The sequence below is a fragment of the Pseudoalteromonas sp. NGC95 genome, from assembly GCF_015864705.1.
GTDB lineage: Bacteria > Pseudomonadota > Gammaproteobacteria > Enterobacterales > Alteromonadaceae > Pseudoalteromonas > Pseudoalteromonas arctica.
In genome coordinates, this window is record NZ_JADYWR010000024.1 from 1 (window position 1) to 57,671 (window position 57,671).

Here is a 57,671-nt window from a genome sequence, read left to right on the forward strand (position 1 = left end):
GTTATCCAGGTAATGAAATTGTTGAATTATATTGTCATCGTTGGGAGATAGAGCTTGGGTTTAGAGAAATCAAACAAACCATGCTTGATAGCGCATACCATTTAAGAAGCAAGCGTCCAGATATGGTGCGTCAGGAGCTATGGGGCGTGTTACTCGCCTATAATTTAATACGAAGAATAATGACGATGGCGGCGACAGTTACAGGGATATGGCCTAACCAGCTTAGTTTCTCTAGCAGTTCGATGGCTGTCATTCAGTATTTCTCGTCAGTATCTATAATGAGTCCAGGGAACATTCCAATACACTGGCAGCACTTACTCAATACACTGGTCTTATTTAAGCTTCCAGCTAGACGAGAGGATAGAAGATATCCCCGATGGGTTAAGCCAAAACCATCTAAGTATCCCCATAAAAAGAAAAATGCCAGTCAGCTTAACTGACTGGCATTAGGCCGTAAGGCCCTTTTTTTGGTTTTATATTGGGCTGTTTTATTTAGAAATCAAACTTATTGAATAATCATCGTATTGCTTAATATTATTCATTACACTCATTAAAGTATTATGAGTACTGTTTTCGTCTGCGGTTATAAGTACCGAACTTATTTCATATTTAGCCGCGAACATCGCTAAATTAGTCGCAACTTGCTCTAAATCAATTAACCTCCCTGAAAAATATACTGCGTTACTTTCATCAATTCTAAATAAAGCATTTTTAACAGGCTTATCTATTTGAGGGCTGTCGAGTGGTCGGTTTAATTCAATAGCCACAGGTTTTACAAAAGATGTAGTTACAATAAAGAAAATTAGTAATATGAACACTATGTCTAACATCGAGGTCATATCTACATCAGCATTATTTTGCAGTTTAGTTAGTTTACTTTTCATATTGGACCTTATTTTTAATTAAATGCTGCGGCGCCACAGCAAGGTTTTAGGTACCTACTAACAAAATTAGCACAGCAAAAATAAAGCGTGGTTAAATAAATATTCTAATAACATTAAATATTTGTATTCATTATGTATTTAAAATGTGGCGAAATAAGGTGGTGTTTATACCAATTTGCTTATATATGGGGTCTATATGGCATCGTTATAGTGTGATTTAATTCGTTAAATTGCTTAAAGATTTATGCAGATTGGTATTAGAGGCAATAAAAAACCCAGCGCTAGGCTGGGTTGTATTTATGCGTTATGTAAGCTTACTGCTTTTGCATACGGCTCATTTCTGCATGGCAGCTTTGCATTGTTAATAATGTTTTAGCCAGTGCAGCTTCGCAATCAGCCGGTTGTGGTTTATCCATAGCGGCTTTAATTTCTACAAGCGTTTTATCTTCTACTTCTTCAAGCTCTTTTACATACGTGCTGTCGTTATGTGAGGTGAATGTAGTAAGTAAGGCTGTGTATGTACGTCGTGCTTCAACTGCGAAAGATGAACCATCTTCGCGTTCGCCTTTTTCATTAATTGCATATGGCTGCAAGCGCTCAACACTCACTTTTCGGGCATCTATCATACGCTGAAAAAGTGCGCCAATAGCAGGGTCTTCAACTTTTTCCTGTGCTTTTTGATAAAAGTCGATGCCGCTGTTCATAACTTGAATGATGTCAGTAATATGATTTACTTCTGATCCTTGATGGGTGTTCATAATGACCTCTTTTATTAAATGAATGTATAGTTCAATTTAATAAAAGCAATGTATGTTCCACGTTTTTATTTTTATGTAGTTATTTGATTTTATTGATTTAATTTCATTGCAGAAAGGGGCTAAGTTAATGAGGGAAGTATTAACCTAGCAATTTTTACATTATATTGTGTAATAAAGTTATTTTAGCTCTTCAGCTACTTCGGCTACTTTTTGGCGTAACCAGATATGGCTCGCATCGCGATGCAACAGTGGGCTCCAAATCATATCAAGCTCAAAAGGAGGAATTGGAAACGGTGGCTCTAAAATTTTAAGCCCCGGATCATCTAAGTATATATTTGCAGCTTTTGAAGGAAGGGTCGCAATCAAATTTTTCTCTTTAGCTAAATGAATCGCTACATGGTAGTTACGCGTAAAAGTGGCAATGTTACGATGTTTACCAAAGTGGGCAAGTGCTTCGTCAACCCAACCAAGTTTTTGCACATCTTTAGGGTCCATGCCCACACCTACACCAAAACCTGTTTTACTCACCCATATATGGCGCGCTTTTAAGTAGCTGTCGAGGCTAAAGTTTTCAATAATAGGGTTGTCGGCCTTAACTAAGCAGCAAAAACTGTCTTTCCAAATACGTTTATGATGAAAAGACTGAGGTAAGTTTTCAAAACGGTTGATTGCCATATCTACTTTACCGTTTTCTACGTCATGAAAGGTTACATCACTTGGTGTGAGTATATCTAAAGTAGTATCGGGGGCTTCTTCGTGTAGTTTACTTAAGAGCTTTGGCGCTAACGTACTTGCAGCGTAATCACTGGCCATTATTCTAAATACACGTTTACTCTGGCTTGCCTCAAATTCTCTATTAGGTGCTAGGGTTTCTTCAAGCGTCATTAATATGCCACGAATAACGGGTTGTAACTCTAAAGCGCGCTCTGTCGGGACCATACCATCGCTGGTACGAACTAAAATAGGGTCGTTAAATAAGTTACGAAGACGTTTAAGGCCATTACTCATTGCGGGCTGCGTAATACTCAATTGATTAGCAGCGCGTGTTACGTTGCATTCTCGAAGCAATGTATCGAGATAAACGAGTAAATTTAAATCTATTTTACTTATATTCATTGTGTGTCCTTTGCGTCGACCAGTGATGGATAAATCGCTGTGCTGTCGGGTATGGGTAAATATGACTTACCTGCCCATTTTTTATATTTTGTTGCGCCTGCTTCCAAAAGCTAACATCTATAAGCTCTGGATGAGTGCTGAGGAAAAACTTTTTATACATAGGATTAGGCATTACAAATGTACATAACTGCTCTGGGAATACATCTTGTGGTGCAACAGAGTAACTTTGTTCATCCATTAAATAATCGTCGTAGCTCTTTGCTTTCGGTAATGCTCTAAAGTTCATATCTGTTAGGTATTGAACTTCATCGTAATCGTAAAAAATAATACGTTTGTGCTTACTTACACCAAAGTTTTTTAAGAGCATATCGCCAGGAAATATATTAACGGCAATCATTTCTTTTAGAGCTTGCCCGTATTCTTCAATCGCGTCTGCGGCACTTTCTTCATCAGCATTTTCTAAAAATAAATTGAGTGGTGTCATGCGCCGTTCAATATATAAATGCTTGATGATCAACCATTCGCCTTCAATTACCATTGATGAGCCAATTGTTTTATGTAATTGCGCAAGTAAATTACTATCAAAACGCGCCAAAGGAAATACGACGTTAGAATACTCTATGGTATCGGCCATTCTGCCAACGCGATCATGGTTTTTTACTAGTTGATAACGCTTTAATACGGTATCACGGCCGAAGGGCTTACTTTCACCAAATTTGTCTTTTATTACTTTAAAAACATAACCAAATGAGGGAAGGGTAAATACCATCATCACCATACCGGGAGTACCCGGTGCAATTGTAAACTCATCACTTGAGTGAGATAAGTGATTTAAAAACTCTCGATAAAACTCAGTTTTACCCTGCTTATGAAAACCCACTGCGTTATAGAGCTCAGCAAGTGTTTTGTTTGGCATAAGCTGATTCAAAAACCGGACAAGTGCTGAAGGTGCATGAGTCTCTACCATAAAGTAGGCGCGGGCAAAGCCAAAAATGACACGCATTTGAGATGATTTAGTTAAAAGTGCATCTAAATATAATCCGTTATCTTCATCGTGCAATACGGCGATTATAAAAGGCTGAACACCACTTTTTGAAACAACACGACCAACAATATAAGCTGCTTTATTACGATAAAAAGGTGTGTGCAAAATATCAAAGCGCATTTGCCAAGGTTGGTGATGTGTATCGGGTGCTTGTTTATAAAAAGCTTTAACAAGAAGGCGAATATCACGCTCTAAATTTACAAATGGGGCTTTAAAATCAAAATGATTAATAATGCGTTTTATTGTTGGCTTTAGGCCATCAACTACTGGAAAGTATGTCCTATATTCGGCCTCAACAGGTACTGAAGGAGCATCTTTCAAAGTTGCTTCTACAAATATAAAGTCATTATGAAAATAGCGCCTATGGTACAGCCGGCAAAATACAGAATTATAAAAGGTTTCGGCGAGTTCTGCTTGAGGGTGGAAACATAAAAAGTGCTGATATATCTTTTTAACTTCGAGCCATAGGCTTTCATCTAATTGCTCTGTTGGGGTTTCTTTTTTTAGCGCTTGTGTGGTTTCGTTAACACGATCATCATAATAGCTGATACGCAAACGGCTGATATCATTAATTGCTTGCCAATCTTTTTTTGCAAAGGCGAGAGGGGCTTTGGCCGTTGTTTTTTGAAATAGCTGATAGTGCCTTTTAAAACCCGTTAAAATTAATTCAGCAATATGGCGAGGCTGCATTTGCACTCCTTAATAGTCCCTAGAGCTTATACTCTATTGTGTTAAGGGTATGTTATTTTAAGTTTAAAACCAAGATAAATATTACTTGCTAATTAAGAGTGATTTATTGGTATTGAGCTATCTTTTTTTCGAGAATTTTAATTTGTTTAGTAATAACCAATACATCTTTTTTGTACTCTTTATTAATTATTTTTAATTTTTTAGTAATATCTTTGGTAATACGCTTTTTATCTTCAATGGCTAGAATATGATTTAACCGCTCTTGTTGTTTGTATTCAGCACGCTGCTTATTACGATCAAGTATTGTTAGCTTATGGTTATTACTGCGAAGCTCTGCCTGTAAGCCAGATAGAAGCCTTTCACGCTCAAGTTCGTTTAGTTGTTTAGTGTAGTCAACCTTAGGACCAGAATACTGATTACCCGTCGTGTTAACTTTATAAGTCGTTGCTTCGTCGTCACACGGCAGTTGAGAAAAGATTGTGCCTTTTTCTGTTACACATTTGTAGTAAGTGGTATCGCTAAAGCTAAAAAAACTGATAAGTAAAAAGCTAGAATGGAGAATATAACAAGAAGTTTTAAACATACATGTCATCCTTGGTTTTTATATCTAACAACAATATAAAACTATAACCTAGCTTGGTGGTATATCAAGCTAGGTTAGGATAACTGTTATTGGGTAAAGGTTTTGAGCTTTTTAATACTCTGTACTAAAAATGGTATATCTAAACCTTGTTCAATAGAAAAACCTTCAGCAGCGGAAATGTTTTTAAAGTTACCATCTGAATCTATTAAGGTAATCCTATCTTTTTTATAGGCTATAACGACACCCTGAGAGTAGTTCACGCCCATATCATCTTTTTTCTTGTATAAATTAACGCCCAGCATTGTTTGCTTAGCAATGGCTTTACAATTTAAATATTGGCCAACACTTGTTGCAATTAAATCGCTAGGTTGAATAAGTCCATCTACTTTAGAAATACGTTTGTCGGAGCTATATAAAGTTGATGTTGTTACTACTTCTTGCTTGTTATTGGCAAGACTAAAAGCAAAAACCTGTGTTTTATCATCTCGTACAACGGCGTTATCGCTACTTTTAATAACTCTAATTGCGCTAGAACTATGTGCTTGATCATTTATAAAACTAAGTTCTTCCACGCCGGTTACTTCAATGCTGCGGCGCTGACTTTGCCATGCGGGAAGAGTTTGATCTCTTAAAATTGCTGCTTTATAAAAAGCTGGCAAACCATACACTAAGCTAAATAGCATATCGTCGTGATTAGTTGGCTGTAAAAACTGCTCTGTTTTGTGTAAGTTTTTATTATCGGCAACAAATTTAGCGAGTTGTTGCTGGGTTTCAAATACAAAAATATCTACATTGGCTTGTGTGTAGTCTTCACACTTATCAAGCGGGCTTGGCATTTGATAACTAATGTTTTGGTTATTAATTTTTACGTTATGTGCTTGCTTATAGCTTTCTATATCAAGCAGGTCATTTTTAGCTAATAAACTTTTAGCGGTAGTAGGGTATGACAGTGGTAGTACATTATCTTGCTTCGTTACGTCAAAGTTTAAATTTGCGTCAGCCCAAATATGAATACTGTGACTAAGTGAAAAACACACTATTAAAAATGAAATTGCGTAACGTGCAAATTTATATTGTTTTAAGCGCTCAAGGTGTTGCCATGTGTAATTACTCACAAGTAGCTGAAAGCCTAAAATAAGTAATACAATCCCACTGGCTAAAATGGTTGTTAAAGCAGGTGAACTGGTTAAACGATGCCACAGTAGAGAAATAATCTCAGGTAAGGCAGATATACTTAGATGATAACCCAAATTAACGTAAACATAAGCATCAAGGGTAAGCAGTGAAGCGCCTAGTGTGGCTATAACAGCCGCCATGCCTCGTATATGTCGTGGGTAGGGGAATATTAAACTAAGCGGAAATACCGTCAGCACAAACGCTAAAAAGGCGATAAAACTAGTGTGGCTTAACCACGTTACTAGCATATAAGTAATGCCCATAAAGCTTGTTGGTGGCGAGTCGGCAAATAAGTAGCTTAAGCTAATAAATAGCGCCAAACCAATATTGGCAAAAGTAAACCAATGGCCCCAGCTTAATAGCTGACTCGCTTTTGATGAAAACTGATTGTGCTGCGATAAATTCATAGAGTTTATTTAACCGACTGTGATAGAGCTTTTGCAAAGTTCTCAGTTACGGCTTGTCTTTTCCCTGTTGGTACATGCTCTTTTAAGATATGCGTGATAGAATTTCCTAAACACATAAGGCTTAAATCTACCGGCGCATTGTGTTTAGTTAGCACATCAATAAGCTGATCGACGATTTGTTCTACTTCTTCATTAGAGTATTTTGATAAGATTGGCATCAGTTGGTTCAATAAAATAGTTATATTCTCGTATTTTAACACTAGAGGCGTGAAAAACAAAGATGACAACAGACGTTAAAAAATTAGTCGTTCATTATGTAGACAAAAAAGACGACGATACGCAAATTCACCTTCGAAATGATGAGATGGTAATTAACGATAAAGTAGCCGTTTTTATCGAACAATTACATCATGCATATAATGGTAAGCCAGGTAAAGGTTACTGTGCTTTCAGTGGTGATAAAAACAGCGTTGTAGCATCTGCAATGCAAAGCTACCGTAACGATGAGCTAGGCTTTTGGCATATGACCGAGCAAGCCTCAACGGTTTTAAAAGAAGAGCTTGATAAGTATGCATTTAGTGAAACAGGCTATTTAGTATTTTGTCATTATCAGTATGTTGCTACCGATTACATGTTAATTGCGATGATTAACATTAAAGAGCATTACTCTATGACCTCTGAGCTTGATTTAGCGGCTTCTCGCCATTTAGATATATCTCGCATGCAACTTGCTGCTCGTATCGATTTAACAGCATGGGATACGCAAGCAGAAGATAATCGTTATATTTCGTTTATCAAAGGTCGTGCGGGTCGTAAAGTTGCTGACTTTTTCTTAGACTTTTTAGGCTGTGAAGAGGGTATTGATTCAAAACAGCAAAGCCAAGTAATGCTTAGCGCAGTAGAGGATTATTTATCAGAGCAACAGTTTGATAAATCAGAAAAAGACGATTTACGTAAACAAGTATTTGATTACTGTAATGATTGCGTAACCACAGGCGAAGATGCAAGTGTGAGCGATCTATCTGCAACGCTTACAAAAGGCGATGACAGTCCGTTTGATAGTTTTTGCAAAGAGCAAAGCTATGACTTGGAAGAAACTTTCCCCGTTGATAAAAAAACAGTAACCAGTATGGTTAAGTTTTCAGGCCTTGGTGGTGGTGTAAGTGTAAGTTTTGAACGTAAACACTTAGGCGAGCGCGTAACGTACAACGAAGCAACCGATACACTAGTGATTAAAGGCATTCCGCCAAACTTAAAAGATCAGTTACAACGTTTTATGGAAAATGAAAAAGAGTAGTGTTTAAGTACCTAAATTAAAAGAAAAAGCCGTGTTATAACGCGGCTTTATTAATTAGATAACGATAATAACTATTTGTTCGTCTTACAAGTGATTTTCAAACCAATAATTGAACTTTTCGGGTTAAAGTCAGATCGAGCATGACAGGCGAAATTACGATGAGTCCATCTCCAATTACCTCTTCCATAGCGAAGAGTGTTCTCAGTCTGGTCTTCTAATCCCATCTCCATCATTCGTTTATTGATATCAGAAAAAGTAGCATTGAAAAAGCCATTGCTATCAGTTCTAGAAGAAAAATCTTTTGTGTATATTTTCCCTTGGTAAATAATTTCACCCAAACCATTAATAAATCTTGCTGTCACACTATGGATAGGAACAGTTGAGTATTGATAACGACTAGGTGCTAAAAAGGAATGTTCAAAGTTGAAGCTTTTTTTAGGAGTTATATATTGCTGTTCAATTAAGTCTAAATTTAATAACACTATTTGGTTCCAACCCACATAGTTTAGGGCTTCTTTAATAGAATTAACCTCTTTTGGAGTCTTGTTAATTATTGGACTTTGCGAAGTGCTGTTGTTCTGTTGAGGATTGCCTGATTCATCACCTTGCTCACAAGGGATATCGGTAAACGATACTTTGCCCAGTTCGTCTTCACACTTGTATACTTTTGCTTGTAAAACGAAACTTGAAAATAAAAGTATCGTGAACATAATTTTGATCATATCAATCCTTGGTTATTATAGTGAATTTATTTTTTTTTGAATGAGTTCCATATAGCGTAAATGGACTTGGATCTCACATTTATTTTCAGCTATCTGGTCCAGCGAGTTATCAATGGCATATTTAATTGATTCATTTTTTTTATAGTACTCTTGTTGTTTTTCAAGGTGAGTTTGTAACCTCTGGTTTTCTTTTTTTAATTTTTCTTTAGTATTTTCGTGCATTCTTAACCCTACTAGGGCTTTTCTTTTTGGAGTGTCAGAATCATGGAATTTTGAACGAGTAATGCCTTGAAATATATTCCCTTTATATGCAATAAGCTTATTACACCTGAGCCTAGCTCCTGTTCCTTTAATTATTACTTCAGAGCCCGGAATATGTTCTTCAGGCTCATCTTCAAAGCCATGAATACGGTTATTAGTTTTAACTACAACTTTTTGCACAGTAGGTGTAGATTCAATTCCTTCAACTACTTCTGCTCTTTGATCTGTTGGAACATCTGAGAAATGACGTACACCATTTTTATCGACCCAACTGTAAACTTGTTGTGAACTGGCTGTCGCTGAAAATAATATAAGACCAAAAAATAACTTCCGTTTCATTTGGTTATTGGGCATGTTGCCTTCTTATGGATTGACTCAAATATGTATTTAATTATAGTGTTATATTAGGCTAAAAACCCATTACTATGTCAAGGAGGAATTATCAATATGAGAGGAGTTATTTATTGTTTATTGGCTACTTTTTTACTATTTGTTTGCTACAGCAAATTAACAGAGAAGAAAATAGTGAGTGACTATTACAAAATGAGCGAACAAATTCAAATTGACGCAAAGCTCAAGAGCTTAACGGCAGATCAAGAGTTCCACCAGCAAATGTTAGATGCTGGCAAGAAAAGTGAAAAGCATTTTTTACTCTATAGTATTGATCCAACCATGCCTAAAGTTGAGGAGTTAGAGCAACGCTGCACAGATCTAACTTTAAAGTCATATAGATCAGAATCTATTTATGATAAAAATATTGCAGAACTTGAATGTGATAAATATGAAGCGTACAAATTGGCGAATGAAAGCTAACTATTAATAGTTTAAGTAGGTATTAAACAAAAAAGCCCCGCTATTTATTAAATAGCGGGGCTTTTTAATAAGTGTTAGTTATTAATCAACACTCAATGTTTTAGTCATTGCAGAACTTGCACGACCAGCAGGTTTGATAGAACCCGCACGTAAACCACTGTCTGGTACTAGGTCACGTTTATCGTGAGCCATTGCTACAGATATATGTTTTACTTCGCTATCAGCTACAGGAGTAGGCTGTGCCATTGGCGCACTTGCAGACCCTTGAGTAACCGCTGTTTTAACATGCGGTGCTGATTTTTCAGTTTTCACTTTTGCTTTAACTTTAGCTGACTCTTCAGTTACTACTGGAGTTTCAACTTTAGCTGGTTCTTCAGTTACTACTGGCGCTTCAACTTTAGCTGGCTCTTCAGTCACTACTGGCGTTTCAACTTTAGCTGGCTCTTCAGTTACTACTGGCGCTTCAACTTTAGCTTGCTCTTCAGTTGCTACTGGAGTTTCAACTTTAGCTGCCTCTTCAGTTACTACAGGAGTTTCAACTTTGGCTGGCTCTTCAGTTACTACTGGAGTTTCAACTTTAGCTGGCTCTTCTACAGCTTCAACTTTTGCTAAGTCTTCAACTGCAACGGCTTGTTCAATTTGCTGCGCTGCATCCACAGGTGTTTCTTCAGATTTAGCTTTAAGCTCTGCTTCATATTCTGCAGCAGCTTGATCAGCAACTGGAACAAATGCAGGGGCTTCGTCAGATTTAACTTCTGCTTCACCTTCAGGACGTCGACGACGTTGACCTGATGCACGAAGATGACGAGGAGAACGGCGTGAACGCGTACGTGTTTGCTCTTGATCGTCTTCAGTAGTTGCTGCTTCATCGTTAGAATCAACAACGTCAACTTTCTCTTCTTTAATGTGAGCTGTTTTTTCTGCCGGAGCTTGTGTTTGCTTTTCTACAACAGGTGCTTGCTCTTGAACTTGTGGAGTGTCAGTAACTACAGCTTGTTCAGGTGTTTGCTCTGTTGAGTTAGCTTGCTCAGCGTTTTCATCTTGCAGACGTACTTTTTTACGTATGTTACGACGTTGACGGCGAACTTTAGGCTTTTGCTCTTTAGGCTCTACAGCTTGAGCTGGCTTAGAATCAGTTTCTACTTCTACTTTTACAGGGGCTTCAGTTTTAACTTGATCTTTTTCTTCGCTTTTATGCTCTGGGCGCTTACGAGAGTTAGGGTTACGACGACGCTTATTGCGGTTCTCGTTTCTCTCTTGAGTCTCGGTACTTGTTGCTGCTGGTGAGTCTGTTTTAACTTCCTCTTCAGCTGCAGGGCGCTCATTGCGTGGTTTATTAGTGCGCGGGTTATTATTACGACGACGTTGGTTGTTATTACGACGACGATTATCGTTACCACGGCGAGCGTTATTACGCGCTTCTTGCTGCTCTTTTTCTACAGCTTCTTTTTTCTCTTCTACTGTTTCGCTTGCAAATAACGATTTAAACCATTTAGTGATTGCTTCAAACAAGCCACCTTCAGTTTTAGTCTCTGTTACTACAGGCTGAGCTACTGGTGTAGGCGCTGCTTGTGGAGCCGGTGTAGAAGGCATTACAACACCTTTTAGCATTGGCTCTTCACGTACTGGTGCACTTGGTGATTTTGACATCTCAAATGCTTCAGGTTCTGGCGCAACAACTTGTCCGTAACTTACCGTTTCAAGTGTTTCGTCTTTACGTAGACGCATAACTTCGTAATGTGGTGTTTCCATATGTTGATTAGGAATAATCACTACGTCACATTTATGATGTTTTTCAATGCGATGAACACTACGACGTTGCTCATTTAATAAATAAGCAGCAACGGCAACAGGCACTTGTGCATTTACTTGTGCTGTGTTGTCTTTAATTGCCTCTTCTTCAATTAAACGAAGAATAGAAAGTGCGATAGATTCGTTTGAACGAATAGTACCTTGTCCACTACAACGTGGGCATGGGCCTTGGCTTGCTTCACCTAATGAAGGACGCAAACGCTGACGCGACATTTCAAGTAAACCAAAGCGCGAGATTTTACCAATTTGAACACGAGCACGATCTGGGCGAGCAGCATCTTTTAAACGATTCTCTACTTCACGCTGATGGCGTGGAGGCGTCATATCGATAAAGTCGATAACAATTAAACCACCTAAGTCACGAAGACGTAATTGACGTGCAATTTCATCGGCTGCTTCTAAGTTAGTATTAAGTGCTGTTTCTTCAATATCGCCGCCTTTAGTTGCTTTAGACGAGTTGATATCGATAGACGTTAGTGCTTCAGTTGGGTCAATTACAATTGAACCACCAGAAGGCAAACGTACTTCACGCTGGAACGCAGACTCAATTTGGCTTTCAATTTGGTAATGCGTAAATAAAGGAGTGTCACCTTGATAAAGCTTAACACGGCTCATAAAGTCAGGACGAAAACGCTCAATGTGCGCTTTAGCTTCTTCAAAAACACGTGGTTTATCAATTAAAATTTCGCCAATATCACGACGTAAATAATCGCGTATCGCACGGAATATTACATTGCTTTCTTGGTGTATTAAAAATGGCGCTTTAGCACTATCGGCTGCTTGTCTAATTGCTTCCCAATGTACTAATAATGCTTTTAAATCGTAGTTTAATTCTTCAAACGATTTACCAACACCCGCTGTACGAACAATTAAGCCCATACCTTTAGGAAGTTCTAAACGACCCAATGCTTCTTTAAGTTCAGTACGTTCATCACCTTCAATGCGACGAGAAATACCGCCAGCACGAGGGTTGTTAGGCATAAGCACTAAGTAGCTACCAGCAACACTGATAAAAGTAGTTAACGCTGCGCCTTTTTGGCCACGCTCTTCTTTATCAACTTGTACTATTACTTCTTGACCTTCTTTTATTACGTCGCGAATATTAGGGCGACCATGAAAAGTGTAACCTGCAGGGAAGTAAGTACGGGCAATTTCTTTTAAAGGAAGGAAACCATGACGGTCAGCACCGTAATCAACAAATGCTGCTTCAAGAGATGGTTCAATGCGAGTGATTTTGCCTTTATAAATATTGGCTTTTTTCTGTTCGTGACCTGGGCTTTCGATATCTAAATCATAAAGGCGCTGGCCATCAACCAGTGCTACGCGCATTTCTTCTTGCTGCGTTGCATTGATTAGCATACGTTTCATATTGTTACTCTACTTATTTATGTCGCTGACATGACGATGTTTTTCTCGCCTGTTCAGTTGTCCCTATTTTTAGAATGTGCAGCCTCACGACTGGGTCTTTAACGGAACGGCTCTGTTTCTCGTATGCAGTATTTTAAATGCTGGCAAACAATAGCAATTATTATCGCTATTAAATTCTTAATGGTGCTAAAACTGTCGGCTTTTCAGCTACGTTTACAAGTTTTACCCAGAAGTTGGCCTGTCATATTAATCTTACTAAATATCATTCATATTAGGCGCGTAGGGCTCATTAAGTTGGTGAGCAATACATACTGATGTATCGCTAATATCCGTTTTAAGAGCAAAAATCGCTGCCGATGTTAATGAACGCTTATTTATTAGATTTTTTTAGTTCTAAATAAGCTGCTATACGGTACTACAATAATTGAGCTAGTGCTGAACGACGTTTTTTACGTCGTCACTATCAGACAAATTATCTGTTCATTGCTTTCTCTAGCACGTTAAAAATCGCTTCATGTTCAAACTTAACCAGCAATATATTACGCGCATTGCCGTTAATTGATCGCACGTGTTAACTGAGGAGGCATAAAAGCTTTGGAAAACTTAACTCGGATCTGTATGATCGGCTACCCAGAATGTGCATCACGAATGTTTTAATGTGTTAAAAAGCACCGTTGTTATTTGCAAATACTAAATATTTGCGCTGCTGATTATCCCACTATTATTACAGTGTTAGCAACTAAATTATTTTACTTAAATTAGTGATTAGGCAATGTCAGAAAAAAACGACTTACAAGTAACTTATGTCACGATCAACGAAGACCATTTAGGTCAGCGTATTGATAACTTTCTTATTACCCATTTAAAAGGGGTGCCTAAAAGCGCTATTTATAAACTTTTGCGCAAAGGTGAGGTACGCGTTAATAAAAAGCGTATTAAGCCTGTATATAAACTACAGCTTGAAGATGTACTTCGTATTGCACCTATCAGGGTTGCTGAGCGTGAAGAATTTGTTCCATCAAAATTAGACAAAGTAACGCGCCTTGAAAACGATATTTTATTTGAAGATAAATACCTTATCGTAATAAATAAACCATCAGGTATGGCTGTTCATGGCGGCAGTGGTTTAAGTTATGGCTTAATTGAAGCTTTGCGAGCACTTCGCCCAGAGGAACGTAGCCTTGAGCTAGTTCATAGGCTTGACCGTGATACATCAGGTTGTTTACTTATAGCGAAGCGTCGTTCGGTGTTAACAGCATTGCATGAACAACTTCGCGAAAAAACAATGGAAAAAAATTACTGGGCACTTGTAGAAGGGCAGTGGGATTCTAAAACTAAAAACGTAACCGAAGGGCTGCGTAAAAATACACTTAAATCGGGCGAGCGCGTAGTACGCGTAGATAACACTGAGGGAAAACCTTCACATACTCGTTTTAAAGTACTTGAACGTTTTAACGATTGCTCACTTGTACAGGCATCGCCTGTTACAGGGCGTACGCATCAAATTCGTGTGCATACGCAATGTAAAGGTCACCCAATAGCGTGCGACGATAAATATGGCGATCAGGGTTTTGACGATTCTATGCGTAAAGTTGGGTTAAACCGATTGTTTTTACACGCACATGATTTAAGTTTTTATCACCCTAAAAACGAAACAACTATGCGTATTGAAGCACCGCTAGATAAAACGCTTAAAAATACATTACTAAAATTACGAGATGCAAAACTGTGATAAAAGTGACTCCAATTAAAAAATATAAGCTCGTCATTTTTGATTGGGACGGCACCATTATGGATTCAGTCACTAAAATAGTTAACTGTATTCGTAGTAGTGCTGAGTCACTTAATTTAGTGCCGCCTAGTGACGAAGCCATTAAAAATATTATTGGTATGTCGCTTGAAAAAGCAATTGACGTTTTATTTCCAGATAATGTAGCGCAGCACCAAGCGTTAATTTCAGGTTATAAATATCAATACAGTGTGGATACTACTCCCACGCCTGTATTTGCTAATGTTGTCAGCGTTTTAAATGCCTTAAAAGAGCAGGGCATTGTTTTAGCGGTTGCAACAGGTAAAGGTAGGGGTGGGTTAGATCGTTTGCTTGAACAAAGTCAATTGCGCCATTTTTTTAGTGCAACACGTACAAGCGATAACGCGCAATCAAAGCCCTCTCCAGATATGTTGTATCAATTACTTGAAAAACTTGGCATAAGCGCTCAAGACGCTGTAATGATTGGCGACACTCAAATAGACATGACTATGGCAAAAGCTGCTGGCATGGATAGAATTGGCGTAACAATGGGTGTACACAACGCACAGCAGTTAAATAAGTTTAGCCCTGTTGCAACAGTAGGTAATTATCTGCAATTGCAACAGGTTCTGCTTGGTTAATTTATTTAACTAGAACTTGTTTTGAGCAGTAAGTACATCAATACCAAACTCAGCCAGTAGTTGGCTGAGTTTAATTAATGGTAATCCAATTAAGCTATTAGGATCGTCTCCGCTTAGTTTTTCAAATAAACAGATACCCAACCCTTCACTCTTAAAGCTGCCAGCACAGTTATAAGGCTGCTCAGCATCGCAATAAGCACTAATTTGTGCATCACTGAGTGTTTTAAACGTCACATTGAAAGGTTCTACGCAGGTTTTTTTAGTGCCAGTTACAATATCGTAAACACAAAGCCCTGTTAAAAATGTTACAGTATTACCGCTAAATAAATTTAGTTGTTTTACGGCATTTTGTTTATTATGTGGTTTACCTAAAATTTGATTATTAAACACAGCGACTTGGTCTGATCCAATAGCTAACCCTCTGTTAAAGTGTTTATTAGCTGCTGAGGCTTTTAATTCACTTAAACGCTTAACCAGTTCGGTAGGTGTTTCGCATTCAAGTGCTGATTCGTCAACGTCAGGTGAAAACGTATCAAATGGTAAATTAAATTTTTGTAATAAAGACTGCCTAAAAGGCGAGCTTGACGCTAAAATGAGTGGATGCTTCACGGACTGTTTTCCTACGATAATTCAGATTGAGTTAGGATAAATCAGATCCGAGAGTAAAACACGTTAAAAACCAAGTAAAAATGGTTTTTTACTTTGACTAACAAACTAACTATCTATATGATGCAGCCCCTATGCAAAAGGTGAAAATTCCCATCACTCTTCATCCAGGCAAAGCAGCGCAGCACCGTTTAAAGTATGACGGAATTGTACCGCTTGAAAAACTTACTCGTTTAGAGAAAGTTGTGCAGGAAGAAGTAGGTGAAATAGCGGTAAAAATACATTGCAAAAACGATGATCAAGGTTTCGCTGTGATTAGAGGCAATTTGTCCACACACGTTACTGTCATTTGTCAACGTTGTAATGGTGATTTAGGGTTGGATTTGGTTCAAGACTTTGCATATTCACCAGTAGGTGAAGATACAGAGTTAGATATTTTTCCAGAAGACTACGATGAAGTAGCGCTTGATGAAAATGGTGAAGTTAACGTTTTTAATTTAATTGAAGACGAACTAATTTTAGCAATTCCATTAGTGGCTACCCACAACGAAGCTTCATGCAGTTATTCAGCAAAGCCTGCCAGCTTTGGTGTATTAAAGGCGGAAGATGATAAACCTAATCCATTTGATATTTTGAAACAACTTAAGAAAGATTCTTAGGAGAAGACTATGGCTGTACAAAAAAGCAAAAAGTCTCGTGCAAGACGCGGCATGCGCCGTTCACACGATGCGATCAGTGGTCCAACTTTAACTGTAGATCAAACATCTGGTGAGACTCATCGTCGTCACCATGTGACTGCAGATGGTTACTACAAAGGCGTTCAAGTAATTTCTAAATAAGAGATTACTTATATGCTGAAAGATCTAACCATAGCGTTAGATATGATGGGGGGCGATTACGGCCCCCGTTCATCTATTCCTGCTGCCGTTTGTGCAGTAAATGCTCATGCCAATTTAACTCTCATTTTATGTGGCAATGAACACGTTATATCTAAAGAACTCGAATCCCTCGATTCTCTACCTCATCCTAGACTCATAATTCGTCACTGTAGTGAAATAGTCACTAATGCCTGTGAACCTGCAATTGCTGTGCGTTCAAAAAAAGATTCATCTATGCGTGTTGCCCTAGATTTAGTTAAATCGGGCGAGGCTCAAGCATGTGTTAGCTCAGGTAATACCGGCGCTCTATTTTTTATGGCTCACTATGTATTAAAAATGCTGCCAGGTGTTAAACGTGCCGCACTCATTTCATCTGTTCCTACAGAGCTTAAAAACCCAGTATATTTACTCGACTTAGGTGCTAATGTGCATTGTGATGCGCAAATGCTCTATCAGTTTGGCATTATGGGCTCTATTGTTGCAGGACAAGCACTTGGTTTAGATAATCCTCGCGTTAGTTTATTAAATATTGGCGCTGAGGACATTAAAGGCCACGACGACATTAAACAAGCTGCACAATTAATGCAGCAAAGCCCACACATAAATTATATTGGTTACAGCGAAGGAAGTGATATTTTTTCGGGTAAGGCTGATGTCATTGTATGCGAAGGGTTTGTTGGTAACGTAGCACTTAAAACATGTGAAGGCATTGCCAAGCTTATTATGAATAAGTTTACAACCGCGCTCGAAAAGCACCTTTTATATAAATGTATGGCGTTTATATTGCGCCCAATAATAAAAAAACTCTATAAAAGGGTGAACCCCGACCAGTATAACGGTGCTTCTCTGGTAGGATTGCGCGGTATTGTCGTTAAAAGTCATGGAAATGCGTCAGCTAAAGCATTTCAAGCAGCAATTGATGAAGCGGTAAAAGAGGTTGAACGTCAACTTCCTGATAAAATAGCCGCTATTTTCGAAAAAACACATTCTAAAGACACGGCGGTTAATCAATAATTGATGTGCCGTGTATTTCATTATTTATTTGTTTAATTAAAAAGAGCAAAGTATGGCACAAAAAATTGCACTTCTATTCCCAGGTCAAGGCTCGCAAAGCGTTGGTATGTTACAAGAACTACTAGAGAGTTCTGACATTGTTAAAGCAACATTTGCAGAAGCGTCAAATGCACTGGGTTACGACTTAGCAGAGCTAGTTCTTAATGGCCCAGAAGAAAAATTAAATCAAACCCACCGCACACAACCTGCATTACTAACTGCAAGTGTTGCTATTTACCGTGATTGGTTAGCAGCTAACCCTGATGCAGACGTTGTTATGGCGGGTCACAGCTTAGGTGAATACTCAGCGTTAGTATGTAGCGATGTATTAAGCTTGAGTGAAGCCGTAAAGCTTGTTGAAAACCGTGGTTTATACATGCAAGAAGCCGTGCCAGCAGGCGTAGGTTCAATGGCTGCTATTATTGGCTTAGGCGATGAAGAAATTAAAGCGGCGTGTGCTGCCTCAGCGCAAGGTGAGGTTGTGTCTCCAGTTAACTACAACTCTCCTGGTCAAGTTGTTATCGCAGGCCATAAAGCGGCAGTAGATAGAGCATCGCAAGCATGTAAAGATGCCGGTGCTAAACGTGCATTACCACTTTCTGTTAGCGTACCTTCACATTGTGAGTTAATGAAGCCAGCAGCTGACAAGCTAGCAGCAGACTTAGCCGCTTTAACATTTAATACACCTAAGTGTGATGTAATTAATAATGTTGATGTAAAAGCTGAAACGTCAGCTGATGCAATTAAAGATGCATTAGTACGCCAGCTTTACAGCCCAGTTCGCTGGACAGAAACAGTACAAGCCTTGGTTGCGCAAGATGTAACACAAAGCTACGAATTTGGTCCTGGTAAAGTATTAACAGGACTTGCTAAACGAATTGATAAAGCAATGATCTGTGGCTCAGTAAACGACGCCGCTTCAATTGATGCAGCTAAATAAGAGTATATAAAATGTCTAATTTATTTTCATTAGAGGGCAAAGTTGTCCTAATTACTGGTGCCAGCCGTGGTATTGGTAAAGCAATTGCAACAACATTAGTTGCACAAGGTGCAAAAGTTGCAGGTACTGCGACAAGTGAGTCAGGCGCTGCTAAAATCAGTGAATACCTAGGTGACAATGGTAAAGGTTATGCATTAAACGTAACCGATCCTGCATCTATTGAAGCAACACTTGCTGCAATAAAAGCTGATTTAGGCGATATTGATGTACTTGTAAATAACGCAGGTATTACACGTGATAACTTATTAATGCGTATGAAAGAGACTGAGTGGGACGATATAATCGACACTAACTTAAGCTCAGTTTTCCGTTTATCTAAAGCAGTACTTCGTCCAATGATGAAGAAAAAGAAAGGCCGTATTATTAACATTGGCTCAGTAGTGGGTACTATGGGTAATGCAGGTCAAGCTAATTATGCAGCGGCTAAAGCGGGTGTAATTGGTTTTTCTAAATCACTTGCGCGCGAAGTTGCATCACGTGGTATTACAGTTAACGTAATCGCACCTGGTTTTATTCAAACAGACATGACTGATAATTTAACTGATGAGCAAAAAGCAGCAACACTTGCAAATGTCCCAGCAGGGCGTTTAGGCCAACCAGACGAAATTGCTGCTGCAGTATGTTATTTAGCATCTGACGCGGCTGCGTATGTATCAGGCGAAACTTTGCATGTAAATGGCGCGATGTACATGGTTTAATCGCCATTGTACCTAGATTACTACTTAATAAAGTTAAGTAAGTTACCTCAAAAACATTGAATTATTTGTGAACTTGCTTTAAACATACTTGAAATCGCTGCGAAAATAAGCGATAAAAGACAAAACACACACTCAGAGGTTTGACCAGACAATTATTTATGGTCAAATCATTGAATCAGAGAATTATGCGGCGTAAACTACGCCGCAATCTGAAAATAACGCATTGGCGTTTTTAATAAAGGAAAGAAGAATGAGCGATATCCAAGAACGCGTAAAGAAAATTATCATTGAACAACTAGGTGTTAAAGAAGAAGAAGTTAAAAATGAATCTTCTTTCGTAGATGACCTAGGTGCAGATTCTCTTGATACTGTTGAACTAGTAATGGCTCTTGAAGAAGAGTTTGATACTGAGATCCCAGATGAAGAAGCTGAGAAGATCACTACAGTACAAACTGCTATCGATTACGTTACAGCACACGCTGAGTAATTAATCGCACGTTAAAGGCAGCATCCGCTGCCTTTAATTTTTTATATCCAAACCACCTCAAAGTTCGTGATTCAAAACTTAAATCTCTATGCTCAATTTTAGCTAAAAATTAATTTTGATAGTGTTATGCGTTTTTAATCTATTTTGGGACTAGCACTTTGAGGTAGCTTGGGTATGATCATCCCCTTGTAAAATATCCCTTATTGGAGGCAAACCGTGGCTAAACGTCGAGTCGTCGTAACTGGCTTAGGAATGTTGACGCCGCTAGGTAATGATGTTCAATCAACCTGGCAAGGCTTATTAGATGGTAAAAGTGGCATTCAAACAATAACGCACTTTGATACATCAAAATTTGGTACTAAATTCGCTGGTTTAATAAATGATTTTGATGCAACTGCATACATGTCAGCGAAAGATACTAAAAAAATGGACTTGTTTATTCAGTACGGCATTGCAGCGGGTGTTCAAGCCTTTAAAGATTCAGGCCTTGAAATTACTGAGCAAAACGCAACACGTATAGGTGTAGCTGTGGGCTCTGGTATTGGTGGCTTAACGCTTATCGAAGAAAACCACATTAAGCTATTAAATAGTGGTCCGCGCAAGTTATCGCCATTTTATGTGCCGTCTACCATTATTAATATGATCTCAGGTCACTTATCAATGATGCATGGACTTCGTGGTCCAAATATTTCAATTGTAACAGCCTGTACTACTGGTTTGCATAATATTGGCCATGCCGCGCGCATGATTGCCTACGGTGATGCAGATGCAATGGTTGCTGGCGGTGCAGAAAAAGCCTGTACGCCTATTGGTATGGGTGGCTTTAATGCTGCACGTGCACTTTCAACCCGCAATGACGATCCACAAGCGGCTTCTCGCCCTTGGGATAAAGACCGCGATGGCTTTGTGCTTTCTGACGGTGCAGGTGTTGTTGTAGTTGAAGAGTACGAACATGCTAAAGCGCGTGGCGCTAAAATTTATGCTGAGCTTGTAGGCTTTGGTATGAGCGGCGATGCGTACCACATGACATCACCACCAGAAGATGGTGCGGGTGCTGCACTTGCAATGCAAAACGCACTAAACGATGCGCAAGTAAACGCTGAGCAAATTGGTTACATTAACGCACACGGTACATCTACAAATGCAGGCGATAAAGCAGAAACTGCCGCTGTTAAGTCTATTTTTGGTAATGCAGCTAAAGATGTAATGGTAGGCTCGTCTAAATCGATGATGGGTCACTTGTTAGGTGCTGCAGGCTCGGTTGAATCGATTATTTCGATTTTATCACTGACAGATCAAAAAGTGTCGCCAACTATCAACCTTGATAACCCAGACGAAGGGTGTGACTTAGATTATATTGCTCACACTGCACGTGATGCAAAGTTAGACTTTGCACTGTGTAACTCGTTCGGTTTTGGTGGTACTAATGGCTCGTTGCTATTTAAAAAGGTATAATCTTTTTTAACAACGAATCAAATTATAAGAGCTCAGTTGTTTAACTGGGCTTTTTTTATATGCCAAATAAAATGCAAACAATAATAGCAGTAGATAAAAACAGCACTTTAAGCACGCGTGACAGAGGCTTAAATTACGGTGACGGCTTTTTTACAACGGCTAAAGTTGTTGATGGGCAAGTACAGCATTGGGCTCATCATAAAGCGCGTTTGATTGAATGCGCACAGCGTTTGGGTTTTCCTGAGCTAGATTTTAATCGCCTTGAAAATCAAATTACTTTGCATATAAAAGCAGCATCACTCAACGTGCTTAAAATACTTGTAACGCGAGGCGAAGGCGGACGTGGTTATGGGCTGCCAACTGAGTGTAATATTACTATTTTATTGAGCATATTAGATTACCCTAGTAATTACGAAGCGCTTGTTAAAAAGGGTGTAAATCTAGAAATAAGCCCAATTAAATTAGCAGCACAGCCTTATTTAGCGGGTCTTAAAACACTAAACCGGCTTGAGCAAGTACTAGTTAAAAAAGCAATGCAAACGCAAAACTGCGACGATGTGTTAGTGCTTGATTACAATAACAATGTAATTGAAGCTTCTGCAGCTAATATTTTTGCGATTAAAAATAAGTGTGTGTTTACGCCATTGCTTGATGAGTGCGGAATTAAGGGCGTTTATCTGCAATCGTTATGTGATAAATTGCCTGTTGAATTTAAACGCGTGAAAGTAGAAGACTTAACCCAAGCAGACGCCGTATTTGTGTGTAATAGCTTAATGGGAGCAGTACCTGTAAAACGTATTGAGCAACAGGTATTTAATACAGACGAAAGCCACGCATTACTAACTAAATTATTAGCCAAGGAGGCTGAGTGTTAAAAGTTATTTTATCGGTACTTTTTTTAGCTGTTATAACCACTGCTGTTGGTTACCAGCAATTACAAGCAACAATAAATAGCCCGTTAAAGGTAGCACAAAGCACACAATTTGAAGTTAAGCATGGCACTGGCTTTAATAAGTTATGCCAACAATGGCAAGCTAATAACTGGGTAGAAAGTTGTTGGCGTTATCAGGTAATTGCCAAATTAGATCCCACGCTTACCGACTTAAAAGCGGGACTTTACGAGCTAACAGATGATAGCGTTATCAACAACGTAAAAAAAATTAATAAAGGTCAGCAAATCAACTTTAGTTTTACCATAATTGAAGGGCAAAACTTACGTGAAGTACTAAGTGCTATTAAAAAAGCCGATAATTTACAAAACGATTTAAAAAGTGATGAGCTAAGTACACAAATACTGGGCAATAATACACACTTAGAGGGCTGGTTATTTCCAGACACTTACCACTATCATAATAACGATACTGCAAGCAGTGTATTAAAACGTGCAGCACAAAAAATGCAGCAAACGTTAGACGGTGCTTGGCAGCAGCGCGCAGCTGAGCTCCCTTACAAAACAGCATATGAAGCACTTATAATGGCTTCAATTATTGAAAAAGAAACAGGCCTTGCCAGCGAGCGTCCGTTAATTGCATCAGCGTTTGTTAATCGATTAAACACCAATATGCGCCTACAGACCGATCCAACCATAATATACGGATTAGGCGCTGATTTTGATGGAGATATTAAACGCAAAGATTTACGCGATTATACGCCTTACAATACGTATCGTATTAATGGCTTACCGCCAACACCGATTGCAATGCCATCAAAAGCCGCTATTTTAGCTGCAGTTAATCCGCCACAAAGTGAATACGTTTACTTTGTATCAAAAGGCGATGGTAGCCACCAATTTTCAACCACGTTAAAGCAGCATAACGCGGCAGTTAAAACGTATATATTAAATAAAAAGAATTAAGTTTTTATGAAATCAAAATTTATAGTAATAGAAGGGCTAGAAGGCGCGGGTAAATCAACCGCTATCTCGTTATGCCAAGACTTTTTAAACAAACAAAAAATAGACTTCATTAACGTCCGTGAACCTGGCGGCACGCCGCTTGCTGAATCGCTTCGTACGCTTGTAAAAGCAGAGCACGAAGAAGAAATTGCCTTTGAAACCGAGTTGCTTATTATGTACGCAGCACGTTCGCAATTAATGCACAATGTTATTACCCCAGCGCTTGATAAAGGCCAATGGGTACTTGCCGATCGTCATGATTTATCGTCTCAGGCGTATCAAGGTGGTGGGCGTGGTATTAGCTCAAATACATTAGCTTCACTTTCGTCAATGGTATTAAAGGGCTTAAAGCCTGATTTAACTATTTACCTTGATATTGACCCAGTGATAGGCCTTGAACGCGCGAAAGGGCGTGGCGAGCTTGACCGTATTGAACAAGAAGCCATTGAGTTTTTTCAGCGTACACGTATGCGTTATGTTGAACTTGCTAATGACGACAATACAATTAAAACAGTTGATGCAAACCAAAGTATTGATAAAGTACATCGCGATATAACCAATGTACTGCATTCATTTTTTGAAGGCCTAAAATAATATGCCATTGCCTTGGCTACATGATACTCAAGCACGTTTAGCGCAAAGTTATCGCGCAGAGCGTTTTCATCATGCGCAATTATTTTGTGGGCCTGTTGGCGTAGGTAAGTTTGAGTTAAGTGATGAGCTTGGGAATGCTTTGTTATGTCAAAATATAGCTAAGCAGGTAGCTGCGCAAAACAGTATGCTAAAACCTTGCGGACAGTGTAAAAGCTGTTTACTTACCCTGGCTGGCACTCACCCCGACAAACGTTTAACGCAAGTTGATGGGCAAAGTATTGGTGTAGACGATATACGTGGTATTAGTGATTTTATGAATCACTCAGCAGCGCAAAATGGCAATAAAGTCGCGATAATCGAAAATTGCGAAAAAATGACCACAGCAGCAGCTAACGCATTATTAAAAACACTTGAAGAGCCAACTAATAGCCGCTTTTTAATATTAACCACAAGCCAACCAGCACAGCTCCCTGCAACTATTTTAAGTAGATGTGCTAAAAGTGACGTAAAAATAACAAATACAGCACTTGCTCAGCAATGGCTAGAAACATTAGATATACCTAACTATAGTTGGTTAGCACTTTTTTATAACCAACCGCTGCAAGTAAAGCATTGGCAACAGCAAGACCAGCTAAAAAATATTGATACACTGTATAAGTTTGCAACTGAGTTTAAACAAAGCCATAATTTCAAAGCGTTAGTCGATATAATAAATAAACAGCCTGAGCTTGTTCGCATATTTACTTTATTTTTAAGCGTGCAACTAAAGCAACAATTACTGCAAGGTATGAGTTTTGACGCTTATCAAAGTGCGCAAAATGCATTAGGCGAGTTTTTACAAAATAACACACAAGTACTTGGCCTTAATTTACCGCTTGCTGTATCACGATTAGCATACACATTGCGAAATTCTTAAAAGGATTAATCATGCAAGAACTACTAGTAGACATAGACGATTTAGACGAGTTATACCGTTGTTATATGCCTTACTTAAAAAAAGGTGGCTTATTTGTACGTACTAATATGCGTTACGAAGCAGGGCATTCATTAGCGCTTAGAGTTACCTTGCCCGATGCCTTAGAAGATGATGTAGTAACAGGTAAAGTGTCGTGGATCACGCCACAAGGTGCACAAAGCTCTAACCCTCCAGGTATTGGTATTAGCTTTTTAGACGATAAAACAAACCTAAACGCTAAAATCGAAAAGCTACTTGGGACTATGTTAAACTCAGGCGATCAAACATATACCATGTAGTTATAGGGTCGGTTTTTCATTGAGATTAACGCCGCCCTATATTGGGTTCTTTTAATTGCTAACATAATAAATTAAACGAACAAATTTAAACCCTGAACATAATACAGGCCTTATAGTGATTGTAGATTCTCATTGCCATTTAGATCGTCTTGATTTTGATAAATTAGACTTAAACCTTGACCAAGTTCTTGATAAAGCGCGTGCAAAGCAAATAGAGCACTTTTTATGTGTAAGCGTAACGCTTGATCAGTTTCCAAGCATGCTTGATAAAATTAAGCACTACGACGATGTTTCAGCCTCATGTGGTGTACATCCACTTGATCAAAAAGACGCCCTTAATAAACAGCAACTAATCGACTTAGCCTCACACGAAAAAGTCGTCGCTATTGGCGAAACGGGCCTTGATTACTACTATTCAAAAGATACTCACGCAGTGCAGCAAGCAAGTTTTGTTGGGCATATTGAAGTAGCTAACGAATTACAAAAACCGTTAATTATTCATACTCGTGATGCCCGTGCCGACACCATTAATTTAATGCGTGAGCACAAAGCCGAAAACTGCGGTGGTGTACTACATTGCTTTACTGAAGACTGGGATATGGCAAAAAAAGCCATAGACATGGGCTTTTATATTTCTATTTCGGGCATTGTTACCTTTAAAAATGCTATTGAGCTAAAAGAAGTAGTAAAACAAATACCGCTAGATAGATTATTAATAGAAACCGACTCGCCTTATTTAGCACCGGTACCGTATCGTGGGCAAACAAATCAGCCAGTGTACGTAGAAGATGTTGCTTACTACATTAGCGAACTTAAAGGCATTAGCTTTAATGAACTGGCTAAAGCGACTACCGAAAACTTTTATTCTTTATTTAAATTAGCAGCTAAAGGCTAAATACATGATTACTCACACGGCAAACCTTCCTATTTTACTAATGGGGCCAATGGTGCGCCGTGCAGAGCAAACTGGAGTCTGCATTCAGTTTGCTACCTCCAAACCTGCAAACTGCCAAATTACACTTATAAATCATGAATGTTATAGCGATCAACACACTGTTTCTTTAGGGGAGCATTTATACCTGCATTTCGTCATTATAAAGCCAATAAATAACAAACTTCCTGTAGATAGCTTATTAAGCTATAAGCTTGTAATTGATGATACAGCAATCGATTTATCGCCTTGGTGCTATAGCAATCAAACAACGCCTGCATTTGTAATCCCTAATAAACTCAGCGATATTTTGCATGGCTCGTGCCGTAATGCACATCATCCAGCAAAAGACAGCTTAGTGTCCGCAAGTCACTGGCAAAACACTCAGCGCGGTAATAATAACCAAGGCGCACAATTGTTATTACTGAGCGGTGATCAGGTTTATGCCGATGATGTAGCAGGCCCCATGTTATTAGCTATTCATCAGTTAATTAAAGCCTTAGGTATCTATAAAGAGCAACCACTTACCATTGAGCTACCCGCCGACATAAATGAGCAACTTTATAATCGCTATTTGTTCTTACCAAAAACGCCGTGGCAAAAACGCTCAAAGTTAGGTGTAGGTTATTGGCTAAAAAAAGACGAACCTCACTTTTCAAGTGTAAAAGCGTATAACCACCTCATCCATTTTGAAGAATATATAGCACTTTATTTATTAAATTTTAGTGCTGCTGCTTGGCAATGCGTTGATATACAAAACACAACGTATTTAGGTCAAAGCGAGCAAAACAAAACTATTTTTAACGCTGAAAAAACAGCATTGATTGATTATGCAAAAGGCTTAAGTGAAGTAGAGCGGTTGTTTGCCAATGTATCTACATTAATGATGTTTGACGATCATGATGTAACCGATGATTGGAACCTCACCGCTGGGTGGGAGCAAGCTATAAATGAAAATCCAAGTAGTAAACGAATCATTAATAACGGTTTAATTAGTTATTGGCTTTTCCAAGGAATGGGGAACGATGCACTAGATAAAACAGGCGAGCTACTTACACCTTTTAAGCAAAGCCGTACTGCTAATAATTTATGGCAGTTTAAAGCATTTGATAAACCACTAAACGATTTTAGCTTTTGGCATTACGAGTTAACGACAATACCTAAAGTAGTGGTGCTTGATACGCGCACGCACCGCTGGAGAAATGAGCAAAACTTTAATGAGCCGTCAGGTCTACTTGATTGGGAACGTCTCACAGAGCTTGAGGAAAGCCTATTAAGCCACGACCAAGTTATTATTGTATCGCCAGCTCCCGTGTTTGGTGTTAAATCAATAGAAGCCATTCAAGCCATGTTTAACATATGTGGCCAACCGCTCATGGTTGACGTAGAAAACTGGATGGCGCACGAAGGCTCAGCCAAAAAGCTACTCGATACATTTAGACGAACCGACACCCCAAACGAAACCCTTATTTTATCTGGCGATGTACATTACTCATTTTGCTTTTCAGTGCAAAAGCGTTTTGGCGATCACCCTAATCGAATTTGGCAACTTACCGCCAGCGGTATTAAAAACGAGTTCCCGCGTAAATTAATAAACATACTCGATAAACTAGATTCAATTCTATACGGCCCAAAAAGTCCTTTAAACTTTTTTACTAAACGCTGGCATATGGAAGTAGATAAACACCAAACTAAAGGTGAAGGGCAAAAATACTTAGTAAGCGACTCAGCTATTAGTTTAATAACACTAGAGCAAGGAAATTTAGCCCGCTATCAACTCATACATGGTGAAGGGCATTTAACTGAGTTTGATTTAGAAGAACAGTAAGTTGCTCATCTACAAGTCAATTGTAGATGAGCACTCTTGGTAAGGCGTTTGAAAAAGTAAGAAATAGTACTGTCTATAGAAGAAGCTGCAAATAAAAACGCCCAAAGGCTTATAAAAACCTCTGGGCTATAAAGTGACTCTAAATTGAGTCTAGCGTTAACTAAAAACTTTCTGGTTCGTTAGGGAGAAGAAGAAAGTACTTAAAACTATAGTAAAGGTACTCAATAAAGCATAACTAATTTTGCCATCTGGTTACATTTGATAACAAAGGATTAGATTAATTATGCGTAATTTGTACTTTAGTTTAACCCCAGCTTATTAACTGCGTATTTTGCACTAGATCTCGGGGTAGTGAATTTTTGATCTTATTTTTTTGCCATTTCCCGAGCCCAATAGGGCAACCACACAGTGTTAATACTACTTCACCTATTGTTTGAGTTGCCTCAGCTAAGCGTATATCTTTACCTTGAAAATAATCATTTGCTTGCTCGTTATTTAACGCGTAAATATTAGTTTTACACTCATTGCCAAATACGGTTGCAAATTCGTGCGTTAGTCTCACGCCATTTTTATGAATAATGCCAATTTGAATACCTAAACGTGCGTACTTAATTTTATTTTGCACGGCTTCAAACCCTTGTGGAAATAACCACAGCTCTTTATCGCGCTGCATTAAGTTGCCAGGTAGGTTAGTTAACCCAAAGTGCTCATTAAGCGACAGCATAAACGCGGCACTTTGCTTCTTATCAAACTCGTTAAACGGGAATGCACCTTTTTTAACTGTTTGATTTGGGTTGTTGCAACTTGTGTGCTTTTTAAATTTAGCAATAAAAAAGCCTTCGCTATCGAATGTCTGCGGCCATACATGCAAATAGCCTTCACTTGTGGTGGTTTTGCTTGCACCTTCAAATAAATCACTTAGTGACTCAGGTGCTATGTAGTCGCCAAACTCACTGAGTAAATAATCGCACACTTGTTGGTTTTCGAGCGGGGTAAGTGTGCAGGTTGAATACACTAATGTGCCACCTGGTTTTAATGCATAAAAAGCGCTTTTAATTAAGTCTTTTTGTACTTGGGCTATTTGAATGTTTGATTCTATTGACCAATTTTTTAGTGCGTCGGCGTCTTTACGCACAGTACCTTCGCCAGAGCAGGGCGCGTCTAGCAATATGCTATCAAAGCATTCAAACATGTAGTTGCCAAATATAACGCCATCAAAATGTGAGAGCGCACAGTTACCTACTCCCATACGTTTGAGTGTTGCGCTGAGTACCTTTAAACGAGATGACGAAAGCTCGTTTGCAACAAGCACGCCTTGGTTATCCATAAGTGCTGCAAGTTGTGATGTTTTAGAACCTGGCGCTGATGCCATATCAAGCACGGTGTTATTTTGCCAGTTAGCGAGTTTAATACTTTGCTTTAATGCGATAGGGGGTAGCATTGAACTTGCCTCTTGTACGTACATAGCTCCGCTTAGGTGTAAGTCGGTATTACCAAGGGCTAGGTTTTGCTCTTCATCGCTTGGGCGCTCTAGCCAAAAACCTTCACTGCACCAAGGTATGGGGGTTAGCAGCCAATTTTTTTCAGTTGCACGTTCTACAAATTCTTCAATGCTAATTTTTAATGTATTAACGCGGATAGATTTTCTGAGGGGCCTACGACACGCATTTAAAAAGTCATCTAAGTTTAGATGCGCTGGTAAATAGGTTTTTACGTCATCAATAAAGTGCTCAGGAATAAAAGTGTTGGCGTTCACGCGTTAGCTCATACTATAAAAATAAAGCGCGATAATAGCATTTATGCGAAGTGTTTTCAGCGCTAAAAAGCGTAACATCTGATTTATTGTGCTGTCGACACTTCACTGTTTTAGTCCATTGTAAAACCATTTTTATGCGACTTTAGGTTAATAGTGTCGACAATGAGTGTGTTTTTTAGCCATTTCGATAGGTTTAAGGGTTGACATGATTTTTTAATAAGCCCATAGTAACCACATTAATTGTCGACAATCTAAAAAATAACTTATGACACACACATTTTTAAACGAAGCGCCTATAACTACCGCATCAGATCAAGTATTTGTAGATATGCGCCGTGAGATTGTTGAAGGCAGCATAGTTCAAGGCAGTAAAATATCAGAGCCTGAGCTTGCCAAACGTTATGGTGTAAGCCGTGCAACACTTAGAGAGGCGTTAAATCGCCTAGAAAGTTGCTACCTTGTTGAGCGTAAAGCTAACGTAGGTTGCCGAGTAGTTGCCCTTACCGCTGAACGCTTGATTGAAGTTTATCAAGTTCGTAGTTCGCTTGAAGGCTTGGCATGTAGACTTGCTGCCGACAATATGGAACCCGAAGAAGTAAAAGGCTTAAAGCAATTACTTAATCAGCACCTACAAACACAGCGTGTTAAAGAGGGCGAGTCTTATTATCAAGAAGCCGGCGATTTAGATTTTCATTACCGTATTATTCAAGGCAGTAAAAACGCGCATTTAATTCATTTACTGTGTAATGAGCTCTATCAATTAATACGGATGTACCGTGTACAAATGGGCATGGTGGGGCCGCGTGTATCAAAAGCGTTTGATGAGCATTTAGCTATTATTAACGCGATTGAAAACCACGATGGCGAACTGGCCGAAATGCTTATGAAGCGCCACATAAGTGCATCGCAAGCAAATATTCAAACCAAATTTGATTTATTAGCTAAGCAGAAAGCATAAGCTGTTAAAAGTTAAAAGTTAAAAGCTAAAAGCTAGCAAAAGCAGTCAAACAGTCATAATTACAGATTAAAACTATAAGTTACTCCACGTAGCAACCGTTCAAAGTGAGGAGAAAGTAATGTCAGCAGGATTAAAATTTAAACACGCTATTGCCAATAACCGCCCGTTACAAGTAGTAGGTACTATTAACGCATACACCGCGATGATGGCTGAAAAAATGGGTCACCAGGCTATTTACCTCTCAGGTGCCGGTGTTGCAAACGCCTCGTTTGGTATGCCTGATTTGGGTATGACGAGCCTTGATAACGTGCTTGAAGATATTCGTCGTATTACTGGTGCTAGCGATTTACCACTACTTGTTGATGCCGATACCGGTTGGGGTGGGGCGTTTAACATTGCACGCACGGTAAAAGAAATGACTAAAGCCGGTGCGGCGGGTTTTCATATAGAAGACCAAGTAGCGCAAAAGCGCTGTGGTCATCGCCCTAATAAAGAAATTGTAAGCCAAGGTGAAATGGTTGACCGCATTAAAGCGGCGGTTGATGCAAAAACCGACAGCGATTTTTATATTATGGCCCGTACCGATGCATTTCAAAAAGAAGGTTTAAATGCCGCTATTGACCGTGCAGCTGCCTGTGTTGAAGCCGGTGCTGACGCTATTTTTGCAGAAGCCGTACACGACCTTGCTGATTACCAAGCATTTGCAAAAGCGATTAACGTTCCAATTTTGGCAAACATTACTGAGTTTGGCCAAACACCAATTTACACTAAAGAGCAGTTAAGCGATGTAGGCGTTGAAATGGTGCTTTACCCACTAAGTGCATTTAGAGCCATGAACAAAGCAGCATTAAACGTGTATTCAGCAATTTTGAATGAAGGCTCGCAACAAAGCCAAATTGAAAATATGCAAACGCGTTCTGAGCTTTACGACTTTTTAGATTACCACACGTACGAGAACACACTCGACACCCTTTTTTCATCAAAATCTGACAAATAATAATTATTAAAAAATAAAATCACACACAAATTTAAGATAGGAGAAGATCATGGTAGATAAAGCATTAGGCGGCGCGGGTTTACGCGGACAAGTGGCTGGTCAAACAGCATTGTGTACTGTTGGGCAAAGTGGTTCTGGTTTAACGTATTGTGGTTACGATATTAGCGAACTTGCCGAAAAAGCGCAGTTTGAAGAAGTGTCTTTTTTACTTTCACGCGGTGAGTTACCAACAACTAGCGAATTGGCTGAATATAAAGCTAAACTTAAAAGCTTACGCGGCTTACCAGATGCACTTAAAATTGTGCTTGAAAATATTCCTAAAGATGCGCATCCAATGGATGTAATGCGCACAGGTTGCTCAATGTTGGGTAACCTTGAAATGGAGCTTGATTTTAGCCAAGCCAATGATGCAATCGACCGTATGGTTGCTGTATTCCCAAGTATTATTTGTTACTGGTACCGCTTTACACATGATGGCGTACGCATTGAAACACAAACTGATGACGACTCAGTTGGCGCACATTTTTTAACACTGTTACATGACAAAGCACCTAGTGATTTATTTGCACAAGTGATGAACGTATCACTAATTTTATACGCAGAGCATGAGTTTAATGCTTCTACATTTGCGGGTCGTGTGTGTGCATCAACGCTTTCTGATATTCACTCTTGTGTAACAGGTGCGATTGGTACGCTACGTGGCCCACTTCATGGTGGTGCTAACGAAGCAGCTATGGATATGATTCAAGGCTTTACAAGTGCTGAGCATGCTGAGCAAGAAGTAATGGGCATGCTTGAGCGTAAAGACAAAATAATGGGTTTTGGCCATGCGATTTATCGCGAGTCTGATCCACGCAATGTAATTATTAAAAAATGGTCTGAAAAACTAGCGGCAGAGGTGGGCGATACCGTGCTTTACCCTGTGTCTGTTCGTTGTGAGGAGATTATGTGGCGCGAGAAAAAACTGTTTTGTAACGCCGATTTTTTCCATGCATCTGCTTATCACTTTATGGATATTCCGACTAAATTATTTACGCCAATATTTGTAATGAGCCGCGTTACTGGTTGGACTGCGCATGTAAAAGAGCAACGCGCTAACAACCGTATTATTCGCCCAAGTGCCGATTACACAGGCCCTGATGCACGTAGTTACACACCAATAGAGTCACGTTAAAAAATGAGTGAGCACGCATGTGCTCACTTTTTTATTGCACATAGCCACTAGCGAGCAGTTTTTCTCAAACTTTTCATTAAACACGCTAGCTGTGAGCAAACACCGTCACCAAATTAGCGAACCCTTATTATGACCATAATTAATAATACCCAATACCGTAAACCTCTGCCGGGCTCAAATGCCGACTATTACGATACGCAAGAAGCCGTAGATGCAATTAAGCCAGGTGCATACGCCACACTACCTTATTCATCACGTGTATTTGCCGAAAACCTAGTACGCCGATGCGACCCTGCCATGTTAACCGATGCACTTAATCAGCTAATTGAGCGAAAGCAAGACTTGGATTTTCCGTGGTATCCGGCGCGCGTAGTATGCCACGATATTTTAGGCCAAACGGCACTTGTTGATTTAGCAGGTTTGCGTGATGCAATTGCAGCCAAAGGCGGCGATCCCGCAAAAGTGAATCCTGTGGTACCCACGCAGTTAATAGTTGATCATTCGTTAGCGGTAGAGCATGCCGGTTTTGATCCTGACGCATTTGACAAAAACCGCGCGATTGAAGACAGACGAAATGATGACCGTTTTCACTTTATCAACTGGACAAAAACTGCCTTTAAAAATATTGACGTTATTCCACCGGGTAATGGCATTATGCATCAAATTAACCTTGAAAAAATGTCGCCGGTTATTCAAAACCGAGATGGCATTGCATTCCCAGATACACTAGTTGGCACCGACAGTCACACACCACATGTTGATGCGCTGGGCGTTATTGCTGTGGGCGTAGGTGGGCTTGAAGCTGAAAGCGTAATGCTTGGCCGTGCTTCTTATATTCGCTTGCCTGATATTGTAGGTGTTGAGCTAACAGGCAAGCGCCAACCCGGTATTACCGCAACCGATATTGTGTTGGCTATTACTGAATTTTTACGTGAGCAACGTGTTGTCTCTACTTATTTAGAGTTTTACGGTGAAGGTGCCGACGCGCTTACTCTTGGCGACAGAGCAACCATTTCGAACATGACGCCTGAATTTGGCGCAACTGCAGCCATGTTTTATATCGATGATAAAACAATAGATTACTTGCGTTTAACAGGCCGTGAAGAAGAACAAATAGCCCTTGTAGAAAACTACGCTAAAACAGCAGGCCTTTGGAGCGATAGCTTAAAAACCGCAAAATATGAGCGTGTGCTTAAGTTTGATTTATCAAGCGTGGGGCGCAATATTGCCGGTCCATCTAATCCACACCGCCGTGTATCGACAAGTGATTTAGCTAAAGAAGGTATTTCGGGCGTTGTTGAAAATGAAGAAGGCTTAATGCCAGACGGCGCATGTATTATTGCTGCTATTACTAGCTGTACTAATACGAGTAATCCACGCAATGTAATTGCCGCTGCACTCCTTGCCCGTAACGCAAATGCTAGGGGTTTAATGCGTAAACCTTGGGTTAAAACTTCATTAGCACCAGGCTCAAAAGCGGTGCAATCATACCTTGAAGATGCAAACTTACTAACAGAGCTTGAGCAACTTGGCTTTGGTATTGTTGGTTTTGCGTGTACAACGTGTAACGGTATGAGCGGTGCCCTTGACCCTGTTATTCAAAAAGAAGTGATCGATCGCGATTTATACACTACCGCGGTGCTTTCGGGTAATCGTAACTTTGATGGGCGTATTCATCCTTATGCTAAACAAGCATTTTTAGCGTCACCTCCTTTAGTTGTTGCGTACGCCATTGCAGGTACTATTCGCTTTGATATTGAAAAAGGGATACTAGGGCAAGATCAACAAGGCAACGATATTACGCTTAAAGATTTATGGCCGTCAGACGAAGAGATTGATGCAGTAATTAAGCAAAGCGTTAAGCCAGAGCAGTTTAGAAAAGTATACGAGCCGATGTTTAATTTAACCGTAGATTACGGTGAAGATAACGATCCACTTTACGACTGGCGCCCAGAAAGTACGTACATTCGTCGCCCTCCTTATTGGGAAGGTGCACTTGCGGGTGAGCGCACAATGACCGGTATGCGTGCGCTTGCAGTTCTTGGCGATAACATTACAACCGATCATTTATCGCCATCAAACGCAATTATGGCAAGTAGTGCTGCTGGTGAATACCTGACCAAAATGAACGTGCCAGAGGAAGACTACAACTCGTATGCAACGCACCGGGGCGATCATTTAACAGCGCAGCGCGCAACATTTGCAAACCCAAAACTACTTAATGAAATGGTACTGGACGAAAACGGCGAAGTTAAGCAAGGCTCTTACGCACGCTTAGAACCACAAGGCACTAATACCCGTATGTGGGAAGCAATCGAAGCCTACATGGAGCGTAAACAACCGCTTATTATTGTAGCTGGTGCCGATTACGGGCAAGGTTCGTCGCGCGATTGGGCAGCAAAAGGCGTAAGACTTGCAGGCGTTGAAGTAATAGCTGCTGAAGGTTTTGAGCGTATTCACCGTACTAACCTAATTGGTATGGGTGTTTTACCGCTTGAGTTTAAAGCAGGCACAACGCGTAAAACTCTAAAGCTGGATGGCAGTGAAACGTACGATGTAGCAGGCGATTTAAAACCAGGTGCCACCGTTAATTTAAGTATTACTCGTAAAGACGGTGAAGTACTCACTGTGCCTATGAAGTGCCGTATCGATACCCAAGAAGAGCTTTCTATTTACGCGGCTGGTGGTGTGTTACAACGCTTTGCACAAGACTTTTTAGAAGCAACGAAATCTGCATAAGGGCAAGCATTATGTTTAAACCGCAAATTAAAGTGCCTGCAACTTATATGCGTGGCGGCACCAGTAAAGGTGTGTTTTTTAATTTAACTGATTTGCCAAAGCCTGCTCAAGTAGCAGGCGAGGCGCGCGATAATTTATTACTACGCGTTATTGGCAGCCCCGATCCGTATGCTAAGCAAACGGATGGCATGGGCGGTGCTACATCAAGTACCAGTAAAACCGTAATCTTAAGTAAAAGTGAGCAAACTGACCACGATGTTGATTACTTGTTTGGTCAAGTGGCAATAGATAAACCTTTTGTAGATTGGAGCGGTAACTGCGGCAACTTAACGTCAGCAGTCGGTGCTTTTGCCATTAGTAATGGTTTGGTCGATAAAAGCAGAGTACCTAATAACGGTATTGCTATTGTGCGTGTGTGGCAGGCTAATATTAAAAAAAGCATATTAGTGCATGTCCCCATGACAAATGGCGAAGTACAAGAAACCGGCGACTTTGAGCTCGATGGCGTTACTTTTGCTGCAGCTGAAGTAAAACTTGAATTTATTGACCCCGCTGATGGCGATGGCGCGTTATTTCCAACTGGTAATGTAGTTGATGATTTAGAAGTACCGGGTGTTGGTACTTTAAAAGCAACAATGATAAATGCAGGTATTCCTACCATATTTATTAACGCCACTGATATTGGTTATACCGGCACAGAGCTGCAAGACGATATAAATAACGATGTTGCAGCGCTTGAAAAGCTTGAAACCATTCGTGCTTATGGCGCTGTTAAAATGGGTTTAATCACTAACATTAGTGAAGCGCAAGCTCGCCAACATACGCCTAAAGTTGCGTTTGTTGCATCACCTTTAGATTACAAAGCATCTAGCGGTAAAATTATTGAAGCTGCAAATATCAACTTATTAGTACGCGCTATGTCGATGGGTAAACTGCACCATGCCATGATGGGCACAGCTGCTGTTGCTATTGGCACGGCCGCAGCAATCGAAGGCACACTCGTAAATATAGCCGCTGGTGGCGGCGCATTGAGTGAAGTTAACTTTGGTCATCCGTCGGGCACGCTAAAAGTAGGTGCTGAGGCTAAAAATAATGCTGGCAACTGGCTAGTTACCAAAGCGAGTATGAGCCGAAGTGCACGGGTATTAATGGAAGGGGTTGTAAGAGTCCCTCAGTAGTTCCTCATTAATAACTATCGTACAGCCATCGCATAAGTATTGTGATTAATTTACAGCATCAAAATACTTATGCGCTTTGTGCTTTCATTATTGTCATAATTAATAACAAATAGCACTAACTCATAGTGCCTGAATCAAGGTAGCTGCCGATCCCGAGTGTAAACATCCATATCCCCCATAAACTATGCTCAATAACACACACGACGGTTGAGCGGCTTTGTGCATAGGTATAGGCAAACAGTAAGCCACCTAAAAATGCTAAACCTACTGCAAACCAATTTGCATACACAATATGCGCTAACGCAAATACACTCGCACTAACTACAATACGCACTGCTTTTTTGGGCATGATGCGTTTATAACGATGAAAAAAATACGTTCTGAATATTAACTCTTGAGGAATAACCGACAGTATTGGGTAGAGTAGCAACAGTAAAAGCCAATCATTAAACGAGTTACGGGGAGGGGTAAACCAGTTTCCCTGATGAATAATCCCGTAAAACATACCTGAGAACAGTGCACCTAAAAAAAAGAAGCTAAACACACGTTTTTTAACAGCAGAAAATTGCCCAAGGCTTGTAAGCCTAAAACGTTTAAAATGCGGATCGCCCAGTAGCAACATACAACACACGCTCATTAAAATAATAAGCGCAGGAATAAGCCAGTTAGCTAAATACTCGCGTAATACAAAACCCACCAAGGGCAGTAACACAAAAATGAGGGTAAATTCAAACCAGCGATATTGATTGGCGTTCAAGGTCGTCTCAACTTGTTTTTTTAATAAGCTATCAAGCTAAGACGACATTTTTATGACGAGATTAGTAATCTACAAAGTGATCTATAAAATTATTTTGCAGGTTCTTCTTCACTAGGGAGGTATTTGTACAAGGCAATAATAGTGGCAAAAATACTCACAAAGGTAATACCCATTAAACCAAATACTTTAAAATTAACCCAAAAGTCGAGCGAAAAATTATATGCAATATAAATGTTTAGTGCTGCGATGCCAGCAGTTATAGCAACCCACATTAGGTTAAGCTTATCCCATAATGGTTCTGGGACAACAATGGCTTGCTTTGTATCATTAGCATTTTCGAGTATTGAACTAAGCGCTTTTTTAACGAGATTTTTCTTAAGTACATAACGGCTAACAAGTAACGTTAAGCTTAAACCTGCGTATATGAGTGTTGCTTTCCATTTTATGTATTGCTCATCATGAAGTACCAGCGTTAACGTGCCAAACACGGCAGCAATGCCAAAAAATATCCACTGACGAGTAGGCACAGAGCCATGTTTAAAGTAGCTATAAGCAACTTGAATGAGCGTAGTTGCCATTAATAAACCGGTAGCCCAGTAAATATCGACTAGCTTAAAAACTGCAAAAAACAGTATGAGTGGGATGTATTCAATTAATGCGTGCATAGCTTACCTAAATTATACAAAAAAGAGTCAAAGGCTTTTTACCACATAAAGCTTAGCAACTACAAGGTTGACTTGTTGCCCTGTAACCCTTAGCCTGCGTGGCTTTATTGCCAATTTGGTTTGGTATTTTTTATATCATCATATTCCCACGCTTAACCAACACTGATTTGGCGTGTATTTAGGAGCCTAAAATGAATAAAGCAGAACTCGTTGCTGCCATTGCACAAAAAAGTGAATTAACAAAAAAAGATGCTCAAGCGGCACTTTCAAGCTTGCAAAAAGTAATTACTAAATCGCTTTCTGAGGGTGATCAGGTTCAAATAAATGGCTTTGGTACGTTTGCACTAAGTTATTACCCAGCGCGTACTGGACGTAACCCGCAAACAGGTGCTGCAATTGAAATAGAAGGCGCTAATAAAGCGGTTTTTAAGCCTGCTAAAGCGTTAAAAGATCTACTTTAATTCTATTTAAGGTTTTAAACCCCGTATTGATAGATAAGTTACATGAGCGCGAAGTAAATTCGCACCTACGGGTATATGTTGTAGGTGAGGTTTTACACCTCGCGTTTGGTGGCTTTAAATTATATGAGCTGGAAATAAATTCGCACCTATGTAGATTATTCATAATCTCTAAATGATTTACATGGCATTATAAATCCCACTTACATTAAATCCTTTATTTTCAATTGCTTGTCATCGGCATGCATTATGCTGTTTAACTGTGTGTTTCGAACATATTTTTAAACAATACCAGTCCGCTTATATATGGGGTCTATTGAACGTTAAGAAAATTACGCTAGAACTAGGCAAAAATTTTTCGTATTTAGTTGTTCTAAATGAAAGGTTTTTAACGACGTTATAGTGCGATTTAATTCGTTAAATTGCTCAAAGATTTATGCAGGTTGGTATCAAATAAGGAGATCTCAATGAGTACATTACAAACAAGCACGCGTTTACAAGGCAAAAAAATTGCAATTTTAGCCACTGATGGGTTTGAGCAAAGTGAGCTTTTATCTCCACGCAGCGCATTACTTGATGCCGGTGCAAATATCGAAATAGTATCAATTAAAGAAGGCCAAATTACGGGCTGGGATGAAGATAAGTGGGGCGATAAAGTAACAGTAGATAAACTAGTTACAAACGCAGACCCTGCTGATTACGACGCGCTTATGCTCCCTGGTGGTTTATTTAACCCAGACAGTTTACGCCAAGATAAAGATGCTAAAGCCTTTATTGATGGCTTTTTTGGCGCAGAAAAAAACAAACCCGTTGCTGCTATTTGCCATGCGCCGTGGTTGTTAGCTGAAATTAATAAACTGCGTGACCGTACTATTACCTCTTTTCCAAGTATTAAAAGCGATTTAATTAATGCAGGTGCCAATTGGGTTGACCAAGAAGTATGTGTAGATAAAGGCTTAATAACGAGCCGAAGCCCAGCTGATTTAGAAGCATTTAATGCTAAATTTATTGAAGAGATTTTAGAGGGTAAACACCAAGCTCACTAATTTTCTTTTTAAAACGTTTGGATATTGATACAGCGTTTGATTTTAAAAAACAAAAAAGGGCATTTTAAATGCCCTTTTTTTAATGCGTATAAAACACGCCCTAGTTAGCTTATAGCGATGTAGCTGCTTTCATATCAGCTACAAATGCTTTTAGTTGCGCGGTCATTGTTGGTAAATCATTAAGGTTAGCTTCAATAATTTTAACCACAGCAGAGCCTGAAATAGCACCGGCTGCTCCTGCATTAAGAGCCGCTTTTACATCATCTGGCGTTGAAATACCAAACCCTAAAAGAGCAGGGGCTGCATGGTATTCTTTTAATTTAGTAACAATATTACCAGCAGGCATTTGTGCTTTAGTATCGGTACCGGTAACACCTGCGCGCGATAGTAAATACGTGTAACCACGACCGTAAGAGGCACACTGGCGAAGTGTGTCGTCATCTGCATTTGGTGTTGCAATAAAAATTGGGTCTACACCGTTATCCATTGCTGACTTTCTAAACATTTTAGATTCATGCAGAGGCACATCAGCCACTAAAATTGAGTCTACGCCTACTGCTTTTGCATCTTTATAAAATGCTTCTATACCGCGTTTAAACACAAGGTTTGAATACAATAATAAGCCAATTGGAATATCAGCATTATACTCACGTATTTCTTTAATAATATCAAAGCAATCTTGTGTGTTAATGTGCACATCGAGGGCGCGAATATTAGCTTTTTGAATTACTGGACCATCTGCAATTGGGTCAGAAAACGGAATACCAAGCTCAAGCGCATCAGCGCCGCCGTCAATTAGACTTTTAATAATCGCAATACTTTGCTCTTTACCTGGGTCGCCAATCGTTACAAATGGTACGAACGCACCTTGTTTTTGCTCGTTAAGCGCTGCAAACATTTTTCCGTAACGATCCGTTTTTACTTGGCTCATAGCTGACCTCTTTCAGTTAGTACATTGTGAACGTGTGCTAAATCTTTATCGCCACGACCACTTAAATTAATCACTATAACACTCTCCTCAGTTAGCTCTTCTGCGTACTTAAGCGCATAAGCTAGCGCATGGCTTGATTCAAGTGCCGGAATAATACCTTCATTTTTAGCAAGCGATTGAAATGCATCAAGCGCTTCTGTATCGGTAATACCCACGTATTGAGCGCGACCAGTTTCGTGTAAAAATGCATGTTGAGGACCAACAGCTGGGTAATCAAGGCCCGCTGATACAGAGTAAGACTCTTCAATTTGGCCATCATCATTTTGCATAATGTACGTATAAGTACCGTGTAATATGCCTTTTGTGCCTTTACAAATTGTTGCACCGTGCTCATTTGTATCAAGACCTTTACCAGCAGGCTCAACACCAATTAATTTAACGCCTGGCTCGTCAATAAAGTCAGTAAACATACCAATTGCGTTTGAACCACCACCAACACAGGCAATAACAGCGTCAGGTAAACGACCTTCTGCTTTAAGTACTTGTTGCTTAGCTTCTTCACCAATAATTTTTTGATACTCGCGAACAATTGTTGGAAATGGGTGAGGACCCGCAGCTGTACCTAGTAGGTAGTGCGCGTCTTGGTAGTTTGCTGACCAGTCACGTAGCGCTTCATTTACTGCATCTTTTAATGTGCCAGAACCCGCTGTTACCGGAATAACCTCTGCGCCCATTAACTTCATTCTAAATACGTTAGGTTGCTGACGCTCAACGTCTTTTGCGCCCATATAAATACGACACTTTAAACCTAGTAATGCACATGCAAGCGCGGTTGCAACACCGTGTTGACCAGCACCTGTTTCAGCAATAACTTGTTTTTTACCCATACGCTTAGTAAGTAACGCTTGGCCAAGTACTTGATTCGTTTTGTGTGCGCCGCCGTGTAATAAGTCTTCGCGCTTGAGATACAGTTTTACTTTTGGGTTTTTAACTAAATTGCGCGTTAAAGTAAGTGGGGTAGGACGACCCGCATACTCGTTTAATAATTTACTTAGCTCTGCCTGAAACTCAGGATCTTTTTGTGCTTTGTTAAATTCATTTTCTAACTGCTTAAGCGCAGGGACAAGTAACTCGGGTACAAACATACCGCCAAACTCGCCAAAATAAGCTGGATTTTGCATTTTAACCTCAATAATTTCTGATGCTTGTAAAAGCATTATGTAATTTGTTAGGGCACTTTTTACCCGCAGATTCTTCAACGCCTGAGTTTAAATCAAGGCCTAAGGCACCTTTAAAAAGCGCATCTTTAATATTGTCTGGATTTAAGCCTCCAGCGAGCATAAATGGTGTAGTTGCGCCGCTAAGCACCGACCAATCAAATGCTTTACCAGTACCGCCAGCTTGTGTATCACTGTGCGTATCGTAAAGGTGTCGATCAACCCCATTTACAGGCGTTGGCAATGCATCTTTTATTGCTTGGGCTTTCCAAATTTCGCAATTAGTTGGAAGTTGTGTACGCAGCGCAGCAATGTAATCGTCACTTTCTTGGCCATGTAATTGAACTGCAGCTAATTTTAGCACACTTGCGTATTGAGCAACTTGCTCAATGGGGGCATCTACAAATACACCAACAAAGTTAAGTGGTGCGCTTTGGCTCAGCTCTCTTGCACAATCTAAATCGACATAGCGAGGCGATTTAGGATGAAAAATTAAACCACCATAAACAGCACCGTTTTGATATGCCGCTTGTGCATCTTGGCTACGTGTTAAACCACATACTTTATTGTCACCTAAAATAACACGGCGACATGCTTGCTCTAAATCACGCTCGCCCATAAGTGAGCTGCCAATTAAAAAGCCATCGCATAGAGGAGCTAAACGTTTTACGTCTTGATGGGTGTAAATACCCGATTCCGAAATAACCACTTTATCAGCCGGAATAAGCTTTCGTAGTTTTTCAGTAGTGGCTAAGTCGGTGCTTAAATCGCGTAAATCGCGGTTATTAATACCAATAATTTGTGCATCAAGCGCAAGTGCGCGGTGTACTTCTTCTTCATTACTTACTTCGGTTAACACCGACATATTAAGTGAATCGGCAACAGCATGCAGTGCTTTATAGCTTTCGTCATCGAGTACCGAAAGCATCAGTAATATAGCATCACCGCCATAAATACGTGCCATGTACACTTGGTACTCATCTATAAAAAAGTCTTTACAGATAAGCGGTTGTTCTACTTGGCTGCGCACAAATTCAAGATAATCAAAACTGCCTTGAAAATATTTAGCATCAGTTAACACACTCATGCAGGTAGCGTATTTTTTATAAACTGATGTGATTTCAGTTAAATCAAATGGGTTTCTAATTAACCCTTTTGAAGGCGATGCTTTTTTACACTCTAAAATAAACTGAGTGCCAGGTGCTGCAAGTGCTTTATAAAAGCTACGACTTGTAGGCACTGCAAGATACTTAAAGCTTTCAAGCGGACGTGCAGCTTTTCTCTCAATTAGTTCTAATTTTTTATCAGCAACAATTTTGTCTAATACATTAGCCATTACTTACCTCAATAATTGCACTTAGTGTGTTCATGGCTTGCCCTGAACTTAATAATGTTTGTACTTGTTTTGCCCCTTCTTTTAACGTTTCTGCTTTACCTGTTAGGTATAAAAGGGCAGCTACGTTAACCACAATAGCAGCATTATGTGCATCTGTGCCTTTGCCTTGCAAGATGGCGAGGCTAGCATTTGCGTTGTATTGTGGGCCTTCACCAGCGAGTTGTTCAAGTGAATAGTTTGCAAGGTCGAAGTCGCTTGGGTTTAGTGTGTACTGCGTAATCTCGCCATTATTTAGCTCAACTACCGTTGTTGGGCCGTGTAGGGCTATTTCGTCAGTGCCCGAGCCGTGAACAATCATAGCGCGCTTTGTGCCAAGGGTTTTAAGTGTTTGTGCCATTGGCATACACAACGCTTCGTTATACACACCTAACAATTGCACTTCAGGTGCAGCAGGGTTAGCAAGCGGACCTAAAATATTGAAAATAGTGCGTGTTTTAAGCGATGTTCGTACGCCCATCGCATGGCGTACGCCACTGTGATAGTGCGGTGCAAACAAAAAGGTAAAATTGGTTTGCTCAAGACATTTTGCTGCTTGCTCTGGGCTCATATCTATATTAATGCCCAGGGCTTTGAGTAAATCGGCTGAGCCTGAATTACTCGATACACTGCGATTACCATGTTTTACCATGTTAATACCGGCAGCAGCGGCAACAATTGCAGCCGTTGTACTTATATTAATTGTGTTTGAACCATCGCCACCAGTGCCACAGCTATCGGCAAGTTGCGTACTGCTGGTAGTAAAAGCAACGGCGTTTTCGCGCATAGAGGCTGCAGCGCCTGCAATTTCGTCGCTTACTTCGCCTTTAATTTTAAGGCTTATAAGTAGGGCGGTTAGCTCAATTTCACTCATATTACCTTGCATTATTTCATCAAAAAGTGCTTTGGCGTCTGCGTAGCTTAATGATTGCCCAGTAATTAGTTGCTCAATCGCGTGTTGAACATTTATGGGTTGTTCTGGTTGTGTACTCATAATGTCCTCTTTTATTTAGCGCGTGTTAAGTAAGCGACACTTTGCTGGAGTAGCATTGCGCCGTTTGGCGTTAGTATTGATTCTGGATGAAACTGGTAACCCAATGCGTTGTCACCATGATGATAAATAGCCATAGGGATATCTTCATACTGGGCAATAACCTCAATATTATCAGGCACCTTTGTTGCCATTAATGAATGGTAACGTGCTACAGGCATTGTATTGCCCATACCATCAAATACAGGATGCTCGCCTAAATTAATAATTGAAGACTTACCATGTACGGTTTCACCCGCGTGACCGATTACTCCACCGTAACTTTGTGTTAATGCTTGTTGGCCTAAACAAATGCCTAGCATTGGGAAGTGGCCTTTAGAGAGCTCAATAAGCTCCATTAAACAGCCCGCATCGCTTGGTGTGCCAGGACCAGGCGAGAGTACTAATAGCACTTGGCCTTGCTCTTGGCGCATTTTGTTAAAAATAACCTCAGCGCTAATGTTGTTTCTGTAAACAACCAGTTCGCAGCCAAGCATCGTTAGCTCATCAACAAGGTTATATGTAAATGAGTCAAAGTTATCTAAAAAATAGATTTTAATAGGATTCGCTTTACTCATTTTATACCGCCTTATAGGTAGATTTTATGGCGGTGATAACCGCTTGTGCTTTAGCGCGAGTTTCGTTTGCTTCTGAAATAGGATCTGAGTCAAACACCACACCGGCACCTGCTTGCACATACGCTTTGTTATTTTTAACAAAAGCTGAGCGAATAACAATACAGCTATCCATTGCGCCATCACCGGTTAAGTAACCTACTGCGCCGCCATAGCTGCCACGGCGCTTACCTTCAGTTTGACGAACAAGCTCAGCAGCACGAACCTTTGGTGCACCAACAAGCGTGCCCATGTTCATACACGCTTGGTAAGCATGCAGTGCATCAAGCTCGGGTTTTAGTGTGCCAACAACGCGTGACACTAAATGCATTACTTGTGAATAGCGGTCTACTTTTAATAGCTCTTTGGCAAAACGCGTACCTGCAACACTAATGCGGGCTACGTCGTTACGGGCTAAATCGACAAGCATTAAATGCTCGGCGCGTTCTTTTTGATCGTTTCTAAGTTCAAGCTCAATGCGGCTGTCTAGGTCTGGATTTATTTGCCCATTAGCAAATTTGCCACGTGGGCGAGTGCCAGCAATTGGGTATACTTCAACTTGCTGAGATTGCACTGTGTATTTAAGTGCTGACTCAGGCGATGCGCCAAATAAAGCAAAGTCTTCATCGCGCATATAAAACATATACGGACTTGGGTTTTGCTTTTTAAGCTGGCTATAAGCGTGCAGAGGATCAGGACAAGGTAGTGAAAATGTACGCGACGGCACTACCTGAAAAATATCACCGTCTACAATATTCTTTTTAAGCTTAACTACTTGCTCGCAGTAAGTGTCATCGTCTATATCAACGCTTACCTCACATTCGCCACTTTGCATATCCGCACTAAATTCTGAGGCGTTATCGCACAGTGTATTTAATCGCTCTAGCTCTTTGCCTACTTCAAAGCAATTTGCATGTACGTCAGGGCCGTTAAATACATTACCAATGAGTTCGGTTGTTTGTTTTTGATGATCAATAACAACTAAGGTTTCGGCTAAATAAAATACGTAATCTGGGCAGGTGTTTTCGCCATCAGGTACATCACTTAACTGCTCAAAGTTTGCTACCATATCGTAGGCAAATACACCGCCTAAAAATACCGAAAACGGATTGTTAGTTGTGCTTTTAATACTGTTAATACAAGTTCGCAGAGCGCTAAATGCATTATCTGCAACTAGCTTACTCGCTTCGTCAGTATCGCCGCTAGTGTCTAAATAACAAAGGGTAAGTGTTGCACCGTCTAAGGTTGCGTTACAGCTTTTAACATTTGCCTGCAAGTAGCTTAGTAGTTGTTGCCCATTATTAGATTGAGCAGTAATAGTGACTGTTTTACCTTGGCATACAATGCGTAGGGCACAGTCGACTAAAATTAAACTTTTTACACTGTCTTTAGAATCAATTTCAGCCGATTCAAGCAGTAGTGAGTTAGGCTTATCAAGTGCCGCGTATAATGCAAGAGGGCTACTAATATAGTCGCGCACTTGCGTTATGCTTGTTACTTCGCCTGGTGTGGTAGTTATATGACTAAAAATCAAACCTCATTCCCTCAAAAAATTAAACCCCGCAGTGCTTTAGCAATGCGGGGTTTGAATAACGATATCTAAATTACAAACAGATCATTACCGTCCCGCTATATCAGGCGCCACCACCAACGATGTGTAAGAGTAAGACCGTTATTCATGTTTTTCTGCCTCAAAATTTATTAAATATTTTTAACGTATACGTTTCGTAAAATTTAGTTATAAAAAAACCCGCATAGTTGCGGGTTTTGAATTTTTGTTAGACACGACAATTCATCACCCGATAATTACGAGTGCCACCACCAAATAGTGTTTAAGTTTGAATTGATCATTATTGTTAATTCTTAATGTGTCTGAAAGTGGCTACAGTAAAACGTATCTTATGCTTTTGTGTCAAGTGTTTATTTAAAACAATTTAGTCAAAAAAGTTGTTATACTTACATAAACACCAGTAACCCTTAATTTTAAGCAGTTTTCTTTTGATAAAATATGATTTACATAGCCATACCACACATTCAGACGGGCGTTTAACGGTTGAAGAATTATTGCATCGCGCTGTTGATAAAAATATTGATGTGTTTGCTATTACCGATCATGACACTGTGGCGGCTATTAAGCCTGCGCAGCAATTTATTAAAACCGAAAACTTACCGCTTTCATTGATAACGGGTACCGAAGTGTCTACTAAATGGGAAAGCTTCGAAATTCATATTGTAGGTTTAAATATTGATATTAATAATATTGACCTTACCTCTTTATTATCAGCTCAGCAGCAAAAGCGAGAAGAGCGTGCACTAGAGATTGGTGTTCGCCTTGCAAAAAATGGCTTTGATGGCATTTACGAGCAAGCTAAAGAGCTGGCAAAAGACGCGCAAATCACACGCGCCCATTTTGCACGCGCATTAATAGAGCGCGGCGTTGCCAAAAATTTTCCGGGTGTTTTTAAAAAGTACTTAGGGCGTGGCAAAACAGGCTACGTACCAAGCTGCTGGTGCACTATGCAAACTGCCATTGAGACTATTCATGCCGCTGGTGGTGTTGCGGTACTTGCGCACCCAAGTAGCTATCAAATGTCAAATAAGTGGCTACGTAAGTTATTAGTAGAATTTAAAAGTGTAGGAGGGGACGCAATGGAAGTTGCACAACCTCAACAGGCGCCAAGCGAACGTCAATTTTTAGGTGAACTCAGTCGTGAGTACGAATTACTTTGCTCACAAGGGTCTGATTTTCATTTTCCGACAAGCTATTTAGAGCTTGGCAAAAATTTATACCTACCTAAAGACTGCCAAGGTGTTTGGCAAGCTTGGGAAGGAGAAGAAGGGGCATTAACATGAGTCAATTATTTCATATTCATCCTGATAACCCGCAACCGAGATTAATTAGTCAAGCCGTTGATATTATTAAACAAGGCGGCGTTGTTGTTTATCCAACAGATTCGGGCTACGCCATCGGTTGTAATATTGGTAACAAGCAAGCCAAAGAGCGCATAGAGCGTATTCGTGGTATTGAAAAAAACGATAATTTTACGCTAGTTTGTCGTGATTTATCGGAGTTATCTACTTATGCACGCGTAGATAACCAGCTATTTAGACTCATTAAAAATAATACGCCAGGGCCTTATACCTTTATTTTTAAAGGCACAAAAGAAGTCCCTAAACGTTTATTAAACGACAAGAAAAAAACCATTGGCATGCGTGTAATTGAACACCCAATTGCTTGTGCATTGCTTGCCGAACTTGGTGAGCCGTTAATGTCGTGTTCTTTAATTTTACCAGGTCAGCAGTTTACAGAATCAGATCCTGATGAAATATTAGAGCGATTAGATAAACACGTTGATTTAATTATTCACGGTGGCCACTTAGCCGAGCAAGCAACCACGGTAATCGATTTGTCGGAAGATGAAGTCAAGATTTTGCGTGTTGGCTGTGGTGATACAAGCCCATTTGAATAATAAGTAATGAGCGAAAGCACTGCAAATACAAAAAATAGTGAAAAGCCAGTGCAGCAAAAGCTGCCACTGGCTTTTTTGCATGGTAAAGCGGTTGTAGACAAACCAGAAGATTTATACATTCCACCTGACGCGCTCGAAATAATATTAGAAACCTTTGAAGGCCCGCTCGATTTACTGCTTTATTTAATTAAAAAGCATAAGCTTGATGTGCTCGAACTTTCTATTTTTAGTATTACAGAGCAGTACGTAAGTTACGTTGAAATGATGACCGAGTTTCAGCTCGAACTTGCTGGCGAATATTTAGTAATGGCTGCGTTACTTGCGCAAATTAAGTCGCGCTTATTATTACCTGTACATGAAGAGCTTGAAGAGGAAGAAGATCCTCGCGCTGAGCTTATTAAACGCCTGCAAGAGTATGAGCTGTTTAAACAAGCCGCCGAAAACCTCGACGATATTCCCCGTGTTGGTCGTGATATTTTTATAGCGCATGCCGCTATGCCAATAAGTGAAGATACAAGTCAAAATCTCCCCGATATTGAACTTAAAGACTTAATGCTGGCGTTGAGTGATGTAATGGCGCGAGCAAAAACGTTTGAGCATCATCAAATTACTGCCGAAGTACTCTCAACCCGAGAGAGAATGAGCCAAATATTACAGCAACTATCGCAAGCAAACTCGGCATTGGTATTTAATGCGCTTTTTACCCCAAATGAAGGGCGAAGTGGTGTAGTGGTTAGTTTTATAGCTATGCTTGAGCTTATTAAAGAAGGACTTGTTACCTGTTTGCAAGTAAGCCCTGAGAGCTTAATTTATGTCAGCTTAAGCGAACAATCCACCCTATAAACTTATCTGTTTAATCATCTATTTGCAAAACTGACTTTAAATAATAAAGTTCTGTGCGTATACGCACGTAAAGTGTTTGTAAATGTTATTTTCATTTACGGCTGTGCACTATATTGTAACGTCATAGCATTATAGGAAGTTACACATGTTTAAAAATACACCTTCATCTTACGGACTTGTCGCCATTATTTTACATTGGCTCATGGCACTGACTATTTTTGGCCTGTTTGGTTTAGGTTTATATATGGTTGAGCTTACTTATTACGATAGCTGGTATAAAGGCTCACTCGATTTACATAAGAGTATTGGTATTACGCTTGTGGCCGTATTTTTATTTAGAATTTTATGGCGTGCTTTATCTACACAACCTAAACCATTAGGTGAGAGTAAAGGCATGAACCAATTAGCACATACTGCGCATATTGCTATGTATATTATTTTGGCCGTTATTGTTGTTGCTGGGTATTTAATATCAACCGCAGACGGACGTCCAATAGAAGTGTTTACCTTATTTAACGTATCAGCGCTTGATTTTGCTTTTGATGACCAAGCCGATATTGCAGGAAAAGTACATTATTATGGTGCGTGCACATTAATAGGGTTTGCAGTATTGCATGCACTAGGGGCGTTAAAACATCACTTTATCGATAAAGATAAAACCTTAATTAGAATGATCAAACCATTAAAGGATGATTAAAATGAAAAAATTATTAGTAAGCACAGCCGTTTCGGCTGCAATGATGTTATCGGCAACAGCCGCCAATGCAGCTGATTATGTAATTGATACAAAAGGCGGGCATGCATCTGTTAACTTTAAAATTAAACACTTAGGTTACAGCTGGTTATATGGTCGTTTTAATACTTTTGACGGCACATTTAGTTTCGATGCTAAAAACCCTGATGCGTCAAAAATTATGGTAAACATTGATACCACAAGCCTTGACTCTAACCATGCAGAGCGCGATAAGCATTTACATGGTAAAGATTTTTTAAATGTAGATAAATACCCAAAAGCGACATTTAAAAGCACGAGTATTAAATTTGATGAAGACGCCGAAGAGGCTGATGTAACCGGTGAGTTTACGCTGCACGGCGTAACAAACACTATTACCTTTGAAATAGATAAAGTGGGCGAAGGTAAAGATCCGTGGGGCGGCTACCGCGTAGGTTTTGAGGGCGAAACCAGCCTTAAACTTACCGATTACGGTATTGATTACAACTTAGGACCTGCATCTACTCATGTTGATATTATTTTATCAATAGAAGGCGTTCGTCAGTAATACCATTATTAAATATAAAAACGCCACTTACTATGGCGTTTTTTTTGCTTAACAGAAACTCAAATTAAGCGACTTCGAATTTGCTTATTTTGCGCTATTAATACGTGACTGTAATAGCGGCCTTAAATGCTCGGGCAACCAGCGCATGAGTAAATCATTATAAGCCTGCATTTTTTTAATAACTTTAAGCTGCTCATTAAGAATAGCAATGTCTTCTGCGCCTTGCTCGTTTTTAGTACAGCCAATAAAACCATAACTTAACGCGGGTGATTCGGTTAATGGACGCTGCGTTAAGTTCTCTTCAAAGTGCATTGATTTAGCTAAATAGTAATGCTCGCTTGGGTAACCCAGCAAAATATCAATTCGTTTTAGGTTAAGCATATATGTGAGGCTCGCTAGGCTATCGCGAGTGGGTCTAATTACTAAATCTATATTAGGCGTACTGTTTATCAATGTATCTATCTCTTGGCCATAAGAGCGGCTCATAGAGATCCCAAGAGTTAGTTTTTTATCTTGTATTAAATCTAATAGTGATACTTCTTTTGATTCCGCTATATTTAGCGCTTTGGCGAGTCTTTTGTGCATTGCTATTGAAGGCGAGAGGCCCGTTGTTGAGCTCTCCTCTGTAAAATAAATATGCTCTTTTCTGTAATCATTTTTATAAAGCGATAACGCACAAACATTATTTGAAGTATTAGATAGCTCTTGGATTACTTTACCTGAAGGGATAAGCATGCGGTTAAAGGTAATATTAGGAAGTTGTTTTTCAAGTAATGAAATTATGCTTTCGTCACGGCCTTGGTGTTGATATTGACCATTTAAAATATAATAGGGTGCAAAGTCGTGCGCTAGCCAGTTTATGGTTCTAGCATTGCCTATTGAGGTCAGACAGAAAAAAAGTAAGAAAGTTAAAAATATACGGAGCATTACAACAGCTGCCAGTAATTATTATTGTAAAACTATTGTAACCAATAAAGAGCTAAAAAGTAAAATGCCAGCAACGAGGCTGGCATAATATCTTATCAATAATTGCAATAATAAAAGGGCAATTAAAGTTATGTGTTGCTTAGTTAGCTTTTAGCCACTTAACAAACTGGCGTGCATCACTCGCTTTTTGAAACAATGCATTTTTTAAACCTTGTGTATCACTAAAGATTACACGATGTTTGTTTACTGAAATTGATTGCACTGGATGTGCGATTTGGATCATAGACCCATTATATTTATAAGACATAATAAAACTCACTTTATTCTTGTTATTTATTCTGCGCTATATTTTTATAGCAAATTGCAGTTAATAAATTAACGATGTTGTGTTTAGCTTCATTACAGTGTTGACGATCTTTATGACACTTTTGCGATGATAGTAAAAAATCATCTCGGTATTATTCAAGGGGTTCTCGCCGTACAATAACTTAGCTTTCAAATATACGTTTTGCGGGGCTTACTGGATCAGGGTAAATGGTTAACCGCGGCGGTTTCTTTAAACCAGAGAGGGAAGGTAACTTATATATAAATTGTGTGCAAGCTATTTTTGTAAAAATATTTATAATAAATCTTATCAACTGCTTACAAAGCCAATTTTTAGTTACCAAAGGATAAGTATGAATTACCTAATAGTGAGTGATATTTATGGTTTAACCCCTGCTTTAAGGAGGTTATCACAGGCAATTAGTTCAAATTTGGTGATTGTTGACCCTTACAATAACAAGTTTCAAGCTATTGAAAGTGAACAAGATAGTTACAACAATTTTATACAGCAGTGTGGCCATGATAAATACACCGACAAACTTCAAAAATGCTTTGAGAGTTTAAAATTGCCAACGACGTGTATTGCTTTTAGTGCAGGGGCAAGTGCAGCATGGCGGGCACAGTTATTAACAGGCAATACACACCTTAAAAAGTTAATTGGCTTTTATCCGTCGCAAATTAGACATAATTTAAATTTAAGCGCAAAAGTACCCTGTGAGTTCATATTTCCAGCAAGTGAGAGTCACTTTAATGTTGATGAAGTTATTAAAGCTTTAAGCACCAAAGCGAATGTTAAGTGCTATAAAACCAATTTTTTGCATGGTTTTATGAACGAGTACTCAACCAATTTTAACGCGCAAGGGCTTGTTGAATATAGTAACTATATAAAACAGAGCAGCCGTTAAAGCGTGTTTAGCTGATCTTTACTAATATCAGGAAAATCGGTGCGGGTATTATATTTTGCATACAGCGTTGTAAAAACGCTACTACCGGATAGCTTATCTAACTCTTTTATAAAGGTTTTAGCACTAGAGCGAGCGGGTCTACAGCATACTTGATACTGTTTTATTATACCCGCGACAGATAAACCTTGTTTTTGTAGCTTCAAATCGGCCTGTGCAAAAAAAGCCGCACCCGTCCAATAAACACGTTGCTGGGCTCGTTGTTTCCACATATCGGCAGAGAGCTTATTAAGTGGCTGTGTTTTAGTTTTAGTTTGCAGGCGGGCACGATCAAATCCTGCATTTAAACGTTGTACAAATTGCGGCTGGGTAATTATACCGCTGTCACGCATTATTACGTTTTGCATATAACTGGCAAAACCCTCGCTAAGCCAAAAACCGGAGTAGGGAAGTAGCGGCAAATATAAATGTGAAAGTTCATGGTATAGCGTCCAATCTTTAGTGAATGCATTTAAACTGGCATAGCGATCTATATGAAGTTCAAGCCCATCGGGGTTATTGCGCTTAACTGTAGCCCAAGGTACAGGCTCAAAAGCAAAGTATTGCGGTTTTAAATAAATAGGCAATGTGGTTTGTTTTAAAGGTCCCAGTGTATTTTGTGTTTTTTCAACACTTTGATTAACCCATATAGACACCGTATTTTGAGCATTACTTGAGAGCGAGCTAAGGTTATGTATGACTACTTCAACGGCTAATGCGTTAAAAGAGCTGATTAATAGTAGCAGTACAAAAAAGAATTTCATTAAAATGCTCCACTGTAATTTAATAATTGGTACGAAAATTCTAATATACAAGACCAACTAAATGGATAAATAATCACGCCTAATTCTTTATTTTTTAAAATGATAGTAACTATAAAAGCACAAATACAGACACTCCTAGCTAAGCATGGTTTAATCAATTAATCGTTATTTTAAGTTAGGTTTAGCCATGACGTATCAGCATATTCACGTTCCTGAGCACGGCCAAAATATCACTATTGATTCACAAGGACACTGGCAAATACCGTTAGAACCTATCATTGCTTTTATTGATGGCGATGGCGTGGGTCTAGATGTTATGCCGGTAATGCGCCATGTTGTTGATAGTGCAATTGAGCATTGTTATAAAAGCGCACGGAAAATTCATTGGATGCAGGTTTATAATGGCGAGCAGGCCGCAAAGCTGTATGACGGTGATTGGTTTCCACAAGAAACAATTAACGCGGTACGTGCCTGTAAAATTGCCATAAAAGGGCCGTTAACCACACCACTAGGTGGTGGTTTTCGATCTCTTAATGTCGCACTCAGGCAAGAAATGGATTTGTTTGTAAATATGCGCACTATAAAAGGCTTTAGTGCACTCCCTTCTCCTTTAAAAAACCCTTTTTTAACAAACATAACAGTTCTTCGTGATAGTAGCGAAGACGTGTACTCAGGTATTGAGTGGCAAGCAGGCAGTGTAGAAAGCGAAAAAATGCTCGATTTTTTATGTGAGGAAATGGGCGTAACCCGCCTAAGGTTTTCACAAGAGTGTGGAATTGGTATTAAAAATATATCTAAAGAAGGCTCTGAGCGATTAATGCGCTTTGCAATTAACTATGCACTTAAAAACGATAGTGAATCATTAACGCTAGTACACAAAGGTAATGTACTTAAATTTACCGATGGGGCATTTAAGCGTTGGGGGTTTGCACTTGCACAAAACGAGTTTAATGCCACTGCACATGAAAATGGGCGTTGGTTGCAAATAGAGCGAGCACACCAAGCGCCCTTAATTATTAAAGAAGTCATAGCTGACAACATGCTGCAACAATGTTTAATGCATCCAGAGCAATTTGATGTAGTGGTGACGACTAATCAAAATGGTGACTTTTTAGCGGATATGCTCAGTGCACAAGTTGGTGGTGTTGGCATAATGCCTGCTGCAAATTTAAATAACGATGTCGCATTTTTTGAGCCTACACACGGCACGTTTGAACGTATAGCAGGGCAAAATAAAGCAAACCCCAGCAGTAGTATTTTAAGTGCGGTATTAATGCTTAAATTTATGGGGTGGGACGAAGCCGCATTACTCATAGAAAATGCGTTAGAGCAAACATTTAAAAGCGGTGAAGTAACCTTTGATTTAGCGCAAGAGCAGAGCGATAACTCAAGTATTCATAACTCGACAACCTTAACTTGTACTGGCTTTGCAAAGAAGGTTATCGAGCACTTTTAAATACATCCATTATTAAGCTGCTGAGGCAGTTTTTACTCTGTGCATACAAGGGCGGTTGGTTAACTGCGCTGCACGATGGTAAATCTCATGTGCTTGGGGTTCATCGCACTGCGTACCACTAAGCGTATCCATTAACGCAACAACAATAATTGCAGGAACCTGGCAGCAATATTCGTCTAAAACGGCTTCCGTAGTTTGTGCATCAACATGGCAAAGTGGATGATTTTTAAGTTGGTATGCGTTTAATAATGTATCAACTTCTAATACATCATCTGGTTGATGCTTTGTTTTACGGCATTTGCAACCAAACTCATCAACTAAAGTAGCTAACGCTTGGTAAGTTTCAGTGGTGTTAGCTTTAGTGCATAACTGCTCTTCAATGTACTGATGTAAGTTAGCATCGATGAATAATCCGTCTTGGCGTGTGAAAGAAGCTGTTGTCATAATAATTACTCTTAGTTTGTTGGCTTAACTTCACTCTAGCGTTAAGTGTATTATTAATAAAATTGTTGTTTTCAATAACTGATATTGATTTTATCAATAGTAAGTTTTAAAACTAAATAAAAAAAAGAAAACATATCTAAATAATACTAATTAATTTGGTGCAATGCGGTGAAAGTGTGCACAAAACTGGAACAAGGGGAGGAGTTGAGGAATAAAGAAGGAATCTTAGTTAATTGTTTTTATTGAATTTTAATTATTTTATGAAGTTGGTACTAAGCTTGCTAGTAATACGCTGTAGGTAGATTCCTATATCGACGATTTCCAAAAGCGCCACGGTATTTTCCCAAAGTTGAATACCGTGGCGCTTTTTTATTTTTCGCGTGTATTTTATTTAGCCGTCACAATAGCAATAACAATGGTAATGTTAAATTTTAACAAAGTAGGGAATGGCCACTAAAATAGCGCCTACAATCAGTAGCATGCTAACACTGGTCATAAAGTACGGAAAAACCAATAATGACAAACCAATACAAAGTGGCACTACGGCTTTTTTTCTTCGCCCGTAAGTAAGGTAGCCAATACCTATGCCGCCAAACAAAACACTCCACGCAATTATTGATGCACTATCCATTTTTTCTCCATTTGAAGTTATTGTATAAAACCGAGCTTGTTCGAAACTTATAACTCAACATATCTGTATTTAATTTATCTATCTGCAATCGTTTTAGCAAACGCTAATAACTCACGTCTTAACCATTGGTGTGCAGGGGCATGGTGCAGCAGTGGGCTCCATATCATTTTTACTTCAATAGGCACTATTTGAAATGGTACAGGGCTGATTACTAAATCAGTATGAGAAGTTAATAACTTAGCTTGCCTGCGCGGTAGAGTGGCAATAAGTTGCTCTGATTGGCAAAGCAGGCTTGCGACCATGTAGTGGCGAGTAAAAACACGTATTTTACGGGTTTGTTCTAGTTGCCAAAGGGCTTCGTCTACCCAGCCTAATTTTTGCTTACCTGATTTATTAGTAACAGCGGCCTCTGGTCCCCAGCCTGCACGGTTTACCCAAATATGTTCTTTTTGTAAGTAGTCGTCTAACCCTGATTGTTGTAAAAATGTATTTTTAGGATGGGTTAAACAACAGTAATTATCGCGCCATACACTGGCTTGATGAAACGAGCGTGGTAGGCCATTAAAGCGGTTTATTGCTAAATCAATAGTGCCTTTTTCCATGTCTTGCAGGTTTACGTCGCTTGGGCTTAATACATCAAAATTAATACCGGGATTTTTACTAAGCTGCGCAGTTATAAAAGGGGCTATTAAGGTCGACTCTATATAGTCGTTTGCCATTATTCTAAACGTAACTTCAGCAGTTGTAGGGTTAAACTGCTCACTAGGTTGCGTAATAGCTTCAGCCATTTTTAATAGGGCCTCAACTTCAGGCTTTAATGAAAGTGCCTTTGCCGTTGGCGTCATAGAGCCTGCGGCACGCACAAGTAGTGGGTCGTCAAATAAATCGCGCAAACGTTTTAATGCGTTACTCATAGCCGGTTGAGTAAGCGCGAGTTTATTTGCAGCTTTTGAAACACTTTTTTCATCTATTAACACATTTAAATAAACGAGAAGGTTAAGATCGACATTTCTTATATTCATATGATCAATTTAAATTATATGCTTTATTAATTATCTAAATTAAAGCCTGCTTGCTAAGGTGTAAACCATTAATAAAAAATAACCGCCATAACTGGCATCAATATAAGTGCTGTATTTATGCAAAATAAGCTAACAAATCAATCTAATAATGCGCTACAACACGTTGTAGCCAGTAAGCTTTCACGATCTGTTTTTGCTGGATTTGAGGCGATGTTTTCGCAATTTTTAAATATTACACTGGGTGCACAAAGCCGTTTTGAACAACGACAGTATCACAGTGTACAAAGTGCTATGCGTGAACGTTTACAGGTGTATGAGCGCGAAGTTAAAAACGTGAGTGAAGCCGTCAGAGTTATTGCTTATGCTGAACTTACTTGCCCGCAAACGTGGCAGTTAGCTAAAAATATTTACGGCGATATGGTAGAAAATCACGAAAATAAACCTATTGCGCATACCTTTTTTAACTCAACGTTTGGCGCAATTTGGGACGATAAAAAAATTCGTACTGTGCATTTGTTTGTATTAAAAGCAAAGTACCGTAGTGAGCCGCGCTCTTATGAAAGCTTAGTGAGCAGGGTATCGCTACATAATGGGTTTAATAACGCCGTTAAAACGCTTATCACTAATCAAGTATTTAGAGTGCCGTTTAGTCATTTAGAACGCGATGTAGCCACAT

At 39.5% G+C, this 57,671-nt stretch carries 60 protein-coding genes (1 of these 60 running past the window's edge); 34 read left to right on the forward strand and 26 right to left on the reverse strand.

Annotated features, from left to right (window positions below):
- On the forward strand, window positions 1-440 hold a 440-nt coding region (locus I6E70_RS17270), incomplete at its 5' end, for a transposase (protein ID WP_197189272.1).
- Window positions 441-488: 48 nt separating this feature from the next.
- Here the strand turns inward: I6E70_RS17270 and I6E70_RS17275 are convergent.
- The 7 genes from I6E70_RS17275 to I6E70_RS17305 all read right to left on the reverse strand — a co-directional run bounded on the left by I6E70_RS17275 (window position 489) and on the right by I6E70_RS17305 (window position 6,877).
- On the reverse strand, window positions 489-884 hold the full coding sequence (locus I6E70_RS17275; protein ID WP_169043479.1) for an ExbD/TolR family protein: 396 nt from the start codon (window positions 882-884) through the stop codon (window positions 489-491).
- A gap of 314 nt (window positions 885-1,198) precedes the next feature.
- Complete coding sequence (locus I6E70_RS17280; protein ID WP_197189273.1) at window positions 1,199-1,642, reverse strand: ferritin-like domain-containing protein; 444 nt, start codon at window positions 1,640-1,642, stop codon at window positions 1,199-1,201.
- Between the two features lie 177 nt (window positions 1,643-1,819).
- Window positions 1,820-2,758 (reverse strand): LysR family transcriptional regulator, encoded by a 939-nt coding sequence (locus I6E70_RS17285; RefSeq protein ID WP_002961484.1) that lies wholly within the window; start codon window positions 2,756-2,758, stop codon window positions 1,820-1,822.
- Window positions 2,745-4,493 carry a bifunctional isocitrate dehydrogenase kinase/phosphatase gene (aceK, locus tag I6E70_RS17290; protein ID WP_197189274.1) on the reverse strand — a complete coding sequence of 583 codons (1,749 nt, stop codon included), beginning with the start codon at window positions 4,491-4,493 and terminating at the stop codon, window positions 2,745-2,747. Before aceK (I6E70_RS17290) ends, I6E70_RS17285 begins: the two co-directional genes overlap by 14 nt.
- A gap of 103 nt (window positions 4,494-4,596) precedes the next feature.
- Window positions 4,597-5,076, reverse strand: a complete 480-nt coding sequence (locus I6E70_RS17295; protein ID WP_007585700.1) for a hypothetical protein — start codon at window positions 5,074-5,076, stop codon at window positions 4,597-4,599.
- Between the two features lie 86 nt (window positions 5,077-5,162).
- Complete coding sequence (locus I6E70_RS17300) at window positions 5,163-6,659, reverse strand: DUF3413 domain-containing protein (RefSeq protein ID WP_007585701.1); 1,497 nt, start codon at window positions 6,657-6,659, stop codon at window positions 5,163-5,165.
- A gap of 5 nt (window positions 6,660-6,664) precedes the next feature.
- Window positions 6,665-6,877 carry a DUF1414 domain-containing protein gene (locus tag I6E70_RS17305; protein WP_007375276.1) on the reverse strand — a complete coding sequence of 71 codons (213 nt, stop codon included), beginning with the start codon at window positions 6,875-6,877 and terminating at the stop codon, window positions 6,665-6,667.
- Window positions 6,878-6,939: 62 nt separating this feature from the next.
- Here I6E70_RS17305 and yejK point away from each other — a divergent pair, with 62 nt between their 5' ends.
- Entirely contained in the window at window positions 6,940-7,956 is a 1,017-nt protein-coding gene (yejK, locus tag I6E70_RS17310; RefSeq protein WP_121955650.1) for a nucleoid-associated protein YejK, read from the forward strand.
- Between the two features lie 71 nt (window positions 7,957-8,027).
- Here yejK and I6E70_RS17315 read toward each other — a convergent pair whose 3' ends face one another.
- Both I6E70_RS17315 and I6E70_RS17320 read right to left on the reverse strand, forming a co-directional pair.
- Window positions 8,028-8,678, reverse strand: a complete 651-nt coding sequence (locus I6E70_RS17315; protein WP_197189275.1) for a DUF4124 domain-containing protein — start codon at window positions 8,676-8,678, stop codon at window positions 8,028-8,030.
- Window positions 8,679-8,693: 15 nt separating this feature from the next.
- A complete protein-coding gene (locus I6E70_RS17320; RefSeq protein WP_197189276.1) occupies window positions 8,694-9,293 on the reverse strand; it encodes a DUF4124 domain-containing protein in 600 nt (199 codons plus the stop codon).
- 93 nt (window positions 9,294-9,386) lie between these two features.
- Between I6E70_RS17320 and I6E70_RS17325 the strand changes: the two genes are divergently transcribed.
- Window positions 9,387-9,752, forward strand: coding sequence for a hypothetical protein (locus tag I6E70_RS17325; RefSeq protein WP_007585713.1), 366 nt, complete (start codon window positions 9,387-9,389; stop codon window positions 9,750-9,752).
- Between the two features lie 81 nt (window positions 9,753-9,833).
- Here I6E70_RS17325 and rne read toward each other — a convergent pair whose 3' ends face one another.
- Entirely contained in the window at window positions 9,834-12,932 is a 3,099-nt protein-coding gene (gene rne / locus I6E70_RS17330) for a ribonuclease E (protein WP_197189277.1), read from the reverse strand.
- A gap of 772 nt (window positions 12,933-13,704) precedes the next feature.
- Between rne and rluC the strand changes: the two genes are divergently transcribed.
- Complete coding sequence (rluC, locus tag I6E70_RS17335; RefSeq protein WP_010554171.1) at window positions 13,705-14,664, forward strand: 23S rRNA pseudouridine(955/2504/2580) synthase RluC; 960 nt, start codon at window positions 13,705-13,707, stop codon at window positions 14,662-14,664.
- On the forward strand, window positions 14,661-15,323 hold the full coding sequence (locus I6E70_RS17340) for an HAD-IA family hydrolase (RefSeq protein WP_197189278.1): 663 nt from the start codon (window positions 14,661-14,663) through the stop codon (window positions 15,321-15,323). Before rluC ends, I6E70_RS17340 begins: the two co-directional genes overlap by 4 nt.
- 9 nt (window positions 15,324-15,332) lie before the next feature.
- On the opposite strand, the gene I6E70_RS17345 is transcribed toward I6E70_RS17340, so the two are convergent.
- Window positions 15,333-15,932 (reverse strand): Maf family protein, encoded by a 600-nt coding sequence (locus tag I6E70_RS17345; protein WP_197189279.1) that lies wholly within the window; start codon window positions 15,930-15,932, stop codon window positions 15,333-15,335.
- 131 nt (window positions 15,933-16,063) lie between these two features.
- Between I6E70_RS17345 and yceD the strand changes: the two genes are divergently transcribed.
- From yceD to I6E70_RS17415, 14 genes are all read left to right on the forward strand, one after another.
- Window positions 16,064-16,588, forward strand: coding sequence for a 23S rRNA accumulation protein YceD (yceD, locus tag I6E70_RS17350; RefSeq protein WP_007585727.1), 525 nt, complete (start codon window positions 16,064-16,066; stop codon window positions 16,586-16,588).
- 9 nt (window positions 16,589-16,597) lie between these two features.
- Window positions 16,598-16,768 carry a 50S ribosomal protein L32 gene (gene rpmF / locus I6E70_RS17355; RefSeq protein ID WP_002962381.1) on the forward strand — a complete coding sequence of 57 codons (171 nt, stop codon included), beginning with the start codon at window positions 16,598-16,600 and terminating at the stop codon, window positions 16,766-16,768.
- 12 nt (window positions 16,769-16,780) lie between these two features.
- On the forward strand, window positions 16,781-17,821 hold the full coding sequence (plsX, locus tag I6E70_RS17360) for a phosphate acyltransferase PlsX (protein ID WP_007585728.1): 1,041 nt from the start codon (window positions 16,781-16,783) through the stop codon (window positions 17,819-17,821).
- 52 nt (window positions 17,822-17,873) lie between these two features.
- A complete protein-coding gene (gene fabD, locus I6E70_RS17365; protein WP_007585729.1) occupies window positions 17,874-18,800 on the forward strand; it encodes an ACP S-malonyltransferase in 927 nt (308 codons plus the stop codon).
- An 11-nt stretch (window positions 18,801-18,811) separates the two neighbouring features.
- On the forward strand, window positions 18,812-19,558 hold the full coding sequence (fabG, locus tag I6E70_RS17370; protein WP_101217158.1) for a 3-oxoacyl-ACP reductase FabG: 747 nt from the start codon (window positions 18,812-18,814) through the stop codon (window positions 19,556-19,558).
- Window positions 19,559-19,808: 250 nt separating this feature from the next.
- The gene (gene acpP / locus I6E70_RS17375; RefSeq protein WP_002962377.1) at window positions 19,809-20,045 is read left to right on the forward strand and encodes an acyl carrier protein; all 237 of its coding nucleotides are present in this window, start codon (window positions 19,809-19,811) and stop codon (window positions 20,043-20,045) included.
- A 216-nt stretch (window positions 20,046-20,261) separates the two neighbouring features.
- The gene (gene fabF, locus I6E70_RS17380; RefSeq protein ID WP_002962376.1) at window positions 20,262-21,500 is read left to right on the forward strand and encodes a beta-ketoacyl-ACP synthase II; all 1,239 of its coding nucleotides are present in this window, start codon (window positions 20,262-20,264) and stop codon (window positions 21,498-21,500) included.
- A gap of 59 nt (window positions 21,501-21,559) precedes the next feature.
- Window positions 21,560-22,375, forward strand: a complete 816-nt coding sequence (pabC, locus tag I6E70_RS17385; RefSeq protein WP_197189280.1) for an aminodeoxychorismate lyase — start codon at window positions 21,560-21,562, stop codon at window positions 22,373-22,375.
- Window positions 22,369-23,355: an endolytic transglycosylase MltG gene (gene mltG / locus I6E70_RS17390; protein ID WP_197189281.1), complete on the forward strand. Its 987-nt coding sequence runs from the start codon at window positions 22,369-22,371 to the stop codon at window positions 23,353-23,355. The genes pabC and mltG overlap by 7 nt, the downstream gene beginning before the upstream one ends.
- A gap of 6 nt (window positions 23,356-23,361) precedes the next feature.
- Window positions 23,362-23,988, forward strand: coding sequence for a dTMP kinase (tmk, locus tag I6E70_RS17395; protein ID WP_007585737.1), 627 nt, complete (start codon window positions 23,362-23,364; stop codon window positions 23,986-23,988).
- A gap of 1 nt (window position 23,989) precedes the next feature.
- Window positions 23,990-24,904 carry a DNA polymerase III subunit gene (locus tag I6E70_RS17400; protein WP_121954227.1) on the forward strand — a complete coding sequence of 305 codons (915 nt, stop codon included), beginning with the start codon at window positions 23,990-23,992 and terminating at the stop codon, window positions 24,902-24,904.
- An 11-nt stretch (window positions 24,905-24,915) separates the two neighbouring features.
- Entirely contained in the window at window positions 24,916-25,242 is a 327-nt protein-coding gene (locus I6E70_RS17405; RefSeq protein WP_002962367.1) for a PilZ domain-containing protein, read from the forward strand.
- Window positions 25,243-25,357: 115 nt separating this feature from the next.
- The gene (locus tag I6E70_RS17410; protein ID WP_197189282.1) at window positions 25,358-26,137 is read left to right on the forward strand and encodes a TatD family hydrolase; all 780 of its coding nucleotides are present in this window, start codon (window positions 25,358-25,360) and stop codon (window positions 26,135-26,137) included.
- Between the two features lie 4 nt (window positions 26,138-26,141).
- Window positions 26,142-28,001: an alkaline phosphatase D family protein gene (locus I6E70_RS17415; protein ID WP_197189283.1), complete on the forward strand. Its 1,860-nt coding sequence runs from the start codon at window positions 26,142-26,144 to the stop codon at window positions 27,999-28,001.
- 304 nt (window positions 28,002-28,305) lie between these two features.
- Here I6E70_RS17415 and rsmF read toward each other — a convergent pair whose 3' ends face one another.
- Entirely contained in the window at window positions 28,306-29,757 is a 1,452-nt protein-coding gene (gene rsmF / locus I6E70_RS17420) for a 16S rRNA (cytosine(1407)-C(5))-methyltransferase RsmF (protein WP_197189284.1), read from the reverse strand.
- 265 nt (window positions 29,758-30,022) lie between these two features.
- Here rsmF and I6E70_RS17425 point away from each other — a divergent pair, with 265 nt between their 5' ends.
- From I6E70_RS17425 to prpF, 5 genes are all read left to right on the forward strand, one after another.
- The gene (locus I6E70_RS17425; protein WP_002962362.1) at window positions 30,023-30,715 is read left to right on the forward strand and encodes a GntR family transcriptional regulator; all 693 of its coding nucleotides are present in this window, start codon (window positions 30,023-30,025) and stop codon (window positions 30,713-30,715) included.
- A 118-nt stretch (window positions 30,716-30,833) separates the two neighbouring features.
- Window positions 30,834-31,712 (forward strand): methylisocitrate lyase, encoded by an 879-nt coding sequence (gene prpB, locus I6E70_RS17430; protein ID WP_002962361.1) that lies wholly within the window; start codon window positions 30,834-30,836, stop codon window positions 31,710-31,712.
- Window positions 31,713-31,761: 49 nt separating this feature from the next.
- On the forward strand, window positions 31,762-32,886 hold the full coding sequence (gene prpC, locus I6E70_RS17435; protein ID WP_197189285.1) for a bifunctional 2-methylcitrate synthase/citrate synthase: 1,125 nt from the start codon (window positions 31,762-31,764) through the stop codon (window positions 32,884-32,886).
- A 129-nt stretch (window positions 32,887-33,015) separates the two neighbouring features.
- Window positions 33,016-35,625: a Fe/S-dependent 2-methylisocitrate dehydratase AcnD gene (acnD, locus tag I6E70_RS17440; RefSeq protein WP_165726117.1), complete on the forward strand. Its 2,610-nt coding sequence runs from the start codon at window positions 33,016-33,018 to the stop codon at window positions 35,623-35,625.
- An 11-nt stretch (window positions 35,626-35,636) separates the two neighbouring features.
- Complete coding sequence (gene prpF / locus I6E70_RS17445; RefSeq protein ID WP_197189286.1) at window positions 35,637-36,803, forward strand: 2-methylaconitate cis-trans isomerase PrpF; 1,167 nt, start codon at window positions 35,637-35,639, stop codon at window positions 36,801-36,803.
- A 115-nt stretch (window positions 36,804-36,918) separates the two neighbouring features.
- On the opposite strand, the gene I6E70_RS17450 is transcribed toward prpF, so the two are convergent.
- Window positions 36,919-37,560, reverse strand: a complete 642-nt coding sequence (locus I6E70_RS17450) for a CPBP family intramembrane glutamic endopeptidase (protein WP_197189287.1) — start codon at window positions 37,558-37,560, stop codon at window positions 36,919-36,921.
- Between the two features lie 89 nt (window positions 37,561-37,649).
- Window positions 37,650-38,225 carry an inner membrane-spanning protein YciB gene (locus tag I6E70_RS17455; RefSeq protein WP_165726114.1) on the reverse strand — a complete coding sequence of 192 codons (576 nt, stop codon included), beginning with the start codon at window positions 38,223-38,225 and terminating at the stop codon, window positions 37,650-37,652.
- 191 nt (window positions 38,226-38,416) lie between these two features.
- Here I6E70_RS17455 and I6E70_RS17460 point away from each other — a divergent pair, with 191 nt between their 5' ends.
- Window positions 38,417-38,686: an HU family DNA-binding protein gene (locus I6E70_RS17460; RefSeq protein ID WP_197189288.1), complete on the forward strand. Its 270-nt coding sequence runs from the start codon at window positions 38,417-38,419 to the stop codon at window positions 38,684-38,686.
- Window positions 38,687-39,150: 464 nt separating this feature from the next.
- Window positions 39,151-39,729, forward strand: coding sequence for a type 1 glutamine amidotransferase domain-containing protein (locus I6E70_RS17465; protein WP_197189289.1), 579 nt, complete (start codon window positions 39,151-39,153; stop codon window positions 39,727-39,729).
- 109 nt (window positions 39,730-39,838) lie between these two features.
- Here I6E70_RS17465 and trpA read toward each other — a convergent pair whose 3' ends face one another.
- Genes trpA through I6E70_RS17495 form a run of 6 tightly spaced genes read right to left on the reverse strand, consistent with a single transcriptional unit; the run spans window position 39,839 to window position 46,427 of the window.
- On the reverse strand, window positions 39,839-40,660 hold the full coding sequence (gene trpA, locus I6E70_RS17470; protein ID WP_024590411.1) for a tryptophan synthase subunit alpha: 822 nt from the start codon (window positions 40,658-40,660) through the stop codon (window positions 39,839-39,841).
- On the reverse strand, window positions 40,657-41,841 hold the full coding sequence (gene trpB / locus I6E70_RS17475) for a tryptophan synthase subunit beta (protein WP_010554212.1): 1,185 nt from the start codon (window positions 41,839-41,841) through the stop codon (window positions 40,657-40,659). Before trpB ends, trpA begins: the two co-directional genes overlap by 4 nt.
- A gap of 7 nt (window positions 41,842-41,848) precedes the next feature.
- Window positions 41,849-43,213, reverse strand: coding sequence for a bifunctional indole-3-glycerol-phosphate synthase TrpC/phosphoribosylanthranilate isomerase TrpF (gene trpCF / locus I6E70_RS17480; protein WP_197151290.1), 1,365 nt, complete (start codon window positions 43,211-43,213; stop codon window positions 41,849-41,851).
- Complete coding sequence (gene trpD, locus I6E70_RS17485; protein ID WP_007582496.1) at window positions 43,206-44,243, reverse strand: anthranilate phosphoribosyltransferase; 1,038 nt, start codon at window positions 44,241-44,243, stop codon at window positions 43,206-43,208. Before trpD ends, trpCF begins: the two co-directional genes overlap by 8 nt.
- Before the next feature lie 11 nt (window positions 44,244-44,254).
- On the reverse strand, window positions 44,255-44,857 hold the full coding sequence (locus I6E70_RS17490) for an aminodeoxychorismate/anthranilate synthase component II (RefSeq protein WP_010554215.1): 603 nt from the start codon (window positions 44,855-44,857) through the stop codon (window positions 44,255-44,257).
- A gap of 1 nt (window position 44,858) precedes the next feature.
- Window positions 44,859-46,427, reverse strand: a complete 1,569-nt coding sequence (locus tag I6E70_RS17495) for an anthranilate synthase component 1 (protein WP_197189290.1) — start codon at window positions 46,425-46,427, stop codon at window positions 44,859-44,861.
- Between the two features lie 464 nt (window positions 46,428-46,891).
- Between I6E70_RS17495 and rnm the strand changes: the two genes are divergently transcribed.
- The 5 genes from rnm to I6E70_RS17520 all read left to right on the forward strand — a co-directional run bounded on the left by rnm (window position 46,892) and on the right by I6E70_RS17520 (window position 50,486).
- Window positions 46,892-47,746, forward strand: a complete 855-nt coding sequence (gene rnm, locus I6E70_RS17500; RefSeq protein WP_197189291.1) for an RNase RNM — start codon at window positions 46,892-46,894, stop codon at window positions 47,744-47,746.
- Window positions 47,743-48,363, forward strand: coding sequence for an L-threonylcarbamoyladenylate synthase (locus tag I6E70_RS17505; RefSeq protein WP_002961576.1), 621 nt, complete (start codon window positions 47,743-47,745; stop codon window positions 48,361-48,363). The genes rnm and I6E70_RS17505 overlap by 4 nt, the downstream gene beginning before the upstream one ends.
- Window positions 48,364-48,369: 6 nt before the next feature.
- Entirely contained in the window at window positions 48,370-49,206 is an 837-nt protein-coding gene (locus tag I6E70_RS17510; RefSeq protein WP_101163607.1) for a segregation and condensation protein A, read from the forward strand.
- Window positions 49,207-49,351: 145 nt separating this feature from the next.
- The gene (locus tag I6E70_RS17515) at window positions 49,352-49,903 is read left to right on the forward strand and encodes a cytochrome b (protein WP_002961572.1); all 552 of its coding nucleotides are present in this window, start codon (window positions 49,352-49,354) and stop codon (window positions 49,901-49,903) included.
- A 1-nt stretch (window position 49,904) separates the two neighbouring features.
- On the forward strand, window positions 49,905-50,486 hold the full coding sequence (locus I6E70_RS17520) for a YceI family protein (RefSeq protein WP_197189292.1): 582 nt from the start codon (window positions 49,905-49,907) through the stop codon (window positions 50,484-50,486).
- Between the two features lie 84 nt (window positions 50,487-50,570).
- Here the strand turns inward: I6E70_RS17520 and I6E70_RS17525 are convergent, their stop codons facing one another.
- Window positions 50,571-51,413, reverse strand: coding sequence for a transporter substrate-binding domain-containing protein (locus I6E70_RS17525; protein WP_197189293.1), 843 nt, complete (start codon window positions 51,411-51,413; stop codon window positions 50,571-50,573).
- 139 nt (window positions 51,414-51,552) lie between these two features.
- Window positions 51,553-51,720 (reverse strand): hypothetical protein, encoded by a 168-nt coding sequence (locus tag I6E70_RS17530; RefSeq protein ID WP_002961566.1) that lies wholly within the window; start codon window positions 51,718-51,720, stop codon window positions 51,553-51,555.
- Between the two features lie 370 nt (window positions 51,721-52,090).
- On the opposite strand from I6E70_RS17530, the gene I6E70_RS17535 reads away from it, so the two are divergent.
- A complete protein-coding gene (locus I6E70_RS17535; protein ID WP_024590421.1) occupies window positions 52,091-52,642 on the forward strand; it encodes a hypothetical protein in 552 nt (183 codons plus the stop codon).
- Here the strand turns inward: I6E70_RS17535 and I6E70_RS17540 are convergent.
- A complete protein-coding gene (locus tag I6E70_RS17540; protein WP_197189294.1) occupies window positions 52,639-53,442 on the reverse strand; it encodes a M61 family metallopeptidase in 804 nt (267 codons plus the stop codon). The two genes, I6E70_RS17535 and I6E70_RS17540, sit on opposite strands and share 4 nt — an antisense overlap.
- Before the next feature lie 187 nt (window positions 53,443-53,629).
- On the opposite strand from I6E70_RS17540, the gene icd reads away from it, so the two are divergent.
- Window positions 53,630-54,898: an NADP-dependent isocitrate dehydrogenase gene (icd, locus tag I6E70_RS17545; protein ID WP_197189295.1), complete on the forward strand. Its 1,269-nt coding sequence runs from the start codon at window positions 53,630-53,632 to the stop codon at window positions 54,896-54,898.
- Window positions 54,899-54,910: 12 nt separating this feature from the next.
- On the opposite strand, the gene I6E70_RS17550 is transcribed toward icd, so the two are convergent.
- The 3 genes from I6E70_RS17550 to I6E70_RS17560 all read right to left on the reverse strand — a co-directional run bounded on the left by I6E70_RS17550 (window position 54,911) and on the right by I6E70_RS17560 (window position 56,995).
- On the reverse strand, window positions 54,911-55,342 hold the full coding sequence (locus tag I6E70_RS17550) for a hypothetical protein (RefSeq protein ID WP_165721495.1): 432 nt from the start codon (window positions 55,340-55,342) through the stop codon (window positions 54,911-54,913).
- Between the two features lie 424 nt (window positions 55,343-55,766).
- Complete coding sequence (locus I6E70_RS17555; RefSeq protein WP_007582523.1) at window positions 55,767-55,973, reverse strand: hypothetical protein; 207 nt, start codon at window positions 55,971-55,973, stop codon at window positions 55,767-55,769.
- Between the two features lie 74 nt (window positions 55,974-56,047).
- Window positions 56,048-56,995, reverse strand: a complete 948-nt coding sequence (locus I6E70_RS17560) for a LysR family transcriptional regulator (protein WP_197189296.1) — start codon at window positions 56,993-56,995, stop codon at window positions 56,048-56,050.
- A gap of 117 nt (window positions 56,996-57,112) precedes the next feature.
- Between I6E70_RS17560 and aceK (I6E70_RS17565) the strand changes: the two genes are divergently transcribed.
- Window positions 57,113-57,671, forward strand: the 5' portion of a protein-coding gene (gene aceK, locus I6E70_RS17565; RefSeq protein ID WP_197189297.1) for a bifunctional isocitrate dehydrogenase kinase/phosphatase. Its footprint extends 1,214 nt past the window's final position; the window shows 559 of its 1,773 coding nt (coding positions 1-559); its start codon is at window positions 57,113-57,115; its stop codon lies beyond the right edge, outside the window.

Coding starts and splice junctions, on each gene's coding strand:
- I6E70_RS17275 (WP_169043479.1), bottom strand. CDS start 884: ATGAAAAGTAAACTAACTAAACTGCAAAATAATGCTGATGTAGATATG.
- I6E70_RS17280 (WP_197189273.1), bottom strand. CDS start 1,642: ATGAACACCCATCAAGGATCAGAAGTAAATCATATTACTGACATCATT.
- I6E70_RS17285 (WP_002961484.1), bottom strand. CDS start 2,758: ATGAATATAAGTAAAATAGATTTAAATTTACTCGTTTATCTCGATACA.
- aceK (WP_197189274.1), bottom strand. CDS start 4,493: ATGCAGCCTCGCCATATTGCTGAATTAATTTTAACGGGTTTTAAAAGG.
- I6E70_RS17295 (WP_007585700.1), bottom strand. CDS start 5,076: ATGTTTAAAACTTCTTGTTATATTCTCCATTCTAGCTTTTTACTTATC.
- I6E70_RS17300 (WP_007585701.1), bottom strand. CDS start 6,659: ATGAATTTATCGCAGCACAATCAGTTTTCATCAAAAGCGAGTCAGCTA.
- I6E70_RS17305 (WP_007375276.1), bottom strand. CDS start 6,877: ATGCCAATCTTATCAAAATACTCTAATGAAGAAGTAGAACAAATCGTC.
- yejK (WP_121955650.1), top strand. CDS start 6,940: ATGACAACAGACGTTAAAAAATTAGTCGTTCATTATGTAGACAAAAAA.
- I6E70_RS17315 (WP_197189275.1), bottom strand. CDS start 8,678: ATGATCAAAATTATGTTCACGATACTTTTATTTTCAAGTTTCGTTTTA.
- I6E70_RS17320 (WP_197189276.1), bottom strand. CDS start 9,293: ATGCCCAATAACCAAATGAAACGGAAGTTATTTTTTGGTCTTATATTA.
- I6E70_RS17325 (WP_007585713.1), top strand. CDS start 9,387: ATGAGAGGAGTTATTTATTGTTTATTGGCTACTTTTTTACTATTTGTT.
- rne (WP_197189277.1), bottom strand. CDS start 12,932: ATGAAACGTATGCTAATCAATGCAACGCAGCAAGAAGAAATGCGCGTA.
- rluC (WP_010554171.1), top strand. CDS start 13,705: ATGTCAGAAAAAAACGACTTACAAGTAACTTATGTCACGATCAACGAA.
- yceD (WP_007585727.1), top strand. CDS start 16,064: ATGCAAAAGGTGAAAATTCCCATCACTCTTCATCCAGGCAAAGCAGCG.
- rpmF (WP_002962381.1), top strand. CDS start 16,598: ATGGCTGTACAAAAAAGCAAAAAGTCTCGTGCAAGACGCGGCATGCGC.
- plsX (WP_007585728.1), top strand. CDS start 16,781: ATGCTGAAAGATCTAACCATAGCGTTAGATATGATGGGGGGCGATTAC.
- fabD (WP_007585729.1), top strand. CDS start 17,874: ATGGCACAAAAAATTGCACTTCTATTCCCAGGTCAAGGCTCGCAAAGC.
- fabG (WP_101217158.1), top strand. CDS start 18,812: ATGTCTAATTTATTTTCATTAGAGGGCAAAGTTGTCCTAATTACTGGT.
- acpP (WP_002962377.1), top strand. CDS start 19,809: ATGAGCGATATCCAAGAACGCGTAAAGAAAATTATCATTGAACAACTA.
- pabC (WP_197189280.1), top strand. CDS start 21,560: ATGCCAAATAAAATGCAAACAATAATAGCAGTAGATAAAAACAGCACT.
- tmk (WP_007585737.1), top strand. CDS start 23,362: ATGAAATCAAAATTTATAGTAATAGAAGGGCTAGAAGGCGCGGGTAAA.
- I6E70_RS17400 (WP_121954227.1), top strand. CDS start 23,990: ATGCCATTGCCTTGGCTACATGATACTCAAGCACGTTTAGCGCAAAGT.
- I6E70_RS17405 (WP_002962367.1), top strand. CDS start 24,916: ATGCAAGAACTACTAGTAGACATAGACGATTTAGACGAGTTATACCGT.
- I6E70_RS17415 (WP_197189283.1), top strand. CDS start 26,142: ATGATTACTCACACGGCAAACCTTCCTATTTTACTAATGGGGCCAATG.
- I6E70_RS17425 (WP_002962362.1), top strand. CDS start 30,023: ATGACACACACATTTTTAAACGAAGCGCCTATAACTACCGCATCAGAT.
- prpB (WP_002962361.1), top strand. CDS start 30,834: ATGTCAGCAGGATTAAAATTTAAACACGCTATTGCCAATAACCGCCCG.
- prpC (WP_197189285.1), top strand. CDS start 31,762: ATGGTAGATAAAGCATTAGGCGGCGCGGGTTTACGCGGACAAGTGGCT.
- acnD (WP_165726117.1), top strand. CDS start 33,016: ATGACCATAATTAATAATACCCAATACCGTAAACCTCTGCCGGGCTCA.
- prpF (WP_197189286.1), top strand. CDS start 35,637: ATGTTTAAACCGCAAATTAAAGTGCCTGCAACTTATATGCGTGGCGGC.
- I6E70_RS17455 (WP_165726114.1), bottom strand. CDS start 38,225: ATGCACGCATTAATTGAATACATCCCACTCATACTGTTTTTTGCAGTT.
- I6E70_RS17460 (WP_197189288.1), top strand. CDS start 38,417: ATGAATAAAGCAGAACTCGTTGCTGCCATTGCACAAAAAAGTGAATTA.
- I6E70_RS17465 (WP_197189289.1), top strand. CDS start 39,151: ATGAGTACATTACAAACAAGCACGCGTTTACAAGGCAAAAAAATTGCA.
- trpA (WP_024590411.1), bottom strand. CDS start 40,660: ATGAGCCAAGTAAAAACGGATCGTTACGGAAAAATGTTTGCAGCGCTT.
- trpB (WP_010554212.1), bottom strand. CDS start 41,841: ATGCAAAATCCAGCTTATTTTGGCGAGTTTGGCGGTATGTTTGTACCC.
- trpCF (WP_197151290.1), bottom strand. CDS start 43,213: ATGGCTAATGTATTAGACAAAATTGTTGCTGATAAAAAATTAGAACTA.
- trpD (WP_007582496.1), bottom strand. CDS start 44,243: ATGAGTACACAACCAGAACAACCCATAAATGTTCAACACGCGATTGAG.
- I6E70_RS17490 (WP_010554215.1), bottom strand. CDS start 44,857: ATGAGTAAAGCGAATCCTATTAAAATCTATTTTTTAGATAACTTTGAC.
- I6E70_RS17505 (WP_002961576.1), top strand. CDS start 47,743: ATGAGTCAATTATTTCATATTCATCCTGATAACCCGCAACCGAGATTA.
- I6E70_RS17510 (WP_101163607.1), top strand. CDS start 48,370: ATGAGCGAAAGCACTGCAAATACAAAAAATAGTGAAAAGCCAGTGCAG.
- I6E70_RS17515 (WP_002961572.1), top strand. CDS start 49,352: ATGTTTAAAAATACACCTTCATCTTACGGACTTGTCGCCATTATTTTA.
- I6E70_RS17520 (WP_197189292.1), top strand. CDS start 49,905: ATGAAAAAATTATTAGTAAGCACAGCCGTTTCGGCTGCAATGATGTTA.
- I6E70_RS17525 (WP_197189293.1), bottom strand. CDS start 51,413: ATGCTCCGTATATTTTTAACTTTCTTACTTTTTTTCTGTCTGACCTCA.
- I6E70_RS17530 (WP_002961566.1), bottom strand. CDS start 51,720: ATGTCTTATAAATATAATGGGTCTATGATCCAAATCGCACATCCAGTG.
- I6E70_RS17535 (WP_024590421.1), top strand. CDS start 52,091: ATGAATTACCTAATAGTGAGTGATATTTATGGTTTAACCCCTGCTTTA.
- I6E70_RS17540 (WP_197189294.1), bottom strand. CDS start 53,442: ATGAAATTCTTTTTTGTACTGCTACTATTAATCAGCTCTTTTAACGCA.
- icd (WP_197189295.1), top strand. CDS start 53,630: ATGACGTATCAGCATATTCACGTTCCTGAGCACGGCCAAAATATCACT.
- I6E70_RS17550 (WP_165721495.1), bottom strand. CDS start 55,342: ATGACAACAGCTTCTTTCACACGCCAAGACGGATTATTCATCGATGCT.
- I6E70_RS17555 (WP_007582523.1), bottom strand. CDS start 55,973: ATGGATAGTGCATCAATAATTGCGTGGAGTGTTTTGTTTGGCGGCATA.
- I6E70_RS17560 (WP_197189296.1), bottom strand. CDS start 56,995: ATGAATATAAGAAATGTCGATCTTAACCTTCTCGTTTATTTAAATGTG.